This window comes from Candidatus Kuenenia stuttgartiensis (assembly GCF_900232105.1).
In the GTDB taxonomy this organism is placed as follows: Bacteria; Planctomycetota; Brocadiia; order Brocadiales; family Brocadiaceae; genus Kuenenia; species Kuenenia stuttgartiensis_A.
The window spans coordinates 4,265,816-4,323,486 of the sequence record NZ_LT934425.1; the positions used below are offsets into that span (position 1 = coordinate 4,265,816).

Below are 57,671 nucleotides of genomic sequence, written 5' to 3' on the forward strand. Positions count from 1 at the left end.
GTCCTTGATGAAGCGGATGAAATGCTGAATATGGGTTTTATTGATGATGTCAGAGAAATCATGGAAAACACGGGACATGAAAAAAGGACATTGCTGTTTTCTGCTACTATGCCCTTTGAAATAATGCAAATAGCCAAAAATTATATGCGAGACTTTGACGTGCAGAAGGTCAACGCCGGACAACTTACCGTAAGTCAGACAGATCAGATTTATTTTGAGGTATTTGCGGCGGATAAATTTGAAGCGCTTTGCAGGATAATAGATATCGAGAAGGATTTTTACGGCCTTGTTTTCTGCCGTACAAAAATTGATGTTGACGCCGTTGCCAGCCATCTGATTGAACGCGGTTACGATGCGGACGCATTGCACGGCGATATATCTCAAAGCCTGAGGGAAAAGATCCTTGCCAAATTTAAAAAACGCCAGATCAACATACTTATCGCAACTGATGTGGCGGCGCGGGGATTAGACATTCACAACCTTTCCCATGTAATAAATTATTCCCTTCCGCAGGACCCAGAATCATATGTCCACAGGATTGGGCGCACCGGCCGCGCGGGGAAAGGGGGAATTGCTATAACATTTATAACCCGGAAGAATACAGGAAACTGCAATTTATACAAAAAGCGGCAAAGACGGACATTCGCAAGGAAAAACTTCCAAAGATCGAGGATATTATACGGACAAAAAAACTTAAAATAAAAGACCATATTAATGAAATTGTGGATTTAAATGCCCATAATTGCTACATTGAAATGGCAAAAGAATTGACCGAACATAAGAAACCAGAAGATATCATATCAGCATTACTGCAGTATTCCTTTCCTGATGAACTTAATGAAAAACGCTATGTTGAAATAGAAGAGGCGGTAGTTGACAAGAAAGGGAAAACAAGGCTCTTTGTAACGCAGGGGAAACAGGAAGGATTAACACACAAAAAATTAGTGACATACATCAAGGATATATCAAATATCGCGAGTGAAAAAATACGGGACGTGCAGATTCTTGATAAATATTCTTTTGTAACACTCCCTTTTCGCGAAGCGGAAATATTATTAACGAGTTTTAAAAGAAGAAAAAAGGGATCCGGATTGTTTATCACCAAAGCGAAAAAAATGCGGACATAGACTATTCATCCTCCAGACCTTTTCGCTTACTCTTATAAAAGGAAAGTCGTTTCCTGATTTCTGCATCAAATCCATTCTGCGTCGGATGGTAATATTCCTTACTATCCAATTCTTTTGGCAGATACGACTGTTCAACATATCCACCGAAACTGTGTGGATATTTATAATCCTTGCCGTATCCCATCCCCTTCATAAGAGTGGTAGGCGCATTTCTTACATGCATTGGTGCAGGCAATGCCCCTCTTTCTCTTACATCTTTTATCGCTGCTAAATATGCCATATACGACGCATTACTTTTCGGCGCACAGGCAAGATAGGTGACCCCCTGCGCGAGCGGTATCCATCCTTCAGGCATACCTACAAAATGAAACGCATCTTTTACCGATACGGCTAATTGAAGAGCGGCCGGGTCGGCATTGCCGATATCTTCCGCTGCAAATATGACCATTCTCCGCACAATAAAGAGAGGGTCTTCCCCCGCCTCCAGCATACGCGCCAACCAATAGAGTGCGGCGTCAGGGTCGCTTCCCCTCATTGACTTTATGAAAGCGGAAATCACGTTGTAATGCTCTTCTCCCCCCTTGTCATAGAGTAATGCCTTTCGCTGCATTGCCTCCATGGCAATTTCCATGGTGACAGGGCGAATGTCTTTTTCGTTTGGACGAACAAGCATAATGGCAGTTTCCAGGGTATTCAGCGCCGCTCTTGCCTCACCATGTGAGAACTCCGCTATAAAGTCAATGACGTCTTGCGGTATTTCTATCTTCTGACCGCCCAAACCACTTTCTCTATCCGACAAGGCATTCAACAAAATAGCAGTGATATGGCTCTTTCTGAGCGGTTCTAAAACAAGTACCTTACATCGTGACAAGAGAGGTGAATTGACCTCAAAGGAGGGATTTTCCGTTGTCGCACCTATTAAAGTAATAGTACCATCCTCCACATGATGTAAAAAAGAATCCTGCTGGGCTTTGTTAAACCGATGAATTTCATCCACGAAAAGAACCGTCCTTTTGCCATTGAATTTAAGCTGTTCCTTTGCTTCCTCAATAACCGCCCGTATTTCTTTTACACCGGAGAGTACCGCTGAAAATGTGATAAAATGAGCATTCATCGCGTTTGCAATAATCAAGGCAAGCGTTGTCTTCCCAACACCCGGAGGACCCCAAAAGATTAATGAAACAAGTTCTTTATTTTCGATAAAACTTCTCAGAATCTTGCCCTCCCCCACGAGATGTTCCTGTCCCACAAATTCACTGAGATTTCGCGGCCTCATCCTGTCTGCCAAGGGTGATTTTTTTGTATCATCACGGACTGTATCAAATAAACTTCTTTGCACTTTTTTTGTAATCAACGCCTCATTCCTCTTTTCTTTTAACGAAGCTTTTGGAAATAAATACTGTTTTTCAACAAGTTTCACACGTATAGTCAAAAACAGGGGCGAAGCATTTGCTATATATTAAACGGTTGCTGCTCGTTCCTTCCTCACTTGAAATCTAAGCCCACTAAATTCACATGTAGTGCGACGAACCTCGTCGCACTACAAATGACAATTTCCAGTTTCAAAAGATTAAAGTGTTACAATACTTTTCATAGTAGAGCAAAGTTTAAAGGCGAACATATCTCCACGTGTGTGTGGGAAAAATGTGCAGGTTTTGCATTTTTAATTATAAAAAAATAACACCAAAAAAAATAAAACGGTTATTTGTAATAGTCACATTGTTATGGTAATACGCAACTTAGTACAATATCCTTTAATAAATTCATATTTGGCATTATTATTGCTATTTAACTGGATAGGGGAGAAAAACAGAAAGTCAGGAGGTAATTATGATGATAACAGATGATGAAATGGAAAAACAAAATTTTCTTAGCTGGTACTGCTTTTACGCAAAACCGAAAGAAATCGAATGTGCAATGAAAACACACAGGGCTAAAATGGAAAGGTACATCGAGAAATATTATTCTGAAATCATAAGAGTGAGAATGCTAAACAGCCTCCGCGAAAAAATATTTTAACGGTAAGGCAGGGTCACCTTCTTTACAAGAAGAAAAACAACAATAACAATCCCCATTGCTAAAAATGCAAAAACAAACATGACAGAATCACGCAGTGTATAAAGTTTTCCATACCCCTCATTAACGTCTATCTCCGCGATTACTCCCCAATCGTAATCCGGCATCCAATGCCAAAAGCCAAGTACCCGTACTCCCCTGTAATCAGGATAACCATGCGCATCATAGCCTTCCCCGCCGTTAATACATTCAAGCGCTCCTTTTGTCGGCTTTTTTGTGTAAGGATCAACAATTTTTAACTCCAATGATGCCCTTTTTTTGATACGGTCAGCCTGAAGTAATTCATCAGTGAACCTTGAGGTAGTTAACATATATCCGTTTTTATTTATCAGGTATGCTTCTCCCGTTTTCCCGAAATGAACACTTTTCATCACCCTGTCAATTTCGGCAACATCCACACACACAGCCAGCACCCCTAAAATTGCATCCGGGGCGTTTTTTACCGGCAAGGACATGATCATTGCCGGTGTATCTGCCTCCTGGAATCCGGCAACATTGCCGGTGAGTTCCAGGGAGGATTGTATATTCGATACAAAAAATGCCCCGGCAATTGCCCTGCGATAGTAATCCTGTTCCAATATATTTTCACCGTACAGTGCCTTGTTGGATGCAAATAAAATTTTTCCGTTACGGTCAGCGTAAAAAATCTCTTTATAGCCAAAATCGCTGCAAATGGATTTAAAATATTCGTTAACTTCTATGGTAAGCGCATTCCCTGTTTTTTGCATTGCTTGAATCAAGAACGGATTATTTGCGATGTACCTGGCATTTGATAAGCGGCCTTCCATCCATGCTGCAATTAATTCAGCCTGTTTATTTACCGCAAGCCTCAAATTACGAATAATTTCATCCCTTAATGCATTGAAAGCAATGGGATAAACAACAAGACGCATGATAAATAACGGCAGGAACGAAAAGATGAGCAAAAATATAATGAGTTTGTTTTTTGTAAAGTTAAACAATGCGCGGCACTCCAGGAAATAGCAAACAGCGTTTTGAATTTTTATCTATTGTTTGCCTGTTAAAATCATCAATTGAGTCCCCCTGATAAAGTGTTACAAAGTTTTTCATTATGTCGTTAACTCACCCCTACCCCCTCTTCAAAAGGGGAATTTGAGAAATCCCTTCTCGGGAGGGGACTAAGGGAGTGGGTAAAACGGGCTTATACTATTATTTTTTCGGAACTTTTTCCCAATCGGCAAGAAACTTTTTTATACCGGCATCCGTTAACGGATGCTGCACCAGCAAATTAAAAACGTTAAAAGGGATGGTAGATATGTCTGCTCCCATTAATGCCGCATCACGAACATGATTCGGGTTCCGGATACTTGCCACAATTATTTCAGTCGCAAACCCATAATTATCATAAATTGCCCGTATATCCTCTATGACGTCCATTCCTGTATGCCCTATGTCGTCCAGTCTCCCCACAAAAGGGCTAATGTAGGTTGCCCCAGCCTTTGCCGCTAACAGCGCCTGATTGGCAGAGAAACAAAGTGTAACATTCGTATTTATTCCTTCTTCAGATAATATTTTCACTGCCTTAAGTCCGTCTTTTATCAGGGGTATTTTTACTACGATATTCTCGGCAATTTTCGATAACTCACGAGCTTCATCAACGAGGCCTTGTGTATCGAGGCTTACCGCTTCAGCGCTCACTGGCCCCTTTACTATGGAGCAAATTTCTTCAAGCGTTTCGCGGAATGGTCTGCCTGTTTTTGCAACGAGGGACGGATTCGTCGTTACACCGTCAAGAATTCCAAGGTCATGCGCTTCTCTTATCTCTTTTACATCTGCGGTATCAATAAAAAATTTCATAACAATTCCTTTCTAATGCAAATAGAATTAATGTGTCAAAAAAATCCGCGGCCATAAAATATCATGCACACAATTTATGTACCAGGAGTTCAAGCAATAGTTGTTTATTGAATGCGCTTGTCTTGCTTTGTATGTCAGATTCAAGCAGGGAGGCATGTTTTTTCATAAGGTCATTTTCGGTAAAATCCCTTACCTGGTCAAAAAACTTTTTTTTAAAAAAAGGCGCTATTTGAAGCTCAGAAGAAATGCTATTTTCATCTTTTCCCTGCGCCAATAATTGCCTGGCTCTCCAAATCCTCCTGATTTGCCATGCCAGCAATGTGATAATTTTCACTGAATTCTCACCGTGTGTCAACATCTGATTGAGAATCTTAAGCGCCTGTGGAAAATTTTTCCGGGCAACTGCGTCGGTAAGCTCAAATATCGTTCTATTCCTGTCGGCGGTCACTAATGCATCGACGTCCGATTCGTCTATTGTAGCTTTATTATCTTTATAAATAGAAAGTTTCTCAAGATGCATGTCTAATATAGCCAGATTGTTTCCGACGTCCCCGGCTAACCGCTGTGCGGCTTTAGGGTTCATCGTCTTTTTGTAATGTTTTGCGCGGGACATAAGCCAGGTGGGCAATTGATATTCCTTTATCCTTTGACAATCTGCGACAATGCCGGTTTTCTCCGCTAATTTTGACAACCTTATTCTTTTATCCCATCCGGCACATATTAAAATCAAATGCGCATGCGTTGATGGCTTTTGCAAATAACTCTCTAATGAATCTTTGTTTTTTTCCACAAAATTGTCTGCGTTAATTACAATAACCAGCTTTTTATTTTTCTGGAAAAAGGAACGTCCTCTTAATTCATTAAAAATGACCGGTGCCGGCGTATCATTTCCGCCGACCTCAATCACCACCGGGTCGGTATCGTTATCGGCAATTAAAGCGGCTTTTATTGTCGTTACCGCTTCTTTAATAAAGAATTCTTCATTCCCGAAAACAACAAAGACCGGGCAATCTTTCTTCTTCGCTATTGATGTTTTGAGTTCCTGATATCCATTACTTGATCTTTTGTGCAATTCCTGAAATTACGAAATATACCTCTGTTGCGTGCTGCGCCAGTATTTGGTTTGCAGAACCGGCTATATCGCAAAAATGCCGCGCCAGTGCATTTTCCGGCATTATGCCAAGTCCGACTTCGTTTGAGACGATTATAATGTCTGAAGTTATTTCTTCACAAACGCGGCACAGTGTATGTATTTTATCAATTATCTGTGACGAATCCTGATTTGCCGGCATTACAAGAAGATTGGTAATATATAAGGTAATGCAGTCTATAAAAACCAGGTCTGCCTTTTTACTCTGGTCGAAAACGACTTTTTCCAAATTATACGGCGATTCAATTGTTTGCCAGCACAACGGCCTCCGTTCCCGATGTATCCGTATGCGTTCACGCATCTCATCATCCTTGATTTCGGCGGTAGCCACATACACAACTGTTTTGTAACGTTTCGCCATGGTTTCCGCAAATGAAGATTTTCCGCTGCGGGCACCGCCAAGCACAAGGATAGTCTTAGCCATAGAACTCTGTAAAAACCTCTTTTTTTAATTTCTTATTCTTAAACAACTTTTCATTCCCTAAAAATACAGAGAGAAAATGCTTCACTATGGAATTTTATAAAAATCCATATTTTACAAGAAATGGGGTTAACCGTTAAAAAACAACGAACAGTGCTAAGAGGAAAATAATTTCTGCCGCCTCATTGATTGCGCCCAATGTGTCACCTGTCATACCGCCAATCTTTCTTTTGATATACCAGATTATAAATAATGTAAAAACAACAATTATTGCGCATTCCGCCAGACCCTTTAAACGGCATAAATACAGTATAAGAACAAAGGGAACAACGGATGCAACAGCCACATGTTTTTGCGTGGTTCCGTTCACGATGAAACTTCCTGTTCCCGGCACATCTCTTGCATAATTTGATACTCCGGCGGCAAACACCTGCGCCCATCGCCCTACTGCAGGCATTAAACACAGCACAATAATTTTTGTCACTACTGCGGAAGAAGCGTCTCTACTGTATGGCTCGCCAAATGATGGTAATATCCCGGCTGAAATGTCTTTTGTATTCAAGAAAACATGGCATTCTCCTGTATGCAGAAGGCAGGCATATCTCAGTCCGAGAATACAAATCAAACCAATAACGCCATAACTCCCAATATGGCTGTCTTTCATTATTTCCAGCCGTTTTTCCTTGTTCCATCCGCCATAAATACCATCACATGTATCAGCAAATCCGTCGAGATGCAACGCTCCGGTTACAATATACGTTATTAATATGAAGGCATTTGTTATACACGGAGGAAAAACATTTTGCAAAAGCAGAGAAACAACTGATAAAATAGCGCCAATGACAATTCCTACAATGGGGAACCAGCACACGGCATAACTGCTCTTGGGCAATTCCCGGATCCGCTATTAATTGGAATGATGGTGAGAAACTTTAGCGCCCATAAAAAATTATTCATGAATTGCCATTACAATGTGGGGATGGCCACAATTTTACGTATTACACTAAATAGTTTGTCATGACCAAACATTACCAAAATTAATTGTCCGTGCGCAAGAGTAAAGTGTTCTTATTCATCAGCCTTTCAAACGGTCAACTATTTTCCGGTTTTTCATTAAACGGTATTTAACCAGGAGTAACACCATAATGGTCCAGAATAATACACTAAAAAAACTTATCGATACTATATCTGCCACTGATATCAAATCGATTCAGAAATCCTTTGCCAATCATCTCACATGTTCTTTGTCCAAAGACACCTATTCGGCGACAAAACTGGACATTTATAAAGCATTGCCTATACCGTTCGTGACCGTCTCGTGGAACGCTGGATTGCCACACAACGATCCTATTTTGACAATGACGTAAAGCGTGTGTATTACCTTTCTCTTGAATTTCTTATGGGCAGGGCGCTTGGAAACAATCTGATCAATCTTGACTTTCTCGATGAATGCCACAAGGCGCTGCATGAATTAGGGTATGAGTTAGAAGAAATTTGTGAAAAAGAATGGGATGCAGGACTTGGCAACGGTGGGCTTGGGAGGCTTGCGGCTTGTTTCCTTGATTCTATGGCTACTCTTGAACTGCCGACGTATGGCTATGGCATGCGCTATGAGTATGGGATTTTCTTCCAGAGTATCCTCAATGGTTATCAGGTTGAACTGCCTGACAACTGGCTGCGCTACGGCAACCCATGGGAATTCGAACGACCAGAGCACTTATATCCGGTAATGTTTTATGGGCATGTGAGGGAAAAAAAAAAAAGAAGAGAGAGGATTTTAATGAGGGAAATTATTTTAAGGCTGTGGAGGAAAAACAAAGAAGCGAGACAATTTCAAAAATCCTTTACCCTGTCGACAAAATCCATACGGGGAAGAAGCTACGGCTGAAACAACAATACTTTTTTGTGTCGGCAACCCTTCAGGATATTATTGCCGATACAAAAAAACACATACCTCCTTCGATCTTTTTCCCGATAAAGTAGCTATCCAACTGAACGATACCACCCTGCCATTGCAATCCCGGAACTAATGCGTATCCTTATTGACATAGAAGGTATTTCGTGGAAAAAGCATGGGATATAACCGTCAGTACTTTTGCATACACAAACCATACCATCCTTCCAGAAGCATTGGAAAAGTGGAGTGTCCCCCTGATAGGCGAATTATTGCCGAGACATCTTCAGATTATCTATGAGATAAACTCCCGGTTTCTTGAAAGTGTAAAAACCAAATATCCTGACGATGCGATCGGTTACGCCGTATGTCATTAATTGAAGAGGGCAATGAAAAACAGGTAAGAATGTCCCATTTGGCAATTGTAGGAAGCCATTCAACAAATGGCGTAGCCGCTTTACATACACAAATTTTAAAAACAACCGTTTTCAGGGATTTTTTCGAACTTTACCCTGATCGTTTTAACAACAAGACAAATGGCATTACCCAGCGACGATGGCTGAAAAAATGTAATCCTGCGCTTTCTCAACTGATATCGGATACTATAGGAGAAGGCTGGCTCAAAAATCTTGCGGATTTAAAAAAATTGATGCCGTTTACCGGAAATAAAGCATTTTGTGAAACATGGCAGCATATTAAAAAAGAGAACAAAATACGGCTTGCTGAATACATAAAGCAGACTACCAGTATGTGGGTGAATACAGATTCATTGTTCTGCTGCCATATAAACGCATCCATGAGTACAAGAGACAATTGATGAATATTATGCATGTTATTTTTCTCTATAATTCACTGAAAAACAATTCCATTGAAAACTTTGTGCCGCGTACCATACTATTCGGAGGAAAGTCGGCTCCCGGTTATTTTATCGCAAAGCTCATTATTAAACTGATAAACTCTGTCGCTGAAGTCGTTAACAACGACCCCGATATTGGCGATAAGCTTAAAGTCGTCTTTTTGCCGAATTATCAGGTCTCTCTGGCAGAACGCATCATTCCCGCAGCAGACCTTTCCGAACAAATTTCCACCTCTGGTATGGAAGCTTCAGGTACTGGAAATATGAAATTTGCCCTTAACGGCTCCTTAACGATCGGAACGCTTGACGGTGCTAATATTGAAATTATGAACGAGGTAGGATCTGATAATATCTTTATTTTCGGACTTACCGAGAAAGAGGTCGATCATATCAAACGTGTGGGTTACAATCCGTATGAATATTATCGTAACAATACCGCTCTTAAAACGGCAATTGACATGATTGCGAATGGATATTTTTCATCTTCCGATATTTCACTCTTTATGCCAATTACCAATTCACTTCTAAAAAGCGATCAGTATATGGTGCTTGCAGATTTTGCCAGTTATGTCAACTGTCAGGGGTTGGTAAGCAAGTTATATCGTGACCAGGATGAATGGACAAAGAAATCAATCATTAATGTCGCCCGTATTGGAAAATTTTCCAGTGATAGAACCATTCATGAGTATGCCGAGGATATTTGGAATGTAAAATCTGTTCCTATTCGGTTAAATGGCAAGCAAACGTAGCTGATGGCTGATTAGGTAAAAAGCGGGGAAGTCTTTAAATTTTTTATCAGGATAATTCCACCCTTACAATGAATCTTATTATTCACCTTTCGGAAATTCTATTTGTTTGACTATATACTGTAATTCCAACAGTTTTTTCAATATTTTACCGGTTGATTCTTCAGCGGTTTCTTTGTCTGTTTCCACGACAAGATCGGGATTTAATGGTTCTTCATAGGGATCAGATTCTCCCATGAAATGCAGTATATTGCCATTTAAGGCTCTTTGATAGATACCTTCCACGTCTCTTGCTACACATAATTCAAGGGGACATTTGACATAAACTTCAATGAAATTGCCTGTTTCCCTGCGAGCCTTTTCCCTTGATGTCCGATGGGGGGATGCTAATGAAGAGATCACCGCGATTCCATTCCGTGACAATAATTTGCAGATAAAAATAGCGCAGTGGATATTGATTTTCCGGTCGTGCCTGGCATGTTTAAGGTTAGAGCACAGGTTTGCTCTGATTAATTCACTTGTAAGTACTTCAACATTTATTTGATAATTTTCACTTAACCTATTTTTCAGCAAATGAGCTATTGTTGCCTTGCCAGCCCCAGGCAAACCGGTAAGCCATACGGTAAAGCCTTTATTCACCCGAATACTCCTCTGAATAATCCGATGCTGTGGCATTGATTATGCGATAACCCGTCCTTCCATATTTTCAGGTATTTTAACGTCCAAATATTGTAAAATCGTCGGAGAAACATCATAGAGGGTAGTGCCATTTTTTCTGATGCCACCCAAATGCCCATTTTTTTTCAAAATAAAAATACCCTGTTGAGAGTGGTTCGCATCATCCGGGCCGGTATCATTCTCATCTGCCCAAATGGAACCGCTACCAACACTGCCAATTGACCGCCAATCAAGGTTGCCATAATAGACAATTAAATCAGGCGGAACACCTGCACATTCAGAGTAAATCTCCTCAGGTTTAAATACTCTTGTATTTATATTGTTTCCGTTTTCGTCCCGCAAATCTTCAAGTTTTCGTATTAATTCATTTCTGAAATTTTCATAATTATGTTTGGGGATTACACCATGTGGTTCGCGGCCTTGTACGTTCAGAAATACCCTGCCGTAATAGCCCCCCTCTCCCCACACCGAGGTATTCTTCCAGTCAACCATAAGTTTATTGAAGGGAGTTGTTGTTTTCGGATACTCAACCAGTTTCATATAACCGTTTTGTATAAGCCATTCATTAATACAAATACCGCCAACCATCTTTTTTGAGCCATGGTCGGATACTATAAGCACCATTGTATTTTCATCTAAAAGCGCAAGTGTTTCCCCGATTTCCTTATCCAGGTATTTATAATAATTTAAAATAGCATCTTTATACTCAGAACCCGACGGATGTTTCGGATGTGTTTCATCAAAATATTTCCAAAATGCGTGATGTATCCTATCAGGCCCCATTTCAACCATCATAAAAAAATCCCATTCCCTGGAATGGATATATTTTTTTGTCAGCTTAAATCTCTTTTCGGTCATATCATATATTTTTTTCAATATATACTCTTTCTTTTCACTCCTGAATTCATCAACATCAAGTATATATCCGTTTGTTATACCCTCCACCTCAGCCTTTAATCCGGCAGGGTATGTGTACTGACTCTTTGTGTCCGGAGTCATAAAACAAGTAACCATACAGCCGTTTACGGGTTTTGGAGGATAGGTCATGGGAATGCCTATCAAAACAACTTTCTTCCCTATCCGGGATAAAATATCCCAGACAGTATCAATTTTAATTGTTTTTGAACTTGCGAAACATAATCCGTCATAATTGTAGTTTGAACGATTTCGGAAACCGTACAAACCAAGCCTTCCGGGGTTGGCGCTTGTCATCATTGACGGCCACGCCGGACATGTAATAGCGGGAATGGTGCTTTCCAATCCCCCATAGAGCCCCTCAGAGACCAATCTTTTAATATTGGGCAATTGATTCAGCCACCGGTCAAAAAGCAATTCCGGTGGTATTGAGTCCAAACCTAAAACAAACACCTTTTTTTTATTAATAACCATGGCATTATTGCATTGTTAATCTTCTAACCGTTTAAAAAATTAATCACTTCTTAACAAAAAATATATTGGTCATTAGTCAGTTGCAGACTGCTGACTGTAGAAGGGACAATAAACACTTGTTCACAAGATCCAGCTTGGGAGCGAAAGTATTAATGTTCAAAACCCGGGTGGTTTTCATTGGGATTTTGTATTTTGGAATTTGTTCCGTGCTTCGTGCTTCGTAAGATTTTTTATCTCGTGCTTGTTTTGTTCTGGCTATGCAGGCTTAGCGCCCTCAAGGCATTATAGCAAGTAAACATAAGCTTCCTGATACGCCTTTGTGTGTATAAAAAGCCCGCGATATGAATGATATTTTTGAGTTTTTTGCCATTTTTTATAAGTGACTAAAAGTGTGTCTTTTATGACTGTAATAATTTACCACAAAACAAGTTGCATCGCAAATTAATTTCCTGTTGATTCCTGTAGATTCCTGTCCATTCCGATGGAGTTGACTACGTTTTGACTACGTTTTGACTACAGTGGGGAAAACGAAAAGGGATAACATCCTAAACGGTGTTATCCCTTGTTATTTCTTGGGAACTATACAAAAACTATACAGTAATTTAACACAAAATATTGAATCTTTGAGATATAAAACATGAAAACTCAAAGATGTATTGCCGAAAAATAAAGGGCTAAAGTCGTATTGCATTGATATTAAAAGAGATACTATTTCTGCCTGTCTAAGTTGGGTTATCTGCACATACCAGATACTTATACTCCCAAAAACGCTGAAAATCTTCACGCATTAAATATGACTTTACGGAACTCAGGTTGATCTTAACTATCCGGCTCAACCGTACCGTTTGCTTTTCCGTCAAGTTCTCGGGACTTTTCAACAGTAACCAACAGCTCTTTTCCAGAACATTATCAGCGCCTTCCTCCTTGAGCTTTTTGACCTCTTCCTTCCGTATCTGGTCTATGGCATCGTTGAATTTCTTCATGATGTGAAAACAGTCAAGAATATTAAGCGCCTGGGGTGCTTTCTTCGCTATCATCTTCAGGTACGGCGCCCACATGTCGCTGCAAACTAATTTGATTCTCAGACAGCGTTCTTTACCCAACTCATTGAGAAATTTCAGCAGGGTCTTGGCCTTCCGCTCATGACCACTCCATAAAAGCCTTTTGGCATATGAATCAAGCTGATATACAAGGGTTAAATACTTGCGACCACTCCAGACTTGTATCTCGTCAATTTCTATTTCTGTTACATTCTCCAAGTCCCTGCTGGCAAGAGGCCGTAGGCAACCACAAACTGCACGGCTCGATATACGCTGTCCCAACTGGACTTGAATATCTCGGCTGTCTCTTTTCAGCTCAGGCGTTTCGCCCATCGGGACAGGAATACCTTATAGGTGGTGGTCATCTGATCCTTACCCTCTGACCAGGGAACTAGTATGACGTTTCATTAAAATATACAAATAAAATAGCATCATTACTATGAGGGCATCTAAAATTCAATCCCTTGTAAATACAAGATTTAAGACTGTTCAGTCTTTGTTCATAATGGAAAACAATATGTCGATGTTTTACCGAAACGCTATACTAGTTCTACATGGATGCCGTCAACAGGACAGGTAGTGCGTCGGGATGAGAATATCGGAAAAATACTCGAAACCCCCCATATTGACGGATACTCGTATAACCGGGACGGCTGTGTATCATACCCAGGTACTCTCTTCCCGCACACTAAACATTCAGGCTTGGCATTTACCCTCGGCTTTATGTCTACTACTAATGCCTCTCCTTCCTTTACTACCCCAAAACTAATTGCTTTATTAACAAACGAAATTGTTAATTGGTAATAGCTAAAAAAAAGGACATTCGCTAAACGCCGGTGTCATTTTTTTGTTTCTGTAATTATCAATTATGGACGACCCCACCTTCCTTAATCTCCTTATCGGCGCACCTATCATCATACCCGCCAGTTGCCCCTGCACCGTCTTCATACTATTTGCTATGCTGTGCCGGAACTGATCGTCGCTGCGTATGGCTTCCACAGAGACGCCGTTCAATGCCCTGTTGCATTTCTCTACCGCCGCGGCAAGCGCGGCATCGTCGTTGATATTCATCGTACCGAAGTTATCAATAAACTCCCTGATATTCCCTATCAGCGTATCCCTGAATATCTTCTTTTCTCCGGAGAGGCGCTCAACCGTCCGGTTCACCATCTCGGCGAGCGTTGTCCGGAGTGTAGTCATAGCGGTATTCCTTTTACAAGAAAAACAATATTATGTGCTTTATCAATTATATGTGCTTTATTAATTAAAGGTGGCGTTATAGTAATGCGATACATCCGTTGTTCCGCTACATACACCTCGCTTACCAGCCGTGTGTTTTCAAAAACAACATCACTTCCGGGAAACAATGACGCCGTATGGCCATTTTCGCCAAGGCCAAGAAAAATGAGATCAAAGCGAGGAGTCTCTTTTCCTTTGTAATGACGTCTTCATATTTTTTTGCAGCCTCGTCCGGCTCTAAATCAACAGGAATTGGGTTAATATTTATTGATGGGATATAATGTGCTCCAGCAATAAAGCTTTTGCCATATTGACATTGTTTAGTTTATTATTAAAGGGTACAAAACGCTCATCACCCCAAAAAACAAAGGTTTTGTTCCAGAGGATTTGATCCCGGTAAGGTGGTTTTGCTAAAAGAGAATACAGACATTCAGGGGGTAGTGCCTCCCGATAAGGACAAAACAAACTTTCCACGACTTTCGATGGCCTGTTTCGAAATTTTAATCATTAAATCAGCGGCTGCCTGTGCCAATGCCGCTGAAGTCTGAAAAACGCTTATATTATTTTGTTGATGCAATTTCATTTTTTTCAAAAGGTATTGTGATCCAATTGTGGCCGTCTACCGCTATCAATGCGTCTGCATCCTGTGGCCCGTGTGACCCGGCATCATAGGTTGGGAAATTAGGAGAAGTGTTTGCTTTCCATGCATCTAACACTGGCATTAGTATTGTCCATGCCGCTTCTACCTGGTCTGCACGCATAAAAAGTGTTGCATCTCCCCGGAAGACATCAATTAGCAATGTTTCATAGGCTTCTGGTGTTCCGCCCGTGTAGGTGTCGTGGTAATTAAACAACATGTGAACAGGGTTAAGAAGCATTTTAAGTCCGGGTTGTTTTGCCTGAAAGCTTAACTGTATTCCCATATGAGGCTGGATATTAAGGATAAGTTTGTTGGATTGCCAATTTTCAATAGCTTCAACCGGGAAGGAATGATGTGGTACCGGTTTAAATTGAATAGTGATCACGGAAATCGTTTCATTCAACCGTTTCCCGGTACGAACATAAAAAGGCACTCCTTGCCAGCGCCAGTTATCGACATAAAGTTTCACTGCCGCAAAAGTTTCTACATTGGATGATGGGGAAACATCAGGCTCCTGCCGATAACTCTTAACCTTTTTGCCTTTTACCCATCCACTACCGTATTGACCTCTTATTGCATTTTTATGTACTTCTTCCGGTTTCATTTTTCTCACTGCGTTCAGTACATCTACTTTTTTATTACGGATCTCGTTGGCATCAAAAGAAATGGGTGCTTCCATGGCAATAAGGCACATCAGCTGGAGCAGGTGATTTTGAATCATATCGCGAAGTGCACCTGCAGTCTCATAATAATTCCCGCGGTGTTCGACGCCCAATTCTTCTGACACAGTTATCTGTATGTGATCTATATAATTCCGATTCCAGATCGGCTCAAATAATGCATTGGCAAAACGGAATGCCAAAATATTTTGTACGGTTTCTTTACCCAGGTAGTGATCAATACGATAAATCTGTGATTCATCAAAATGGGTATGCAACAAGGTATTAAGGTTGATAGCACTTTCCAGGTTGTGCCCGAAAGGCTTTTCTATGACAATGCGGCTTTTCTCCTTATTTTCTGCAAGCTCCGACGATCCTATTTTCATAGAAATTCCTTCGAATTGATTTGGCGGAACAGCAAGATAAAAGACACTGTTGGCTGTGGCATTCCACTTTTTTTCAAGAGCTTTTATCTGTTTGCCGATGGCAGCATAGGTAGATGTAGCATCAAACTCTCCTTGCAGGTAGGTCAGATATTTAGTAAAAACATCCCAGTGATCTTTTTTTGCTTTTCCCTGTCGTGAAAATTTATCTACGCCTTCATGCAAATGTTTTCCAAATTCGGGGTCGGTGTATTTACGACGACTTACCCCAATTACCGCGAATTCTCCAGGAATCCAGCCGTCTAACCAGAGGTTGTAAATGGCGGGAATCAGTTTACGCCAGGTTAAATCTCCTGTAGCACCAAGTATTATAATAATTGTGTGACCTATTTTTGTTTCGGTTTCCATGTTATTTCTTTTGGTTCCAATGCGTATGAAAAATTCCTTCTCTGTCGTTTCGCTCGTAAGTATGAGCGCCAAAATCATCGCGCTGCGCCTGTATTAAATTTGCGGGAAGCCACCCACTCCTGTAGCTGTCGAAATAGGCCAAAGCCCCCATCATTGCAGGAACCGGGATCCCGAACCCGACGCCTGTCTGAATAACTTTCCGAATACCTTCTTGCGATTGCATTAATTTTTTTGAAAATGCAACGCTCAGTATAAGATTAGAAAGATCCGGCTGTTTTGAAAACGCAGAACGGATGTCTTCCAATAATGCCGCACGGATGATACAACCACCCCTCCAGATGGCAGCAATATCTTCTAATTTCAAATCGTATTTATATTTTTTGGATGCTACCTGTAACAGCGCCATTCCCTGTACATAAACCGTGATGATTGAAAAATAGAGCGCCTGCTCCACCCATTTCACCAGATCATTTTTATCTCCGGTGAATTTCACTTCAGAACCTCCCATGTTTTGATGTGCAACTTCTCGTTCATTTTTATAAGCTGACAAATCCCGCATGGAAACGGCAATATCAATCACCGGAATAGGTACCTGTAAATTCATGGCATCTTCAGAAGTCCAGGCGCCTGTGCCTTTTTGTTTCGCACTGTCGAGGATTCTGTCAATAATCCGGCTGTCGGTAAGCTCATCTTTTTGCATAAAAATATCTGCGGTAATTTCTATAAGATAAGACTGCAATTCCCCCTCATTCCATTTTGAAAAAACAGTGTGTAGCTCATCATTGCTCATAGCCGCACATTCCTTCAACAGGTGATAAGCTTCGGCAATGAGTTGCATCAGCCCATATTCAATGCCGTTGTGTACCATTTTTACATAGTGTCCTGCGGAGCCAGGCCCCAACCATGTTACGCAAGGCTCATTATTCGCTTTGGCAGAAACAGCTTTCAGCATCTCAGCCACACGCTCATATACTTTCTTAGGTCCGCCCGGCATAATGCTTGGCCCGTGGCGGGCACCCAGTTCTCCTCCTGAAATGCCAACACCCATAAAATGAATGGCTGATTCTTCCAATTGCTCACTCCTTCTGTTGGTATCCGTAAAGTGAGAATTACCGAAGTCCATCAGTAAATCATTTTTTGACAAAAAAGGTTTTAATTCACTAATAACGTCATCCACAATTTTTCCGGCAGGCACAAGCATTATGATTACTTTAGGGGTCTTTAGCGTATTTAGAAATTCATTCAAGTCTGATGTGGCAGATATCTTTTCAGTGCCAGCTTCTTTCTTGAGCGTTTCCACCTGGGAACGATTCTTATCAAAACCAATAACGGTGTATCCATTATCGCTCATGTTATAAACCAGATTGCACCCCATGGTACCGAGACCAATCATTCCGTAGTCGAATTTTGTCTCTTTCATAATTTCAAGCAATTGACTTGTATTTTTTTGCCTTCCTCAGCATTTGGTTGATCAAGATGTTTTGCCTCCAAGCATTTTCAATCTTTTATCTGCCAGGTTGCTAATCAATTTATTATAAGCCTCCGTAAATTTCTGGATGCCTTCGTCTTCTAATTGTTGTGTTACAAACGAGATATCAATACCCAGCTTTTTTAGTTCACCAAACAAAGCCCTGGCTTGATCGAGGTCATCCTCAATGGCATCTTTTTTTAGGATTCCATGTTTGGCAAAAGTTTCAATCGTTTTATCGGGCAAAGTATTTATTGTGTTTTCACCAATCAGCGGGTCAACGTAGCGAAGATCATTGTAGAGCGGGTCTTTGTTGCTGGTGCTTGCCCACAATGGCCGCTGTACATGAGCGCCTTTTTCTTCCAGTTTTTTCCAGTTCTCACCGCTGAATATTTCTTTAAACCGCTGATAGCATAATCGTGCTGTGGCAATTCCTGCCTTGCCCGATAAAGGATGGGTTCGGTTGGGGTTTTTATTTTCTTCGTTTTTGATAATGTACTGGCCGAGCAGTTGGTCGGTGAGTACATCAATTCTGCTGATAAAAACACTTGCTACGGAAATAATATGATCTATCGGCTTGCCTTCTGCAACTCTTCGTGTAATGGCATTGATGTACGCTTTTGCAACTTCAACATAGCTTTCAATAGAAAAAAGAAGTGTTATGTTGATGTTGACACCTTCGTAAAGCATCTGCTCGATAGCCGGAACGCCTTCCTTTGTTCCCGGGATTTTGATAAGGCAGTTTTTCTTACCAACTGCATTATACAATCTGCGGGATTCTTTTATGGTGCCTTCCGTATCACGTGCCAGATAAGGCGGTACTTCAAGGCTTACAAAACCATCGGTGCCATCTGATTTTTCATACACCGGAAACAGGATGTCACAGGCATCCTGAACATCTTTTATGGTAAGTTCGTCATAAATTTGCGCCGGGGCTTTGCCTTCTTTTACCAATTTGGCAATCTGATCGTCATAATCTGAACCGCTTGTAATCGACTTGTTGAAAATGCTTGGGTTTGAGGTTACTCCCCTCAGCCCCTGATCATCTACTCTTTTTTTCAATTCGCCGGAAGTGATTTTCTCCCGCGTTAAATTATCAAGCCAATAGCTCTGGCCGTATTGCAATAATTCGATTAGTGTTTTCATCTTTGATAATATCCTTGTTTAGTAACTATTTAGCTGCTTTACACAAGCTCTGGTTTTTAATGGCCACTTTCTGAGGCCGCCTCTAACTCCACCGTCTGCCGACGGAGAGAATGCCAGCGCACCTGCTATTGGTGTGGCTGGTGCGGCTGGGCTCTCTTCTTCCGCCAACCGGCGGAGAATGCTTGTCCCAACTATGGGAAGCTGGAGATACATGGTCGATCCGTCACTAACTTAAATGAGGTCGGAGCATCCAGGCTGTTTTTAAATGGTATTCCATCAAGCCGGTAATGTAATCGCTGATGCCTTCTGCCTTTAGCTTATCTGCAATTGGATTTATATTTTCTCTTAAAAAAATGATGATGCTTTCGTGGTCTTCCAATAATTCTGCAAAAAGGCTTCTGCTGTCGTTCTTGTCGATAGCTTTTCCAGAAAGATGGGTGAGTTCGAGATATTTACTGAGTTGTGCGGGTACGTAATGCCCAATGGCACGTATCCTTTCGGCTATGGTATCTACAATTTCCTGTTGCTGATTGTAGAGCTTCTCCAGATACACATGCACTGCATGAAAATTGGAATAAAGTACGAATTCATCGGCCAGTATTTTTGATAACTGGTCGGCAATTGCTTGTCTGTTTGTATCGGTAATTCCGATGTTTGCTTTTTTCATGGTTTATATGTTTTAAGTTAACAATCTTTTAAAGTGTTTTTTAGGTTATTATTCAATCAAAGCTTTCGCTCTTTTTACTACATTTTCCACAGTAAAGCCATATTCTTTCATCACCTCTTCACCAGGAGCAGATTCTCCAAATCTGTCGATGCCGATGATGTCGCCCTGGTCAGTTACATATTTAAGCCAGCCCAAAGGTGATCCGGCTTCTACTGCCAGTCGTTTCCGCAATGAGGCGGGAAATATCTTTTCTTTATAAGTTTTATCCTGTTTTTCGAATAGTTCCCACGATGGCATGCTTACCACACGTGCGGCGATGTTTTCTTCTTTTAATCTTTGCTGAGCTGCCAGCAGCAACTGCACTTCCGAACCCGTACCAATTAAAATAATGTCGGGCTGTGTTTTTGATTCCGAAAGAATGTAAGCCCCCTTTTCCAATTCAATCGCCTTTGTATATTTTTCCTGGTCGATTACCGGAATTTTCTGGCGAGTTAAAATTAATGCAACTGGTCCACCGGAATGTTCAATTGCTATCCGCCAGGCTTGCACGGTTTCATTGGCGTCTGCCGGGCGAATTACTGTTAGGTTGGGAACTGATCGCAAACCGATGAGTTGTTCTACGGGCTGGTGGGTGGTGCCATCTTCTCCTAACGCTATGCTGTCGTGTGTAAAAACATATATGGGCCGTATTTTCATAATCGCTGCCAGCCGGATGGGTGGCCGCATGTAATCGGAGAATACCAGGAATGTAGCCCCGTAAGGAATGAGGTATTTACTAAGCACTAATCCATTTAAGATAGCGCCCATGGCGTGTTCCCTGATGCCAAAGTGAAAATTGCGACCATCATAATTTGTCGCTAAAAATGATTTGTATTTCTCCAGGTTGGTGTCGGTAGAAGGAGCAAGGTCCGCCGAGCCGCCTATTAAATTCGGCAAATAATCGGCTATTGCATTTAACACTTTGCCAGAGGCTTTGCGTGTCGCCATTTCTTCTTCAGTTTTAAAAACAGGCACCCTCTCTTCCCATCCTTCCGGTAATTTACCGCTGCTCAACAACTCATATTCATTGGATAGTTCGATATATTTTTCTTTGTACCTTTTATAAAGATCGTTCCAGTTCTTTTCTTTATCTATTCCTTTCTTACCTGCTTCACGATAATAATTTAATACATCGTCGGGCACAACAAAATGTTTATCAGGGTCAAAGCCAAAATTCTCCTTCACGAGCTTCACTTCTGCTTCGCCTAAGGCAGAGCCATGTGCAGCGGCCGTATCTTGTTTGTTGGGGCTGCCATAACCAATGTGTGTGCGCACCTTTATCAGTGAAGGACGGTCTGTTTCCTTTTGCGCATTTTTTATTGCTGTTGATAAAGCACCTAAATCATTACCATCCGGAAGCTCCTGAACATGCCAGCCATACGCTTCAAAGCGTTTTGCCACGTCTTCATCAAATGCAAGATCGGTATTGCCTTCAATAGTTATATGGTTATCGTCGTACAAATAAATCATGTTGCCTAACTGAAGATGTCCGGCTATAGAAGCAGCTTCAGAACTAATACCTTCCATAATATCGCCATCGCTGCAAATAGCATAAACCTTATAATTAAAAATATCAAAACCAGGTTTATTGTAGCGGGCTGCCATATATCTTTGTGCAATGGCAAACCCTACGCCGTTGGCAAATCCCTGCCCTAGCGGGCCGGTCGTTACTTCAATACCGGGTAACAATCCGTATTCAGGATGCCCCGCTGTTTTACTGTGTAATTGCCGGAATTTTTTGATATCGTCGAGCGTGATGGGATAACCCGTTAAGTACAAAAAACTATACTGCAACATGCAGGCATGGCCGCAGGATAAAATAAAGCGGTCTCTGTTTGCCCATGCTGGATTCTGGGGATTATAGTTCATGATTTGCGCCCACAGAACATGGCCAACGGATGCAAGCCCCATGGGTGTTCCGGGATGACCTGAATTTGCTTTTTGTACGGCATCTGCAGCGAGTATCCGAACCGTATTGATACCCTGCTGTTCAAGTGTTCCTGTTTTAGGGTTCATGTTGTTCAATTGTTTAAGTTTTAAGTTGATAATTTAAACGCATTATAAAGATTTTCGTTGAATGGATTTCGTTTCGTCATTTAAATAAAAAACGCCACCGATACTTTCATGTAAACCCGTCGTTGTAGCTATCTGTTCATGATAACTTCGCCTCTATTCAATAATATCTTTTAACATTTGTTTAGCCATTTCTGGTTTTTAATCTTTATTCCTTTCCAGTACGGAAACTTTGTTAAGGCGTCGCAGGAATCGTTCTTCATTCTTAAACCTGGCATTGATAAATATCTGCACCAATTCCCCGGCTAACGCAGACCCTGTGATCCGACCACCTAAACACATTATATTCATATTGTCGTCCTCAACCCCTTGGCGGGCAGAGAATGAATCGGTGATCAAAGCTGAACGAACGCCGGCAATTTTATTAGCCGCAATACAAGCCCCAACACCGCTCCCACAAATGGCTACACCTCGTGAGATTTCCCCATTAGCCACTGCCTCCGACATCGGAATAACAAAATCAGGATAATCATCGTCGGTATTGAGTTGATAAGCGCCAAAGTCTTTTACTTCGTAGCCGGCAGTTTTGAGTAACGCAACCAGTTTTACTTTCAAATCAAATCCCCCATGATCAGACGCAACACCTATACGCATCATTTTTCTTACAGGACTTGAAGTTTCTTCTTTTAAATTTTGTGGTTGAAATTCGATACTTTTCTCTTTGACAGACAACCCCAAATCTGCTAGTGCTTTCGCTGTTGATAGATAATCTGTATGGTGAATGCTGGTGATACCCATGCCCTTCGCCATATTTACAAACATTTGCGTGTTATCAATGTACACGAGTTCATCTAAGGGCGCCTGGGCGCCATCAATTGCCAGGCGAAAAATAGCTGCATCGGGCTTTCTTCGATGAACATAGCAGGAGGACACAAAAAAATCAAATATTTCATTCAATTTAAATTTGTTTATCCTGTAGGCGTTTATTTCTCTTGCTTCGTTGCTAACCGCAATTACTTTTAGTCCATATTGCAATTTTATTTTTTTAATAAAGGCAATCATTTCCAAATCAGGCGTGGATAAGGAGAATATGAAGTCTTTGAACTGGTCGGGGGTAAAATCCCTTTTTTGATAGAATACCATCCGATCAAGATATTCGTTGAACGTTATCCTTCCTTCTTCATACGTTACAAACAGGAGGCCGTGGCGGTTTTCCATTTCATTCGCATCCAGGTGAAAATGTTCAGCAGCCCGCTGCCTGAATTTGTAATCCCATCCGTTTGAGAGCAATACACCTCCGATATCTAAAAATAAACAACTAATAGCATTCATATTATTATTTTTTTAAAGCTTCCTTTTTATTATTGCATCAAAAACAATAGAATAAATCAAATCTATAAATACTATTGCCCATGCACTGTAGCAAAAATTACAAATTCAGGTGAAATCCTTATCAGAAAGGTAATCTGATGGCTTGTGACAATTTTACTGTACAAGCAGTTACCTGCCTAGCGTGAGTTTATCACGAAATAAGGTGTAAGACAAAGACATCAAGTTGCAATCCAATGATTTGTATCGGGTTGCGACTTTTTTTGTCTAAAAAATTATGTATACACTGAATAATACTATATTTATATTGCATTATATGCCTGTATATACTATTATACACGGAGTATTAATCTATTACGTATACACTAACAACTAATAGCCATGGCTACCATTCAATCTAAAAACTCCAGAGGTTATAAATATTGGTATATTGTCGAATCGCGGCGCGTTAACGGCAAGCCCAGGCCCATCGTCCTGGCCTATCTTGGCAAGGCAGACGATTTATTAAAACAACTGCAAGGTCTTACCGAAAAATTACGGCTCAAATCTTATTCACATGGCGCGGTAGCCGCATTGCTAAGTGTGGCCAATGCCCTGGACGTCCCTTCCGTGATTAATAAATATATAAAGTCGCCACGGCAGTATTGTGCTAAAAAACCTGTTCGAAATAATCTGACCGCCGGAAGTACCCTCTTGTTGGGTGCCGTGGGGAGAGTGTGTGTGCCTACCAGCAAAAGAGGATGGTGGGATTGGGCAAAGACGACTACTGCCGAATACTTACTCAGACACAGCTTGAGTAAAATAGACAGTCAGCATTTCTGGGATTTGATGGATGCACTTCCTGAAGAATCCATTGCAGAAATCGAGCGCGAATTAATTGAAAAGACATTTAAAACATACAACCTTCAAAGCGACACACTGTTTTTTGATACAACCAATTTTTTCACGTATATCGACACAACTAATCTGCGATGCACTATTGCCCGGCGGGGGAAAAACAAACAAAAGCGATACGATCTCAGGCAGGTCGGGTTGGCGATGGTCGTTACACGTAACGACATGATACCGTTGTTTCACCATACCTATCAGGGGAACATGGCGGATGCAAAGGTGTTCAGCGCGGTTCTTGAGACGATAAAAGACAGGATGACCGGATTAGGTTTCGACAGCAAAAAGCACACTATTGTTTTTGATCGTGGAAACAATTCCATGGACAATATGGCTATTGTAGAGAGATTGGCATTGCATTACGTTGGAGCGCTTACACCGTATCATCACAAGCAGTTGGTAGGGGATGCCATGTGTAATTTCAGGGAATATGACGTTGACGGCAGTAAGATACAGGTGTACCATGACAAACGGGTTATTTGGGGGCAGGAAAGAACCGTTGTCGTATTTATTTCCGAGAAATTAAAGGTTGGGCAATTAAGGGGAATGTCTCAGTCTCTGGAAAAGGCAGAACATCAGTTAAAGCTCTTACAGCAGCATCTGTGTAATCCAAAGGGAAAGATGCGGGACAAAGAGGGTCTGGAGGATACGATAAGAAGTGTAGTGAAATGTCAATTTGCGAAGGATGTTATCGATTGGTCGTTAAAAGAGGTATCTGAAGGCAAGTTTCAATTGAATTTTTCAATCGACCAGAAAAAGCTCGAAGAAATAGAAGGGGAACTGGGGTTCAGGATTCTTATGACAGACCATCACGATTGGGATACCGCGGACATTATAAAAGCCTACTATGGGCAATCAAAAATTGAACATGCCTTTAGAAATCTCAAGAACCCCTATCACCTTGCTTTAAAACCGCAATTTCACTGGACGGATCAGAAAATCAGGGTGCATTTTTTTATTTGCGTCCTCGGATACCTAATGGCGGCGATTGTGTGGTATCAGGCAAAAGCGCACGCACAATTTAGTGGAACGTTAGATACCCTGTTAGACACCCTTAATAATATAAGGCTTTCTGCTATGCTTGAAGAAACAAAGGCCAGAGGGAGAGTTAAGGCTACCTACAAATTGGAAGAAATGTCCGACAAGGAATCTCTGTTGATGAATGCGTTAGGCATTATGGATTTCCACAAACATCGGCTGAAACTTCAAGGACTCAGTGTATACAATTGATGTTGTGCTTAACGCATTGACTGTATTTATGTTACGTTGCTTCATGCCTTATTTTGTGATAAACTCACGCTAGGGGGAATATCATTTCCCAATACCGGGCATTATATTTTAATGTCGCCTTTTTTATAATATGTCGCCATACACTCCAAATAATTATTAGTGGTATCCACTAGTCGCTGGTTTGCCATTTAACCTCTGCTTTTAATTGCTTTATAAATTCAGGAATATTTACATTTACCAATGGAGTACCCATTTTTCGTGTTCCTTCTGGTCTTAAGTCTGTAGATTCATTATTTTCTATTTCCATGAATATGTATTTACCTAAATCCAGCAAACAAGGCAAAGCCTTGTTGCAGGAATAGGATTGAAATGGTAGAATTTTCGAAGTATTCAGCGGTATATTGATAACAAAATACAGAAGAAAGGAGATTAGCCATTTCGATGTGGAATATAACAAAAGCCGACAACAAAATACAACCTAAAATCACCACAGAGATGAATGGGAAAGGATTAACAGTAAATGCAAGGCTTTTACCGGTATTAAATTTTATGGGTAAATAAATGTATGGCATACATGAAGAAGGGAGTAAGGGAGGTATTTCGCGGAGACAGTAGTTTTTTTGCCGGTGAATTGCTTGAATACCTTGAGTCAGTGCAGGCAGGATATTTGATTTTGGAAGTAAAGACGATGCGGTTGTGGTTAGTCATTATGGCAGGAAAATTGGTGGAGAGAAGCAGGCAATTGACATTAAAATTGCCGGAGAAATTTCTGCATAATGAAGAATGGAAAAAGTGGGAACGCATGTCGCTGGAAGTAGTGTTTCCATAGAAAATAAATCTTGTTTTTCGTTTTTTTGATTTTCTAAGAGCTGTAAGGATACCGCAGATAGGGACAGTATCGCCACATTCTGATTTTATAGCTTCCGGATGAATGATTCGGGCTAATCTTTATGTCTTTTTGTTTAAAGTAGCACAACTCAGCTACCACAATTGCTAAAAAACAGAGGTTTGTTATATGTTTTTTGCCAATTTTGGTATTGGAAAATACCGATTTTCATACTACGAAAATCGTTTGCGGAATTTAGGATTTACTCAATTTCGTAAGTGCTTTTCCTTTATGCACTGCAATATGGTCAGTCTTATCGCTTTGGATGGCATATTGGGGGTCTTCTTTGGAGGCGTGATGTGTGTAGCCCTTGTAATCAAAATCGGTGGTATGTATTTTTATAATCTTGCCTGATACATATCCGGCTTCAGAATTCCATTTTACATGGTCGCCTATTTTAAATGAGTGTTCCATTTTCTACATATCTTAATTGTTTGACTATTTGCCAATAAATCAAAGTATTCGTCATCTTCATTTTTGCCTCCATAGCCTTTGCCAACCGTTTCATGTTTTTCCTCAAATTCAATTCATTCAATCCATTTTACCGTTTTATAACCTAACTGATTTTCTACACGCAGTCTTAAAGGGGCGCCATATACTACAGAGAGCGGTCCATGATTCATTTCCCAAGCCAGATGGATGGTTGAGATGAGATGATAGGAAATTGCTTTTTTCTATCAGGCAGTCAGCTTAGCAAAAACAAAGAAAATTGCAAGTTTTTTTATTTTATCGACCCTACTGAACATCAAAGGAAAGAGAAATAAGAGAATAAGGCGGCGGGAGTCAAACCTTGATTAGTTATTAAACACTTAACAATAAAAGACAGTTTATGTTGCCTTGTCTTTGATGACAAGACAATGGCGTATAGCATTAAAGGAGCTTATTATCACCTCTTATCGTGCGCCAATGAGAGAAGAGATATTTTGCGGGACAATGATGATCGTGTTTTATTTCTGAAAACTTTAGGAAATATGTCGGACAGGTTTGAGGTTGAGGTTTACGCCTATGTTCTTATGGATAATCCTTATCATTTGCTACATGAGAAGATTTTCGTCACGGCCTTATTTTGGGTTCTCAGAAGTTTGCTGACCGTATAAAGTCCAAATATTTGTCAGAGAATCCTGATGTTGAAATTCCTCAAAAACGGCAAGTATCAAGAGATACCGATCCTGAAAACATTCTAAAGAAAGCTGCAAAGATTTTAAAATGCGATACAGACGTTTTTTTATACTCCTTTAGGATAAGTGATTCAAATAAACTAAATCGTGATTTATTAATCTATCTTTTATGAAGTACAGGTTGGCAGTACCTTTTAGTAGGGTGCCTTCCCGATTTTTTGTAAAAAAGAAAGCTGTTGGCGGATATTTTACTTGAATATGTATAAATTCATGAAGAGAGCATAGAGCATTCAAAATTCTTGTAACATTCTGGTTTTTTGAAAAGATCCAATAAAATCAAGGATTTCTGGTTTTATTGAGTAAGGAGTTTTTTTGTATTAAAACACATCCCTAAATTCCCTCTATCAGGAGAGCACTTTTTATCTCCCATCTAAAAAGAAGGGCCGGGGATGTGTAATGAGTTAGCTTATGGTCATGAAAAATTGCTGCTAAAATTTACAAAAAATCGGGAACGCTCCTGGTTGGTATGATAACCAGAAAGTCGGTGATTTGCTTGGTCTTGGTTATTCATCAATAAGTCGACGGGTAACTATTATGGAATCAACTATTTCGAAAGATGATGACATTAATGAAAGATTAACAAGGATTACTAATCAAGGTCTGACCCCATATTCATATTTGTCAAAGGCGTGATGTAGCTCCTACAGGAGAAAATTACTCTCCATGAAAACTCAAACCGTAGGTTTCAAACGCAGACCTTTTGGCACAAAAAATCTCTCCAAAGCCTCAAAACCACCTTGTACTATCAGAGCAAGTACGGCTGCCGGTACCGCCCCCTGTAGGATGAGTGAAATATTATCTAATCGAATACCGGTAAGAATTAATTGCCCATAACCACCGGCGCCTATAAGTGCACCTAATGTTGCCGTTCCCACATTAATCACAGCTGACGTCTTAATGCCTGCTAAAATAGATCGCGACGCCATTGGCAATTCCACCAACCTAAGCCGCGCTCCCGGTGGAAGCCCAAGTGCCTCTGCAGATTCTCGAATATGTGAAGGAATATCATGAAGACCTGTGTATGTATTCCGTACAATTGGCAGGAGACTATAGAGAAAAAGTGCCGTAATGGCCGGAGGTCCGCCAATACCCAGTAACGGAATCATAAAGACAAGAAGGGCCAGTGACGGAATGGTCTGGAGAACACCAACAATAGCAAGGATAATTTGTCCCAATGTTGTTCGCTTCGCAGAGACAATACCCAGTGGTATTGAAGTTAAAATGGCTGCTGATAACGAAATTGTGACCAAATAAAGATGTTCTGTGGTAAGGCGTAATAGGCGGCTAATAGCAGTTTCCTCATAAGATTCAGTTTCCAGAGATAAACTTTCCGATAAGAAGTCTGCAGCTATCCGATTTTCCGGTATCATTTCCATATTGGCACGAAAATTCATTTTGACCATTTCTAATCTAGAAATTTTATTTTCGATCTTTTTTAGAACAGTAACAACATGCGGAGCGCGTTCTTCTAAATCAGACCGATACAGGATTACGGCATTGTAAGCGGGAAAATGATTCATGTCGTCCTCTAATAAACGCAGATTATAATACCGGATTTTGGCGTCTGTTGAATAGGTATCAATCGCCTGAATAATGCCTTTTTCCAAGCCACGGTAGGCAAGATCATGATCCAAGCCTCTTACATTTTGCTGAGGTAGGTTGTAATGCCTGCGCAGGATTGGCCATCCGTCGCCCCTGTCCATGAACTCATTTCCAAAACCAAATTTCAAATCAGGGTGGCGTTGCAAGTCTGAGATCTTTCGAATTTTTAATTTTTCTGCAACTTCTTCCTTCATTCCGATAGCGTAGGTATTGTTAAAACCTAATGCATCTGTCATCTTAATCCCACGTTTGATTAAGGCTTGCCGGATCTCCTCCTCACTGCGTACTTCCTCACCTGCCAGAATTTCTTCACTAATCGTACCTGTATATTCAGGGTAAATATCAATTTCACATTTTAATAAAGCATTCCACAATACACGTGTGCCTCCCAGTTCTCGCAGGTAAATGGGCTGTTCTCCGGTACTTTTTAACAGATGATTCACTATCTCTCCCAATATTACAGATTCAGTGAACTTTTTTGAGCCAATTTTGATCTTAGGAGTGGAACTATATGCTGTAAGTGGAAAGAGATATGCAAAGACAGCGTTGCATAAAAACAAGTATATGACAAAAAAGTATGTTTTCATTAGAAGTCCTTTCTCATAACTTCCAAAGGACTTCGCTGAGCATTTATAAAGCAAGTAACAAATGAATCGGCCGGTGATTGTACGAGATCTTCGAGTGTGCCTTTCTGTAAAATTTTTCCATCCCGTAGTAAGGTAATAACATTGCCGAAAAATCCGGCTTCTGCTATATCATGAGTTACCAGAACAACTGTTTTACCAAGTGCCTGGAAGATCCTTTTCAAATCAACCTGCAGATCGGCCCGTATCATCGGATCAAGGGCGCCAAGGGGTTCATCTAACAGAAGTACGTCAGGGTCCAACATTAGTGCGCGCATCAAGCTCACCCGTTGCTGTTGGCCACCGGAAAGTTGTACTGGAAAACGATGAAGTCCGTCAGAAGGAAAATGCGTCAGTTCGGTTAGTTCGTTCAATCGTTTTCTTATACGTTCATTATCCCATCCCATGTAGCGTGCCATCAATGCTATATTGTCATACGCAGTAAGGTGCGGAAAAAGGCCTCCCCCCTGGATAACGTAACCCATCTTTCTTCTTAAGGTAATCACAACCTCAGGAATAATTTTAGTTTCCTCAAAATATATAGATCCGCTATCCGCTTGTAAAAGGCCTATGATCAGCCGAAGTATTGTAGATTTTCCACAGCCACTTGGACCAATCAATACAGTTGTTAGGCAGGCCGGAATGGTTAAATCAATGGATTTTAGCGCTCTGGTTTGACCAAAAATTTTTGAAACATTCTGCATTTTAATCATAAATAAATGCTCATGTGATCATTGCTTTGTTAAAAATCAACTGAACTCACAACGAAGTCTTTGTCTTATTGCATGGACTCTCACCTATTTGATCAAACAAAATGCTTGTCTTACGAAAATCCTTGAAACGAAACCTACTATCTTCAACGAAATCAAACAGGCAGCCACTCCTTACTCGAATTTGCCTCTACCAACGCCTTATCAAAGAACGAAAAACTCGCCAATGACTATTTTAAAATTAAATCCAACCGACTTAAAAAGAAATTGATCGTTTAATTTTTAACAAAGTAATGCTATTTATTCATCCAACAAAATACCCTTGTGGATATTTTGTTACGTTAAATTCCTGAACCTAATTTAATATTTATAATTGACTGAATGGCGGTAATCAATGCTGAAGGAAATATTCCGTACCAGATTAACAATACGGTCAGAATTGTTAATGCAATTCCGCCGCTCAATGGAAAAGAAATTTTTATCTTTAAAGACTTATCATATGATTCAACAACTTGTCTGTACATAGCGGTAATTATTCTTAAGTAATAGTATAATCCTACAGCACTGCTGACAACAAGCACGATCACCAAAAACCAGAGCGATGAATTAATTCCCGCCGCCAGTACATAATATTTACTAATAAAACCAATCGTGAGTGGAATTCCCGCTAAAGAAAAAAGCATCACAGTAAAAACTGCAGCAATTACAGGATGCGACCAGAACAATCCTTCATATTCCTTAATGTCTTCTGCTTCATGATCTTTAACAGACAGTACCGTAACAACTCCGAATGCACCCAGGGTAGTAATAAAGTACGCAACCAAATAAAATGTAACAGCCTGAATTCCTAAACTTCCGGTGGCTAAAAACGCAACAAGCACGTAACCAAGATGTGCGATAGATGAATACGCCAAAATTCGTTTTATATTATTTTGCCGGATTGCCAAAAGGTTGCCTATCAACATAGATGCAGCAGCTATTATTGTGAATGTTAAGATCAGAGAAGGATATTGATGTACGTTTATCTCAACGAAAAGACGCAACATCAATGCAAACATACCACCCTTAGAAACAGTTGCAATAAATGCCGTAACAGGTGCGGGTGCACCCTGGTAAACATCCGGCGTCCAGAGATGAAATGGTACTAATGCCAATTTGAAACCGACGCCGATTATGATCATTGAAAAACCGGTGACCGCTAATATCAAATTGGTATCGGGTGAAGAAATTCTACTTGTAAATTGATTGAAAGCCATTGTTCCTAATCCGCTGTAAACAAGCGCCATTCCGAATAGCAAAAATGCTGCAGATGTTGCAGCAAGCACCAGATATTTTATGCCTCCTTCCAATCCATTTTCATTAGTGCGGAAATATGAGATCAGTACATAAAGAGAAACACTTAAAATTTCCAATCCTAAAAAAAATGAAATAAAATCTATGCTTGCGACAAGCAATGAGGAACCCAATGTAGCAATGAAAAGCAAAATATAAAATTCTTCCTTATCACCTTCATATTGTTCAAAGTAACCGAATGATAAAAGAGTAACAAGAAAACTTGCCGACAGGATAAGTCCGATGTAAAAAAAAGAAAATTTATCAAAAATAAATAGTGGTACTATTGTAACCGGAGCCAAATTTGAAACTAAAATTACCGAAATTAAAGCTAATGCGAATGCGACTAAGCTGAATATATTCACAAACAAATGGCTTCGCTTAACTGAAGCAACAAGCATTATTATTATAGGTGCGGCTGCAACTATAATTAAGGGTAATATTGATTGAAACTCAATCGGGGTCACGTTTAGTCTCCATTATGCAGATTCGATTTTTGGCATGAGTCGATAATCCAGAATTCAGGTTATTCATAATAGATTTGTTATAAGCATTTCCATTTTGAAGTTGATCCTTTTTATTCATATCTAAAACTTCAGTGTTTGATGTTTGAGATTTGAAATTCTGAATGATGTTTTCTATCGAATACTTAGTAGTAGTTAAAAAAGTCTGAGGATAAATGCCAAGCCATGCAATAACAATAATCATTGCACCCATCATAATCATTTCACGAATACCAAAATCACTTATCTTCCATTCCTTTTCTCTCTTGCCATAAAAAACTTTTTGCATAATTCTCAAAGCATATATTGTTGAAGCGATCAGTCCAAATGCAGCAAAGATTGTCAAACCAGCATTCGCCTGGTAAGATCCGGCAAGAATTAAAAACTCAGCTATAAAATTTCCCAGCCCCGGTAAACCAAGTGAAGCTAATGAAAACAAAAGACCAACGCCTGCCATCCTGGGAACTAACTGCCAAAGACCTCCCATCTTGTTTATATCTCTTATATGTAAACGTTCCTGCATTGTGCCGGCAAGTACGAATAATGCGCCGGTGGTGATTCCGTGTGCTAATATTTGCATAACTACACCTTGAAACGCGAGCACATTAAACGCAAAAGCACCGATGAGTATAAACCCCATATGACTTACACTTGTGTATGCCACTAATCGTTTAAAATCAGTTTGTGCAAAAGCAAGTTTAGCCCCGTATAAAATTCCGATAGCTCCGAAGAACATTGCATAGGGAGAAATTGCAGCAGCAGATGACGGGAATAACGGAATAACAAATCTTAACAATCCGTATGCACCGGTTTTTAACAGTAAACCTGCAAGTATAACACTTCCGGCTGTCGGAGCCTCCGTGTGAGCATCAGGCAACCATGCGTGAAACGGAACGGCAGGGAGCTTAACTAAAAATGCGATTAAGAACCCACACATTAAAATGAAAGAGACGGTCGGGCTCAAGATCGTTCCAAGCAATTGCATATAATCAAAAGTATAAATGCCCGTAGCTTTTCCATGTATAAAATAAAGGACAAGAATGGCAAGGAACATCAACAAACCACTTGCCTGCGTAAAGAGAAAGAATTTAAAAGCAGCATAAATTCTATTTTCATGCCCCCATATTCCGATAAGGAAGTACATTGGGATTAGCATTACTTCCCAGAAAAAATAAAATAAGAATAAGTCCAGCGCAAGAAATACTCCGGATATTCCAGCCAGAATCCAAAGTATATTGAAGTGAAAGAAACCAATTCGTTCTGTAATTTCTTTCCATGAAGTAATGACTGAGATAATTCCGAGAAAAATAGTAAGTGCAACAAGGATTAAGCTTAAACCATCAAGTGCTAAGTGAAAATTAATCCCAAACTGCGGAATCCACTCCGTATTTAATTCTATCAACCAGACAGGCGCACGTGAGATTGAAATATTGGCAGAGTATGAAATCCATATAGATATAATAATTATAAAATCGATTATTAGCGTAATAAGAGAAATCCATCTGCAGGCATAACTACTCCATTTGCCAACAAGCCAGGCAAGCAGCCCGCCAATCATCAAAATAATTATTAGCCATGCTAAGATCATATTGCCACCACAATCGTGAAAATTATCACGGCACCGATAACGATTGCCATCGCATACCTGCGTAATTGACCATTCTGAGATACTACAAGAATCTTATTCAAAACTATGCTAAGCCATGCTATAAAAGAATAAACTTTATCAATAAAATCATTTTTATCAATCCTTGCAAAGAAGATTGCGGGAGATACGAAAATGCGATCGTACAGCCAATCAAATCCCCAGCCGTTAAATAAAAATTGAGAGATGGCAGTCTCCTTAAAACGTTCAGTGGCTTTAGAGTTTTTCAGATAAAATTGGTAAGCAAGAAAAACCCCGGCAATAGCTAACAAGGCTGTTAATATCTGGAACAATAATTCCATTCCATCGCCTTCCATTTTAAGCGTAACCACTGGAAGTACAGATTTTAACAATGAAGAAAAAGGTGCAAACCCTCCCAAAGTTTCCGGCATTTCAATAAATCCGCCTAAAATAGAAAGTACCGCTAAAACGATCAACGTAATTTTTATTCTGTTTCCCGGCTTATGGCTTACATGAGTTTTTTGTTCGCCGAAGAAAGTAACGAATACCATTCTGAAAGTATAAATGGAAGTAATAAATGCACCGATTATAGCAATAAGCCACAGCCAGGGACTTCCCTTATCGCTTGACCATGTGTACCAGATGATTGCATCCTTACTGTAAAAACCTGCTGTAATTAATGGTAAAGCTGCCAGGGAAGCGGATGCAATTAAGAATGTCCAATAAGTTACCGGAAGTTTCTTGCGCAATCCTCCCATTTTAAACATGTTATGCTCATGATGGAGTGCATTGATGACGACACCGGCAGCAAGGAATAGAAGAGATTTGAAAAACGCATGAATCATAAAATGAAAAATCCCTGCAGCCCAGGCGCCTATACCGAGAGCAAGAAACATATATCCAATTTGACTTATGGTTGAATAAGCCAGGACTCTTTTTATATCAGTTTGAGTTAATGCGCTGAATCCCGCAATGGAAAGAGTTAAAGCCCCGATTATTGCAACTGCGCTTTGAGCAACAGGAGCTAATTCAAAAAGTGTGTGAGTTCGCGCTATCAAATAAACACCGGCAGTCACCATTGTAGCGGCATGAATGAGTGCGGATACCGGCGAAGGTCCCGCCATTGCATCGGGCAGCCAGGTTTGTAATGGAAGCTGAGCCGATTTACCGAGAGCACCGCCAAGGAGCAGAAATGCTATTAACACCGCAAGCGATGATCCGACAGTCCAATTAGCAGATGCTAATTGAAGAATGTCTTGAATATTCAAAGTATTAAAATGTTTAACGAGCAGAAACAGCCCGATTGCCATTGCAGTATCACCGATGCGGGTAACAATAAAAGCTTTATTAGCAGCGTAAACATTTTCAGGTTCTTTGTACCAGAAGCCGATAAGCAGATAACTGCAGAGACCAACACCTTCCCATCCGAGATAAAGTAACAGAAGATTATCCGCTAACACTAATGTTACCATCGAGCCAATAAACAAGTTCATATACGCGAAAAATCTTGAATAGCCTTCATCATCTTTCATGAACTCAGCGGAATAAAGATGAATAAGAAACCCAACAAATGTAATAGCGAAGATAAAAATTAGCGATAGCCCATCAAGATGAAATGCAATACCGGGATTAAAACCGGAAGTACTCATCCAGATCCATAAGGTTTGATCGAAACGGTTATTAGGAGGCGGTGATGAAATAAAATTAATACCAATTAGGATTGATAAAATCGCAGGCAGCGCAACCGAGCCAACACCAATCCATGCAACAGAAGATCTGTTTATTCTTCCGCCGAATATTGCGAGCAGAAGAAACCCTAAAAATGGTATTGCCGGAATTAACCAAAGAAGATTAAGCATATCATCCTTTTAAATTATTCAATGCATCGGTATCAAGCGTTTTAAACCGGCGATGTATTCGCAGAATCAGAGCAAGCCCGACTGATACTTCTGCGGCTGCCATTGTAAGAATAAAAACAAACATTACCTGCCCTTCCGGTTGCATCCAACGCGCACCGGCAGTTATAAATGCAAGTCCTGTAGCGTTAAGCATTATCTCGATCGACATAAGCACAAAAATTATATTCCTTCTTACCAGGACGCCTATCAATCCAAGTAAAAAAAGTACAAAGGCAAGAATTAAGCTTGATTCAAACGGTATAGCTGTCATTCAGATTTTCCTTTAACTCGCAGATCAGGTTCAGTTTCTGCGAGATATCTATGTAAGATTTTCTTTTTCTCTTTTCCCAAATGATAAGCCCCAACAATGCCGGCAAGCAGTAGCATTGCTGCGAGCTCTACTCCAAGTAAGTAAGTGCCAAACAACGAAATCCCGACCTGCTTTGGACTGATTATAACGGAGTTATATTCTTGTCCGTTTATTTTAATTAAGACAATGATAAATTCGATAATCAGAATTAAAGTTAGTATTACAGGTACTATCCACATCTTAGGATTAAGTAATTGATTTTCCATCCTTGCAGCTTCACTTCCGAGGTTCAGCATCATTATCACAAATATGAAAAGCACCATAATTGCACCTGCATATATTATCACTTCGAGCGCAGCCATGAACGGTGCACCAAGAATAAAAAAGATAATTGAAACGGAAAGAAGCGAGACGATAAGATAAAGCAATGCATGTACTGCATTCTTACGCGTAATAACCATCAGCGTTGAAACAACTGCAACAATTGAAGCTATGTAAAAAGTTATGATCATAAGTTCAAATTCCAAATGATTTCATCAAGGCAGCAAGCCTTTAACATCGATAGGCGGTGATTCACTTTCCGATTCACCTTTATCTTTTCCTTTAATTGAAACGCCTGCGACCTTGTAATAATTGTAGCCGTGGTATTTTCCCTCTCCGCTGATTAATAAGTCTTCTTTTTCGTAAACAAGATTCTGCCTGTTGTATTCGCACATTTCAAAATCAGGTACAAGTTGTATTGCGTAAGTAGGACAGGCATCTTCGCAAAAGCCGCAAAAAATGCAGCGTGAAAAATTTATTCTAAAAAATTCCGGGTAACGTCTCCCGTATTCATCTTCGGTCGCTTGCAGCGAAATGCAGTCGACCGGGCAGACAGCCGCACATAAATAACAACCGACGCATCTTTCACCACCATCAGGATCGCGCGAAAGAATGATTCTGCCTCTCCATCGTGCAGGGAGTGGAGCCTTTTCTTCTGGATACTGGTAAGTAACACGCTTTCTGAACATGTGAAGAAAAGCCAACCAGATTGTTTTTAAGTTGCTTAGCATTTATTCCTCATAAATACAAAATTCAATCCTTTTTTTCATCTTGATAGAACGATTGCGCCGGTGACAAGTAAATTTAAGAGCGAAAGCGGCAAAAGTAATTTCCATCCGTAAGACATTAACTGGTCGTACCGTGGTCTTGGAAGCGACGCTCTGAGCAAAATAAATAATGAAATGAAAACAAATGTTTTAATAAAAAACCAGATAACAGGCGGAAGAAATGAGGGACCAAGCCATCCGCCAAAAAACAATGTTACCATAATAGCAGAAATTAATGTAATACCTAAATATTCTCCGAGAAAGAACATCCCGAATTTCATACCGGAATATTCAGAGTGAAAGCCTGCAATCAGTTCGTTTTCTGCTTCGGGAATGTCGAATGGTAATCGGTGTGTTTCAGCTAACCCGGCAATCATAAAAATTATAAAACCGACAAACTGTGGAACAACGAACCAAATATTTTTTTGTGCAATTACAATGTCATTCATGTTAAAAGAACCTGCAAGCATTACAACTCCCATTAAAGAAAGACCCATGAAAACTTCATAAGAGAGCATTTGTGCCGCAGCGCGAAACGAACCGATCAATGCATATTTATTATTGGATGACCATCCGCCTAAAACAACACTATAAGCGCCCAATGAAGACATTGCCAAAAAAAATAGCAGTCCGATATTTAGATCAGAAACGAATATTCCCGGTGCGAAAGGAACAACTGCAAAACTCATAAGAACGGTTATAATAACTATTGCCGGTGCAATTACAAAAACAGCTTTGTCCGCAAACGGCGGAATCCAATCTTCCTTAAAAAATATTTTTATCATGTCGGCAATTACCTGGAGCAAACCGAATGGTCCAACCCGGTTTGGCCCGTAACGATCCTGCCAGAGTGCGAGCAAGCGGCGTTCAAGCCAAATCAATCCGGTAGCAATTGTCATCACAACAATCAGCACACCGAATACTATTAATATGTAAATTAAAGTTTGGTTCATCATTTTACAATGATCTCGTATAAACCAGGATTTAATGTATCAATGACGGCTTACAGGTTAACGCCTTGTGTGCGTTTGGTGACTTCCCTGATGTTGTTCCTTCGGCAGGCTCAGGACAGGCTCTTGAGTTTGTTCAGTGACTTCGTGCTTATTCCCTTGTATGTGCCATTGAAATTATATCCGAGAAATCTGAAGCCCCTTTTGAAGCTTGTGAGTTTGGTTTTATACTCGTCCGGCTTCATTGCCAGTTTTACTCCAATGATTCCTTTAACACAGGAAAGACGTCAGACGCACGAATTCTTTTGCCACCTTCTTACTCCGGGATTCTTTTCGTAGGGAACCGATTATTACAGTTATCTCCTTTTGCATAATTACTACTCTTTACTATTTGTTGACCTACCATGATTTTGCAATATTTGTACCGGATAAACCTAATACTCCAAATGTATATAGTTCAGTAAATTCAATCTAAATCTTTTTTTTCGTTCTCTTAATTCTGTATTTAATTATTACCACCTGAAATTTTACACCAAACCGGCAGATCAAAATATTGCATGCCGTAAAGACTAACCGGAATTCCTAACATACCTTTTGGCAATCCAAGCTTTATTTTTACCGGCAAGCGAAGCCGATAATTATTTATATATAAATTGATTTCATCATCTTTTTTGATTTTTAATTTTTCAGCATTATCAAGGTTTATCGCTACATAAGGTCTTGGCGCAAGTTCTGCAATAGATGGTGAGATACTGCTTAATTCTTCCGAGCCGAAAATATGATAAACCGGAACGACAAAGAATTCACCGTCCTTAATCTTAAATGGTTCGGCTATAGCGTTGAAAAATTCGGCGTTAGTATTTTGTTTTGGCTCGATTAATCTTTTCCCCGGCTCGCCGCCGTGCAATTCACCACCGACTTCTATCTGATATTTATTTATTGCCTGAACCGAGTTCCATCCGGGCGACCAGTAAAATGGTATCAAGGAAGAAGGCGGCTCACCTTTGTATCCTTCCATTGTATAGGACAATGGTGAATCGGGATCTTCAGGCGGCTTGGGCTCACTCACATTTATATTTGCATGCATAGCCGTTCTGCCGCTGTAGCGTTGAGTTTCGCGTGGAATTTTTTGTCCTGCAATTCTAAAATCAGGTGGTGGAGTAATCTTTTGAATCCCTTCGAACTTTGGAAACGATTCAACAAGTTCAATGAGAAAGTCGTTAAAGTTTTTCAATTCGGATTTGCTGCTGGACTTTGCCAATTCAATTCCATCTAACCATCGCCAGCCTTCAAGCAAATTTGGATTTGAAGAATGATAAGCTTGATAATATCGCTGCGCTCTTCCTTCATTATTCACAAACGTTCCATCAGACTCCGCAAAAGTTCCTACCGGAATTATTGTCCCTGCTTTTGAGGTTGTACTATTCTCCAAACTATCAAGAACAACAATATTTTTACACTTATTAAAAAAAGCATCCACCGAGTTTTTATCTGCTCTCCGGTAAAGATCATTTTCCAAAATTATTACTGTTTCCGCATTACCTTTTTCAACAGCGTCAAATGCATCATTAAGACTCTTTCCGCCAAGCATTGCAGTGCCTAAGCTATTCGCTTCCGGAACTACAAAAGAAAGTTCTGCGGCTTTTCCGGAATTGCACAAAGCCCAAGCAACATTAGCCGCAGCATGAAGTATGTTTTCATTAAAACAGCTAATGCCGGAAATAATCAGCGGTCTCTTTGCTTCTTTTAAAGCAAGAGAAATTTCTGTAACAAGTGAATGAATTTGTTTTGAAGGATTATTTATTTTGGGAGCCATGTTATCCAGAAGCGAAGCAACTTCAAATCCAAGCATTGCAATTTCATCAGGAAAACAGCGGATAGTTTTTGTAGCAACGTCATCAAGTTTTGTTTCGTATAATGAAGCGATGAATAACGGACCCTTTTCATTTTGTGAAACGCTCCTAACGACTGCATCCTGCCATTCTGGAATATTTGTGCCTTTAATTTTTTCGAATGACTTTTGCCTTATTGATTGCCGCACTGCCAGAGCAAGCATTGGTGCAGTATTGGTGAGGTCTTCCCCAAGAATAAGAACGGCATCAGCTTTCTCAACTTCCTTAAGTGATGGAGTTCTAGCCGCACCATTCTGTAAAATATCAAGAATAGTGTTTGTTAATTTTAATTCTTTTCCGGAAATCCCCTGAAAGAAATTATTATATCCCACAAATTTTTTTAATGCGAAATTCGATTCGAGTGATGCCCGCGGTGAGCCGATGCCGATCACTTTATCTTTGCCGGAAAAAAGTTTTGCAACGTGCGATTGCATATCCGCTTTATCAACTTTTTCTAAATTTCCGTTTTCCTTTCTTAACGAAGGATCTTTTATCCTTTTAGTGTCGTTTACAAATTCGTAGCCGTATCTTCCCCGGTCACAAATAAAATAGCCGTTTACTTGTCCATTATATCGGGATCTTATTCTGCGAATCATACCGTATCTTTCTCCAGTAATCGTGTTGCAGCCCAGACTGCAGTTAGTGCAGATTGAAGGCGCTGTAGAATAATCCCATTTTCTTGTAAAATGTTTTTTTAAAGACTTGTCGGTAAATACTCCGGTAGGGCAGACTTCAACCAGGTTGCCGCTAAACTCATTTTCTAAAACTCCATCTTCATGCCTGCCGAAGTAAACATGGTTATGTGAAGCCATATTATCAAAGTCTCTTCCACCCGCATAATCTCTGTAAAACCGAACGCAGCGGTAGCATTGAATACAGCGGTTCATCTCGTGGTTAATGAATGGGCCAAGGTGTTGATTCCGGTAAGTTCGTTTTTTGAAAACAAATCGTCTGTAATTATGTCCGGTAATTACCGTCATATCTTGCAGATGACATTCGCCGCCTTCGTCGCAGACCGGACAGTCGTGAGGATGGTTTGTCATCATCCATTCGTTAACACCAGCGCGAAATGCTTTTGCTTCTTCTTCAAATACACCTACACGCATTCCTTCTTTCACGGGTTCCATGCAAGCCATTACGATCTTGCCCTTGGTATCACTTTCATCGCGGTAGGTTTTTACGCCACACTGGCGACAAGCTCCAACAGAGCCCATAGCAGGATGCCAGCAAAAATATGGGAGATCCAATCCAAGCGACAGACAGGACTCAAGAAGACTCTTCTTAGGATCAACCTCGTATTCTTTATTATCAATAATAATTTTTACCAATTTTTACCTCCACGGGCATTTTTTTTCATTTATGTGTCTCACGTAATCTTCACGAAAATATTTTATAGAACTTTGAAGCGGCTCTACAGCACCAGGTGCCAGCGCACAGAAAGTTCTTCCGGGACCCAGATTCACAGCATGAAAAGAAAGTATATCAAGGTCTTCTAATTTACCTTTGCCTTCTTCAATAGAAAGAAGAATTTTTTCAACCCAGGGAAGACCCTCGCGGCAAGGCGTACACCAGCCGCAGGATTCCTGAGCAAAGAAATGTTCAAGATTGTGAACCATTCCAACAGGACAAGTTTTATCATCAAGAATTATTAATGTTCCTGTTCCAAGTCTGCTGCCGGCTTTTTCAACTGAAGAGTAATCCATATTAACATCAAGATGCTCCTCAGTAAGAAAATCCGTTGATGCACCACCAGGAAGGATTCCCTTTAATCTAAATCCTTCTTTCATTCCTCCGGCATGTTCAAAAATTATCTCGCGCATTGAAGTGCCCAGCGGAAGTTCCCATGTACCAGGATTTTTTACTCGCCCGCTGACTCCATAAATCTTCGTTCCGCCGACACCGTTAAGGCTTAAGTTTTTGAACCATTCCGAACCATTATTAACAATGTGTGAAACGCAACAAAGAGTTTCTACATTATTTACGATTGTAGGTTTACCGAACAACCCGCTTACTGCCGAATACGGAGGCTTTGAACGCGGTATTGCGCGCTTGCCTTCCAGTGCTTCCAAATGTGCAGTTTCCTCGCCGCGGATATACCTGCCGATACTTGTATGAAGATATAATTCTAAAGCATAACCAGAACCCAAAATATTTTGCCCTATATAACCAGCTTGTTCAGCTTCTGCAAGAGCTTTAAATATTAATTCCGCTGCTTCCTTGTAAGCCCATCGTAGAACAACATAACTTTTGTTCGCCTGGATTGCGTATGCGGCAATGATCATACCTTCAATCAATTGATGAGGGTTTCCTTCAAGAAGCAAGCGATCTTTAAATGCTCCTGGTTCCATTTCATCGGCATTGCAAATAAGATACTTATCTTTTGGCGCATCGTCTCCTAACGGGACGAAACTCCATTTCATTCCGGTTGGAAAGCCTGCCCCGCCTCGTCCTCGTAAGTTGGAATCCTTAATTATTTTTTGAACGTCTTGAGGCTGCATTTCTTTCAATACTTTGCGTAATGCCTGGTAGCCGCCAGCTTGTTCATATTCTTTTAAATTCATCGGCGGCTTATTTGCCTTAATATGTTGAGTTAAAGGAGTTTCCATCTGCATCAACTATATTTTTCTAAAATCGGATCAAGTAAATCCGTCGTTAAATCTCTGTAAAGATCATTATCAATCATAAGTGCTGGTGCATGATCGCAAGTGCCGAGGCATGATATTGGAAGTAGTGTAAATTTGCCATCGCTTGTTGTTTCGCCAAACTTAATACCAAGTTTTTTATTCAGGTAATCTAAAATTTGATTGTAGCCGAGTATCCAGCAGCTTACACTGTCGCAAACTAAAATAACATGTTTACCTACTTTTCTCCTGAAAATAAGGTTATAAAAAGTGGCAACACTGTCAACTTCATCCGGAGTAATTTCTAAAAATTCTGCGATGTCTTTTACACCATCATCCGAAACCCATCCGCGGTGTTTCTGAACAATTTTTAACGCCTCTATAGTGGCAGCCTTTTTATAAGGTACGATCTTTAATTCTTCTTCAAGGTCTTTTTGTTCTTCAACCGATAACATAAATTATCCGAAAGTTTATCTGTCAATATCTGCTAAAACAAAATCAATGCTTCCTAAAATTGAAAGCAAGTCAGGAACCGTGTAACTGCGGCTTATAAAAGGAACCATCTGCATGTGCGGGAACGACGGCGTGCGAACTCTCGTTCTATAAGATGATGTATTTCCATCACTGATCAGATAGTAGCCGTTGTTTCCTTTGGTTGCTTCGATTCCAAAAAATGCTTCACCGGCAGGAATAACCGGTCCCCACGTTACTCCAAGAAAGTGAGTAATTAAAGTTTCAATGTCATGCATTGTCTTTTCTTTACGCGGCGGCGTTGCCAGAGGATGATCTGATTTATATGGCCCGGACGGCATGTTCTTTACGCATTGCTCTATTATTCTAATGCTCTGCCGCATCTCCTCAATTCTAACTATTGCGCGGTCATAGCAATCTCCATTCTGCGCAGTTGGAATATCAAACTCAAATTGATCGTAACCGGAATAAGGTCGCTTCTTCCTGAAGTCCCATTCAAATCCGGTTGCTCTTAAGCCGGGCCCTGTTACACCCCATTCAATTGCTTCTTCAGTATTATAGATACCGATACCGATGGTTCTCCCTTTGAATATCCGGTTCTGCATAACCATCGTGTCATATTCTTTTAATCTTTTCGGAAAATAGTTGATGAAATCCTTTACTAATCTGTCCCAGCCGTTTGGAAGGTCGTCAGTAACGCCGCCTATCCGAAACCAGTTCGGGTGCATCCTGTCGCCGCAGATCGCTTCGATAATTTCAAATACTTTTTCGCGGTCACTGAACATATAAAACACAGGCGAAAGTTGACCGATATCCTGGGCAAATGTTCCATACCAAACAAGATGACTTGAGAGCCGGAACAATTCGCAAAGCATTATTCTAATTACCTGCGCTCTCTCCGGGATTTTTATTCCTGCAAGTTTTTCTACTGCTAAAAGATAAGCGAGGTTATTCATTACACCGGCAAGATAATCAATCCGGTCTGTGTATGGAATGTATGTATGCCATGACTGCCTTTCACCCATCTTCTCTGCACCGCGATGATGAAACCCAATATCGGGAACAACATTTAAAATCTCTTCGCCGTCAAGCTGAAGAACTAATCTCAACACACCATGCGTACCTGGATGCTGGGGTCCTATATTTAAAAACATGAAATCAGAATCTTCACTTTCTCTTTTCATCCCCCATTCTTCGGGATTAAAATGAAGCGCCTGATTTTCTCTTTCTTCTTTTTCTTTCGGCAATTGAAACGGTCCCATTTCCGTAGCACGGGCAGGATGTTCTTTCCGTAGCGGATGTCCTTCCCAGGTTAAGGGCATTAAGATTCTTTTTAAATGCGGGTGACCATCGAATTTTATTCCGAACATATCGTACACTTCCCGTTCGTACCAGTCTGCATTAGACCATACTTTTGTAATTGTCGGGAGTGATGGATACTCACCTTTAAGCGGAACTTTAATTCTTATATCATCATTTCTTTCGAAAGAAAGAAGATGATAGACAACCGTGAAATCACCTTTGGGTATTTCCACTCTTTTTGCACGGGTTCTTTCGTCTATCGCAGTCAGATCGTACAGCATACGGTATGGCTTTGAAACTTCCGTTTTCAGAAAACTAATCACATCAATCAACTTGTCTTTCGAAACCCAGATGGTTGGAAATTCGTCACTGGTTTTTTGTTCGGTAATTTCAGATCCACCAAACCTGGTTTTTAGTTTCTCAACGATAGCGGAATCAGTCATAAATCATTTATAAAAAAAATAAATTATTCTTTAATTAAATTTCCGAAGGCGGTTTAATTTTTGTCATTTTCATTCGGTTTTCGTGCTTTAATTCTTTCATTGAAACAGGATCCATCCTGGTAATCCCTTGCGGACCGGTAAACCAGCTTAAAGGACGTTTTTCCTTTCCAACTGAATCGCGCAGCATCAAAAGACCTTCCATAAAAGCATCGGGGCGCGGCGGGCAGCCGGGCACGTAAACATCTACTGGCATAAATTTATCCACGCCTTGTACTACACTGTAAATATCATACATGCCGCCTGAATTTGAACAAGAGCCCATAGAAATTATCCATCGCGGTTCCATCATCTGTTCATAAAGTCTTTTAATAATTGGCGCCATTTTAATGAATATGGTGCCGGCAGTGATCATTACATCTGCTTCCCTCGGCGTTCCCCGAATAACTTCAGCGCCAAATCTTGCAATATCATATTTGCTTGTTAGGCTTGTCGCCATTTCAACATAACAACAGGACAGCCCGAAGTTAAAAGGCCATAATGAGTTTTTTCTTCCCCAGGCAATCAAATTCTGCAGATTACAGAGCACAACAGTTTTCTGAACAGCTTCCTCAAATGAACTTGTGCCGCTGACCGTTTTAGTTTGATCGGATGATTTAGTTAACCACCATTTCATAAATGCTTAACCTTTTAATTTTTCAAATGCTGATAATATTTTTTTACCCTGCGGGCCGAAATCAAGTGCGCCGAGTCGCCACACATAAATAAGTACGGCAATAATAATTCCAATAAATATTAATACACCAATGTAGCCGTTCCACCCAACATCGCGAAAAGCAACTGCCCATGCAAAGATAAAAATGGCTTCAAGATCAAAAATTACGAAAAACATTGCGGCGATATAGAAATGTGCAGAAAACCTGATACGGGCGCTGCCGGTGGGCGTAATACCTGATTCGAAAGGAACGTCGGTAGAAGGCTCTTTGTGACGCTCACCAAGAAAATAAGATATAATCAGTATTCCAATTACTAAAGAAACTACTGCTACAGTATATAATAGTAAAGGCCAGAGAGTGATTGGTTCAATAAAATTAGACAATTATTTACTCCCAAAAACAGATTAAGAAATTCTAATGATAATATTTTTTATAGCCCTTATATGGTAAAGTTTATAATGAAACAAAATAAAAATTTTCTCGCATCAATTTACGAAAGAATATACTCACTATCCTGGCTCGAAAATAAGACTACAAAAAATAGTTTAAGTACAGATATTACAACACGATATGGCTATAAAACCATTTTCATCGTTTCTGGGTGTTGCAAATGCAACATGATGACTGTTTTTATAATTTTAATATTCATAAAGGGAATTATTATTTATAAAAATCTTTTTTGATGCTATACATTAGCTATTAAATCGAAGTATTCGTCATCTTCATTTTTGCCGCCGTAGCCTTTACCAATTGTTTTATACGTTTCTACAAATTCAATTCGTTCAATCCATTTTACCATTTTATAACCTAACTGATTTTCTACACGTAGCCTTAAAGGAGCCCCATGTACTTCAGAGAGCAACTCATAATTCATTTCCCACGCCAGTATCGATGCGGGTTTCAGACAATTATCCAGAGTGATTGTATCGTAGTACATGCCGCCATACAACCCTTCTCCAAAAGAATAAAACACAACCGTGGTTACAGAGGGATGTGGTTTAACCAGGTCCACCAGTACCTTTATAGGTAAGCCTCCCCATTCCGCTACGCCCGTCCATCCCTGTACGCAGTGGTGCATAGTAATATTCTGTTCTTTGCCCAGGTTCTTTATATCATCAAGCGACAATTCAACGGGGTTTTCTACTAATCCGCCTACTTTGAGTTTGTAGTCTTTGAATTTATTCTCTGCCAACTTTTTCCACTTTTCGGAAATTGGAAGATTGCCATTGGGCCAAAAGAATGGAGATATATCTTTCTTTTTTAAATATGCTCTGGGTTTCAATTTATTGATTGTGAACTGCCACAAATTGCCATTAATAAATGCATCTGTTCTTTGAACCCATCGCGGCCGTTTCCAGGACACCCAATGAGCATAAACAAAAAAAGCAATTGTAAAAAGAATTATTGCTGAACCTATATAAAGCCCTGTATAATCTGCGGGATTATCTGTTCCAAGCGTTATATGGTTCATGTTTCTAACGAAGCCTGTAATCACCACCATAGTAACGTGTACTATAATAAAAGCCACATATGCCAGCATCACTAAAAAGTGTGCAGACCTTGCTCCTTGCCTGTTGCCAAATAATTTTGGCAGCCAGTAAAATCTATTATCAATAGCAGGTGACATGCACACACCACTAAGCATAGCAAGAGGTCCTAAAATAAATATTACACCAAAATATGAAATCTGCTGTAATGCATTGTAATGATAAAAACCGTCAGGTTCTATTGGCAGATTGAATGTAGCATAATGCACAAAAACTGCCCACGCATCTGGAATAATTTGCCAGGAAGAAGGTGTTATTCTTTGCCATTGATCGCCAGCAAATAATAGCGTAATAAATATTATTCCATTCAATACAAAAAAAAGTACATGGATAAAATGCCAGCCGCGGGCAATACCTACTGTGTGGCGATACCCTGGTAAGCCGATAATCGGACTTATATAACGGGCATCATCTTTTGCGGTCCATAATTTGTCTTTTGGCACAATTAAAGGAGTAAATTTCAACCACTCAGAACCAGGTGTGCAGCCTTTATTCCAATACAGCCGGGGATGGTCCATTAATATTGAAAGTCCACTTTTTATCAGTATCATCAAAAAGAAAAAGTTTACCCAATGGCAAAGAATCAGCCACAAGGGAAAACCTTTCACTTTAACTTCAGTTATAGAAAGCAGTGCTAATGACGGATCCTTTGGTAATCCATATACTAAAAATTGTATCCACGCTGCTCCCATTATTCCTAAGAATACAATGCCAATAATCAGAAAGGCATAAGGATTCAGTCCAATAAATAATTTCCTGTCTTGCGGATAATGAACTGATTTTTCTATTTGGTTAAAATGAGTGAACATAACACCTCCTGATAAATCTTATAATTTATACGATCAGTATTGGTCAGGTTTCTTTTAAAGTGAAGCCCTTTAAACAAGAATTCACTAAAATTCTGCTATCTGGTTACAATGCATAATTACTACACACAGAATAATTAAAATATTAATAATTGATAATGACTTAAGTCACTTGAGAGTACCGAGTTCTCCATGTTGTGAATCTATTTAATCATATCTACAATTCTTATTTTTTACAGTACAATTTTAAACTTATTTCGGTTTATCACGTTTCGCTAAATGGGCCTTCAATCGTGAATGTTCAATAGAAAGATCTATCCATAATTCAATCAATTTTTTAAACTCTTTATATGTTTTTACCAGTTGCCTTGTCTCATCTACAAACGAAGGCCTGACGTATTCCGTCCTGCTTTTCATTTTATGTGTAAAACTGAGTTGATAGTATGCCCCCTTTTTCCCCGCAGGGTCCTTATACTGTTTACTCAGACTACCCGGTCTCATTTCATTAATTGACTGAAGTTTCTTTTTGATTTTTTTAATCTTCTCTTCAATTTGTTGTAGCTTTTTTATTGACATATATGTAGCATACACAGGCTACATCAATATGTCAACAATAATTTGAAGGGGAGGAAGATTTATGAAGCTTTGGATTCTGTGGTGGAGCACGGTCTGGCAACTACGCCCAGCCTGCTCTCGCCTGAGAAACTTTTTATGGTTTGCTACAGTTTTAGCCGGAATTACCGTTCGGCCTGATTTGCTCGGGGTGTCTAGTATTATACGAGGACTCGGCCTTAAGGGGTATTGTTATGACCGCCTTTTGGATTTTTTTCATAGCAACGCACTAAATGTTGAGAAACTAACCAAACTATGGACAAAGCTTATTATAAAAACACATCCGCAGGTAAAGCGTTTTCGCGGGAAATTGCTTTTATGTGGGGATGGCCTTAAGGTGCCAAAAGAAGGCAAAAAGATGCCTGGTGTAAAGTCATTGCATCAGGAATCTGACTCGAATAACAAGGCAGAGTACATTATGGGCCATTCCTGTCAGGTTGTTTCTCTTTTAGCTGAAGCCGGGAAAAGTTGTTTTGCTATTCCACTGGTGAGCAGAATTCATGAAGGCGTTGTCTTTTCAAACAGAGACCAAAGAACCTTACTCGACAAAATGGTTTTATTGATTAATTCTCTGGAGCTGAAAGAATTGTTCTACTTTATTGCAGACGCCTATTACGCATCCCATGCTATTATTAATGGCGTAGTTGCCCGGGGCAGCCACTTGATTAGCAGGGTAAGGAGTAATGCCGTTGCATACTTTCCCGTGGAACCGACTCCTGAAAAGAAAGGACGTGGACGACCCAAAAAATATGGTACGAAAGTAAAATTAAAAACATTGTTGAATGATCGCGCATCAATGAAGGAGGTGGAAAGTCCGGTTTATGGAGAGCAAGGCATAAAAATAAATTAGGCTCGTCCGCAGAATCTGTGGGTAATAAGTAAGGATTAGTAAGAGAAAAGGTGCATTGCCATCCCAAAGGGAGTAAGATGTTTTTTATCAAGAAAGCATCTTAACCCAAAAGGAGAGGCAATGCAGATAAAGACATTATTAAATACGGTAGAGAATTTCAAGTCATTTGTTTACAAAGCAGTCAGTTTCGAGGTCATAAATGGTAGAAAGGCATTAGTAGCAGATATAAAGCCGAGGGTAAATGCCAAGCCTGAATGTTCAGTATGTGGGAAGAGAGTGTCTGGGTATGATACACAGCCGTCCCGGTTATACGAGTATCCGCCATTATGGGGGTTTCAAGTATTTTTCCGATATTCCCCGCGACGCGCCGCCTGTCCAGTGGACGGAATCCATGTAGAGCGAATTCCCTGGTCAGAAGGTAAGGAGCAGATGACCACCACATACAAGGTATTCCTGTCTCGATGGGCTAAACGCCTGAGTTGGAAAGAGACAGCCGAGATATTCAAGTCCAGTTGGGACAGTGTGTATAGGGCAGTGCAGTTTGTAGTTGCCTACGGCCTTGCCCACAGGGACTTGGAGAATATAACGGAAATAGGAATAGACGAGATACAAGTCTGGAGTGGCCACAAGTATTTAACCCTTGTATATCAGCTTGATTCGCATGCCAAAAGGCTTTTATGGAGTGGCCCTGAGCGGAAGGCAAAGACCCTGCGGAAGTTTTTCATGGAGTTAGGTATAGAACGTTGTCTGAGAATCAAATTCGTTTGCAGCGATATGTGGTCGCCGTACCTGAAGGTGATAGCGAAGAAGGCTTCCCAGGCGCTTAATATTCTTGACCGTTTCCACATCATGAAGAAATTCAATGAAGCCATAGACCAGATACGGAGGGAAGAGGTCAAAAAGCTCAAGGATGAAGGCACAGACAATGTTTTGGAAAAGAGCCGTTGGTTACTGTTGAAAAGGCCTGAGAACTTGACAGAAAAGCAAACGGTACGGTTAAGCCAGATAGTTAAGATCAACCTGAGTTCAATAAAGGCATATTTAATGCGTGAAGATTTTCAGCGTTTTTGGGAGTATAAGTATCCGGCGTATGCAGACAGGTTTCTCGAGAACTGGATTACGAGAACCCTAAAAACCAACCTGGAACCTATGAAAAAAGTGGCAAAGATGTTGCGCAATCACAAGCAGCTCATTCTCAACTGGTTCAAGGCTGATGGCAGACTTTCTTCCGGTACGGTTGAGGGGTTTAACCTTAAGGCGAAACTGACTATGAGAAAGGCTTATGGTTATAAATCTCTGGAATGCCTGCAAACAGCCTTGTATCATACTCTTGGTAATTTGCCGGAACCAATACTTACCCACAGATTCTGCGGATGAGGCATAAAATTATAGAACCCTTGATCTGCTTTGGAAACCCGTGGGTATTCTTATTCGATTTGTATTGGTGGATCACCCTCAAAGAGGGAAAATTATTTTAATGAGTACGGATTTAACTATTAATGCAATGGAAATTATCTGCCTGTATGGATTGCGTTTCAAAATCGAAGTGTCTTTCAAACAGGCGCTTAGAACCTTGGGCACATATGCCTACCATTTTTGGATGAGAAATATGCAGCCAATTAAAAGGCGTTCCGGCAATCAACATGTTCACAAAAGAAGCTCTGAATACAGAAATGCAGTTCGCAGAAAACTTGCAGCCTATCACAGACATATACAGGCCGGCGTTATTGCACAGGGGCTTTTGCAATATATTTCTTCAGCATTTCCATCGCTTGTTTGGAATTCCTTCGGGTCATGGTTGCGGACTATGAGACCGGGAATTTGTCCTTCAGAACAAGTGACGGCCATTGCAATGAGAAATTGCCTTCCTGAATTTCTCGTGGATTCATCTCAAAAGTCAATCCTTACAAAATTTATTCTTGAACGAATCGATTTTTCCAGGGCAGAAGGGGCTCGATTGGTCGCATAGTTGCTTTTACTACACTTTTTAACTATTTTATTTTCACTCACAAGGTATTTTTACTCGTGAGAATGGGATTAGTGCCTACTGTAAAATACGGTACTCTTAACCCAACTTCGACAAATTTACCCTGAAAAAGGCAAGAAATTGAGCGTATAATAGTCGTAACCTATTGGTATGGTTGAATGTTGCTTTCGGCGTTTAATGTAGTGCCTGAATATTATTGTTTATGCTTGCGGCGCCATTGCTTACATGGTAAAATACCGGTGTGTTTATCCGTGAAAAGATCAAAAAAGTGAATGGCGGGAAGAGCTACATACAACACCAACTCATCGAATCCATTCGCACCCCTTCAGGGCCAAGACAGCAAATAGTCTTAAACCTTGGGCAGCTTAGTCTGCCCGAGGAGAAGTGGAAGACCCTTGCCAATTGCATTGAAGGATTTTTAGCAAATCAAAAAACGTTGTTTCCTCAAGATCCTGAAATAGAGGCGAAAGCAAGGCATTATGCCAGCCAGATAAGACAGGAGCGGTTGGACAGGGCGCAAGAACGTATTACCGGCGGTGAATCAGCAGGGGAAGAACCTGCTCAATACGAGCACGTGAATATTAATTCCCTGATAACAAATGATGCAAAGACCGTAGGCGCCGAACACGTGGCCATAAGCCAAATGAATGAATACGGGTTTGATAAGATATTGCAAGGGCTTGATTTTACAGATGACCAGATTGCCTATTCCAAGATGCTCATTGTGGGGAGAATGGTTCATCCCGGCAGCGAGCGTGATACCGTGCGATGGCTTTCTGAAACAAGCGGGGCGGGAGAGCTGTTGGACTCAGGGGTTAAACTGTATGATAAAGCGCTGCATCGCGCGGCAGTCTTGCTTTGGGAGAATCATGCCGCCATAGAGCAAGAGTTGTCAAAGCGGGCGCGAGAGATATTTTCCCTTAAAGAGACGGTGATTTTATATGATTTAACAAATACCTATTTTGAGGGTAGCAAAAGAGGGAGTAAGGTGGCCCGGCGCTACAAATCAAAAGAGAGCCGTAATGATTGTCCGTTAATTACGCTATCCCTTACCGTTGATGAAGAGGGATTTCCCAAGCAGAGCAAGGTTTTTGAGGGCAATGTGTCGGAGCCTGGTACCCTAAAAGATATTTTGGAGGGATTAAAAAAAGAAGACGGTATGTTTTCAAATGATAGAACGATAGTTATGGACGCAGGGGTTGCAACGGAAGAGAACATTGCGCTTATCAGGAAGAGTGGCTATAAATATGTGGTCGTCTCGCGCAAGAAATCTTTTGAAGATACTTTTTGGCCTGAAACGGACGAAGAGAAGATTATGTTATCAGACGGGAAAACAACGTTGGGCATGAAATTAGTCCGTACTGAAGAAGAGGCATTCCTTTTATGCCACAGCGAGGCAAAAGAGGCAAAAGAGGCAAAAGAGAAGTCCATCCTTTCCCTGAAAGAACAAAGGTTTGAAGAGGCGCTCTCGGCAATAAAAGAAGGATTAGAGAAGCCAAAAAGACAGAAAAAATATGATACGATCATAGAGAGGATAGGCCGGTTAAAAGAACGCTACAAGGTGGGCAATTTATATACGATCAAAGTGGAACAGACGGATGGCAAAGCGACCGATATCAAATTTAAGAAAAATGCTCAGGCGCAAGCAAAGGAAGAAGCCATAGGCACGTATGTATTACGGACAAACCGACTTGATCTTAGCGGGGAAGAGATATCAAAGCTCCATAGGTCGTTGAGTACTGTTGAGGAAAGTTTTAAAACAATGAAAGGCAACCTTGGTTTACGGCCAAACTTTCACCACACAGATACCCCAACCATTGCCCACGTGCATGTCACTGTATTGGCCTATCACATACTTGCCGGGATATTAAAAAAGCTAAGAACCGCAGGGGTTCATTATAATTGGAATACGATTCGTAATATCCTTGCCACCCATATAAGGGTAACAACGACCATGAACACAAAGGACGGCTGCGTTATTGACGTCAGAACCTGCACAGCGCCCACGGAAAAGCAGCACACGATTTACAATAAACTACAAATTAAACATACACCATTAGGCAGAAAAAATATAAAATCACCCATGAAAACTCAAAGATGTAGTGCCGAAAAATGAAGGACTAAAGTCGTATCACATTGGCAATAAAAGAGATACGATTTCTGCTTGTCGAAGTTGGGTTAAGCAGGTATTTTGCATTCATAGAATATTTACAAAAGTCAAGACCGGCAAAAAGACCGAGGAAATTGTTTACGGTATTACCAGCCTGACACAACAAAAAGCAAGTCCCAAAACCATTCTTAAGTTTTCCCGCGGACACTGGTCAATAGAAAATGGACTTCATTATGTGCGTGATACCGCTTTCCGTGAAGACCATTCTCAAATACGCACACAAAATGCCCCAAGGGCAATGGCTTCTTTGAAGAACCTTGTGGTTGGGCTTTTTCATTTTCTCAATGTACCAAATATTACCGAGTAGAAAACAGGCGCATTGTTAAACGTTTGAAACCTCTTTCATACTGAAGCGGAGGTATTTTACTCAATCTCTTTTTAGTATGTTTCCTGTTCCCTCTCTAAAATTCCGTACGGTGGGTTTTCCCAAGTACGGCTTCAAACAGAATATCCGCTCTCAACCTTCGATAAAGATATTTAGGATTAAGTGCAAGTCCCACATTCACCTGCATTTCTCCATCTTATAGGAGAGTATAGCTACCGCCTTTTAGTTACTGTAGCCTACTAATTTCGGCATTTGATTTCACTATTATTTGGTAGCAAATCCTGTCCAGAGACCCTTTGCTCTTTTGTGGGTTATGTTGTCCCTCAAAGTCAAACGCTACTACGGTCTCATCTGAGCTTCTCGCTATCTCCCATTACCTTATTATACTTCGTCTAACAGGTCTTTGCCGTACGGACTTGTATTGGCTGATAGCAAGATTTTCCCTAATTTACTCTGCACTACTTTGTTTACGTGTCGCCATCCATACCCCGACAGATTTACCGATTGCTTTTGGTTGTTGCTTCATCAGTAATACTAACTTTCACCATCTTTGCAGTGGTTCAGTATCTGTTTCGCCGCCACTTCGCAAGTTCTATCGGATGTTCACCCCTGCCAAAACGCATAAGTGCTTAATAAATAGTTGGTTAAGGCTGTATTTTTAATAAATATGTAGTCACTAATATATTGTTATTATACGACAATATACTTGACGGATAATGGTTGTTATCTGTACAATGGTGGACATGCATATTGTAGAGAACAAGTCAAAATCCGGTAAAAAAATCTATCGATCTACCCTTCTGCGGGAATCGTACCGTGAGGATGGGAAGGTCAAGAAACGCACCATTGCGAATCTGTCGAATTGCACTCCCCTGGAGATTGAAGCGATAAGACTTGCACTCGCACATAAAGACGATCTCTGTGCATTGGGCGCATTGTCAGAATCGGTGAAACTCCATGAGGGTTTGTCTGTGGGAGCAGCGTGGAGCGTGTACCAAGTGGCAAAGGAATTAGGGATAGAAGAGGCATTGGGAAAGGACTTTGAAGGAAAGCTGGCGCTTTGGCAAGTAATGGCAAGGGTAATAGGCCAGGGGTCAAGACTGTCTGCAGTAAGGCTGGCGCAGATACATGCTGCGGGTGACGTCCTGGATATGAAGCGTGGGTTTGACGAGAACAATCTGTACGATAATTTGTCATGGTTGTCAGAGAATCAGGCAAAGATAGAGCGAAAGCTGTTTGAGTTAAGACGAGGAGGCAATAAGCCGAAGTTGTTTTTGTATGACGTGACGAGCAGTTATTTAGAGGGGAAGTCGAATCATTTTGGTGAGTACGGGTATAATCGTGACGGCAAAAAGAGGAAAAAACAGATAGTGATCGGTATGCTTTGTGATGAATCCGGGGAGCCGGTATCAACAGAAGTATTTAGGGGCAACACCCAGGATCCGAAGACCTTTGAATCTCAGGTAAAGAAGGTATTAGAGCGGTTTGGATGCAAAGATGTAACGATTGTAGGAGATCGTGGGATGATCAAGACGGTGCAAATCGAAAGTTTACCGGAAGGGTTTCATTACATAACGGCGATAACCAAGCCGCAGATAGAGTCGTTGATAAATAAAGGGATACTGCAATTAGGATTGTTCGAAGAAAAGCTCTGCGAGATAAAGGATGATGAGGTTCGATATATTCTGAGGCGCAATCCGGTAAGGGCGGAAGAGATGTCAAAGACCCGTGTATCAAAATTACAGAGTATAGAGAAATACATCGCGAAGAAGAACAGTTATCTGAAGGAACATCCTAAGTCGTCAGTATCGAAGGCACTGGAAACAACAAGGGAAAGGCTAACGAGATTGAAACTTGATGGGTGGGTGCAGATAAAAGAAGAGGATAGGACGCTAAAGATAGAGAGAGATGAGGAAGCATTAAAGGAGGCATCATACCTTGATGGTTGTTACGCAATCAAGACTGATCTTGAGGAGAACGAGGCGGATACCAATCTGGTACATGAACGATACAAGGATTTAACGGAAGTGGAGAAGGCGTTTCGGGACTGTAAGACGGTGAATTTGGAGGTTCGTCCGGTGTATGTAAGAAAGGAGGATAGTACACGGGGACATGTGTTTGTGGTAATGCTTGCGTACATGATAATTCGAAGGCTGCGCAGAGCGTGGAAGAATTTTGACTTGACGGTAGAGGAAGGTCTCGCACAATTGACGACCATTTGTTCGATGGAAGTAACAATCAAAGGCCAAAAAGCTAGTTGCCAGAAGATCCCGCGTCCGCGGCAACAATCACATGAATTATTAGAGGCATTACAGATAAAGTTGCCAGAAGTATTGCCAAGCCGGAACATACGGGTAGTCACTAGAAAAAAGCTTGCTGTTCGGCGTAAAAGTCAATAAATATAAGGCTTTTACGGCACTTTTGTTTTTTGACTTGGGGTGAACATCCGTTCTATGGTGGTCTGCGTAACGAGGTTGCAATATTCCCTTTATGGTACGACCCGTAAACTTGTTTGCCCTTCGCTTGCAAGGACTTTTACTTCTGAGCTTTCATATTGCAAGTTACCTTTACAATATGTCAGATATAGCTAATCGGTCAAACAACCAATTTCCGATATGGGACTTTCACCCATTTAGTAATGCAGCATTATAGGCTGCGAACAAAGACGCTCAGAAATTTTGCGGCAAGACCTTTTCTTGCACTTCAAATGCTTCGCTTGTAATGTAGAGAACAAAAAAAAGCCTTTATTTTTTACTCTCTCTTTTTCATTACTACAGGGATACTCCCACTCCATTTTGCTTGTTTTGCTCATTTTTGCCGATTTACATGAGAACCCTATCGTTTTTTACTTTCTTCTCCACTTATTGACGGGAGCTTTTGGCACAAATTCTTGATCCGTGTCTTTCGTAGGGTGACTTTGACGTTGCCGTATCTGCATGAAGGGTTGAAAGTATAGTGAGTAGATGTTAAACTTAGGGCGTAGAATAAGGGAAGCGAGGGTACCAAGGGGTGAAAAGAGACAAACATTCGCCCAAAACATCAGAAAAACAGAGTCATCAAAAGGAGAACTGCCACGCCATGAGAAAAAGATTCGAGCCGCAAAGGAGACTTGGAAGCACACCAATATCAGAGGTAGAAATTCCCGAAAAGAGCAGGGATGAGTTAGCGCCGATTTTGAGGGCATTACAATACATATTTGTTACAGAGGAATTACGAGAGGAAGTATTCAGGGTATTGGAAGCAAAGGTAAAGGGTGGGAAGAAAGAGACAGGGCGTAATGGTATGGAGTTATGGCAGATAATGGTAATAGGAGTGGTGAGATTGGGATTAGATGCGGATTATGACAGGTTGGAAGATATGGTGAATCACCATAGTCTGATTCGTCAGATAATGGGAGTAGATACCGTATTTGGGAGGGGTAAGAAGTATTCGCTGCAAAGCATCAAGGATAACGTAAGATTGCTCGATGAGGAGACGTTGGGGAAGATTAATGATGTGGTGGTAAAGGCAGGCCAGAGGCTGGCAAAGAACGGACGGGAGGAGAAGCTCCGCATAAAGACGGATACGTATGTGGTGGAGACAAACGTACATTTTCCTACGGACATGAATTTGCTGTGGGATGCGGGTAGGAAGTGCCTTGATGGGATAGAGGCATTTATAGAGGGAGGGGTATTGAACGGGAAAGGATGGAGAAAGGTAAAGAATTGGAGGAAAGAGCTAAAGAGTCTGATGAGGAGTAGTTCGAAAGCGGCAAGTGGTGGTGGAAACAAGAAAGAGGAGGCGGTTAAGAAGCAAGTAAAAGAGTATCTTGGATTAGCAAAGAGATTAAGTGAGAAGATAGGTGCGAGCATAATAGCGGTGTACGAAAAAATATTAACAACGGGTGCGGAAGAAATGCAGAAAGAGGCATTGGAGTCGATGGAATATTTTTATCAGATGCTG

Annotated in this window: 44 protein-coding genes and 9 pseudogenes (2 of these 53 running past the window's edge); 15 read left to right on the plus strand and 38 right to left on the minus strand. The window is 40.6% G+C overall.

Going from position 1 to position 57,671, the window contains the following annotated elements; all coding sequences use genetic code 11:
- Window positions 1–1,127, plus strand: a pseudogene (locus tag KSMBR1_RS19830) (DEAD/DEAH box helicase); it begins 447 nt to the left of the window's first position.
- Window position 1,128: 1 nt separating this feature from the next.
- Here KSMBR1_RS19830 and KSMBR1_RS19835 read toward each other — a convergent pair.
- Complete coding sequence (locus KSMBR1_RS19835; protein WP_099327138.1) at window positions 1,129–2,403, minus strand: replication-associated recombination protein A; 1,275 nt, start codon at window positions 2,401–2,403, stop codon at window positions 1,129–1,131.
- A gap of 554 nt (window positions 2,404–2,957) precedes the next feature.
- On the opposite strand from KSMBR1_RS19835, the gene KSMBR1_RS19840 reads away from it, so the two are divergent.
- Window positions 2,958–3,146, plus strand: a complete 189-nt coding sequence (locus tag KSMBR1_RS19840) for a hypothetical protein (RefSeq protein WP_099326821.1) — start codon at window positions 2,958–2,960, stop codon at window positions 3,144–3,146.
- Here KSMBR1_RS19840 and KSMBR1_RS19845 read toward each other — a convergent pair.
- The 5 genes from KSMBR1_RS19845 to KSMBR1_RS19865 form a co-directional block, all read right to left on the minus strand.
- Window positions 3,143–4,165 (minus strand): cache domain-containing protein, encoded by a 1,023-nt coding sequence (locus tag KSMBR1_RS19845; RefSeq protein WP_099326822.1) that lies wholly within the window; start codon window positions 4,163–4,165, stop codon window positions 3,143–3,145. The genes KSMBR1_RS19840 and KSMBR1_RS19845 overlap by 4 nt on opposite strands.
- Window positions 4,166–4,373: 208 nt before the next feature.
- Entirely contained in the window at window positions 4,374–5,021 is a 648-nt protein-coding gene (gene fsa, locus KSMBR1_RS19850; protein ID WP_099326823.1) for a fructose-6-phosphate aldolase, read from the minus strand.
- Between the two features lie 61 nt (window positions 5,022–5,082).
- Complete coding sequence (gene holA, locus KSMBR1_RS19855; protein ID WP_099326824.1) at window positions 5,083–6,093, minus strand: DNA polymerase III subunit delta; 1,011 nt, start codon at window positions 6,091–6,093, stop codon at window positions 5,083–5,085.
- A complete protein-coding gene (cobU, locus tag KSMBR1_RS19860; RefSeq protein ID WP_099326825.1) occupies window positions 6,074–6,595 on the minus strand; it encodes a bifunctional adenosylcobinamide kinase/adenosylcobinamide-phosphate guanylyltransferase in 522 nt (173 codons plus the stop codon). Before cobU ends, holA begins: the two co-directional genes overlap by 20 nt.
- A 133-nt stretch (window positions 6,596–6,728) precedes the next feature.
- Window positions 6,729–7,484, minus strand: coding sequence for an adenosylcobinamide-GDP ribazoletransferase (locus KSMBR1_RS19865; protein ID WP_157820762.1), 756 nt, complete (start codon window positions 7,482–7,484; stop codon window positions 6,729–6,731).
- A 253-nt stretch (window positions 7,485–7,737) separates the two neighbouring features.
- On the opposite strand from KSMBR1_RS19865, the gene KSMBR1_RS22180 reads away from it, so the two are divergent.
- The 3 genes and pseudogenes from KSMBR1_RS22180 to glgP all read left to right on the plus strand — a co-directional run bounded on the left by KSMBR1_RS22180 (window position 7,738) and on the right by glgP (window position 10,091).
- On the plus strand, window positions 7,738–7,959 hold the full coding sequence (locus tag KSMBR1_RS22180; protein WP_197705276.1) for a hypothetical protein: 222 nt from the start codon (window positions 7,738–7,740) through the stop codon (window positions 7,957–7,959).
- A gap of 32 nt (window positions 7,960–7,991) precedes the next feature.
- Window positions 7,992–8,863, plus strand: a pseudogene (locus KSMBR1_RS22840) (glycogen/starch/alpha-glucan phosphorylase).
- 29 nt (window positions 8,864–8,892) lie between these two features.
- Window positions 8,893–10,091: pseudogene (gene glgP, locus KSMBR1_RS22800) on the plus strand (glycogen/starch/alpha-glucan family phosphorylase).
- 78 nt (window positions 10,092–10,169) lie between these two features.
- Here glgP and cysC read toward each other — a convergent pair.
- The 12 genes and pseudogenes from cysC to KSMBR1_RS22210 form a co-directional block, all read right to left on the minus strand.
- Entirely contained in the window at window positions 10,170–10,727 is a 558-nt protein-coding gene (cysC, locus tag KSMBR1_RS19875) for an adenylyl-sulfate kinase (protein ID WP_099326827.1), read from the minus strand.
- A gap of 39 nt (window positions 10,728–10,766) precedes the next feature.
- The gene (locus KSMBR1_RS19880) at window positions 10,767–12,155 is read right to left on the minus strand and encodes an alkaline phosphatase family protein (RefSeq protein WP_099326828.1); all 1,389 of its coding nucleotides are present in this window, start codon (window positions 12,153–12,155) and stop codon (window positions 10,767–10,769) included.
- Window positions 12,156–12,907: 752 nt separating this feature from the next.
- Window positions 12,908–13,587 (minus strand): annotated as a pseudogene (locus KSMBR1_RS19885) (ISL3 family transposase); the annotation flags it as partial.
- A gap of 415 nt (window positions 13,588–14,002) precedes the next feature.
- Window positions 14,003–14,395, minus strand: a complete 393-nt coding sequence (locus KSMBR1_RS19890) for a hypothetical protein (protein WP_099326830.1) — start codon at window positions 14,393–14,395, stop codon at window positions 14,003–14,005.
- Window positions 14,392–14,616 (minus strand): annotated as a pseudogene (locus tag KSMBR1_RS22805) (6-phosphogluconolactonase); the annotation flags it as partial. The gene KSMBR1_RS19890 and the pseudogene KSMBR1_RS22805, both read right to left, overlap by 4 nt.
- 82 nt (window positions 14,617–14,698) lie before the next feature.
- Window positions 14,699–14,908, minus strand: coding sequence for a 6-phosphogluconolactonase (locus tag KSMBR1_RS23825; protein ID WP_099326832.1), 210 nt, complete (start codon window positions 14,906–14,908; stop codon window positions 14,699–14,701).
- 86 nt (window positions 14,909–14,994) lie between these two features.
- Window positions 14,995–16,524, minus strand: coding sequence for a glucose-6-phosphate dehydrogenase (zwf, locus tag KSMBR1_RS19905; RefSeq protein ID WP_099326833.1), 1,530 nt, complete (start codon window positions 16,522–16,524; stop codon window positions 14,995–14,997).
- Between the two features lies 1 nt (window position 16,525).
- Entirely contained in the window at window positions 16,526–17,944 is a 1,419-nt protein-coding gene (gndA, locus tag KSMBR1_RS19910; RefSeq protein WP_099326834.1) for an NADP-dependent phosphogluconate dehydrogenase, read from the minus strand.
- 51 nt (window positions 17,945–17,995) lie between these two features.
- Window positions 17,996–19,138, minus strand: coding sequence for a transaldolase (gene tal / locus KSMBR1_RS19915; RefSeq protein ID WP_099326835.1), 1,143 nt, complete (start codon window positions 19,136–19,138; stop codon window positions 17,996–17,998).
- A 226-nt stretch (window positions 19,139–19,364) separates the two neighbouring features.
- Complete coding sequence (locus KSMBR1_RS19925) at window positions 19,365–19,805, minus strand: Dps family protein (protein ID WP_099326837.1); 441 nt, start codon at window positions 19,803–19,805, stop codon at window positions 19,365–19,367.
- A 48-nt stretch (window positions 19,806–19,853) separates the two neighbouring features.
- The gene (gene tkt, locus KSMBR1_RS19930; protein ID WP_099326838.1) at window positions 19,854–21,860 is read right to left on the minus strand and encodes a transketolase; all 2,007 of its coding nucleotides are present in this window, start codon (window positions 21,858–21,860) and stop codon (window positions 19,854–19,856) included.
- 198 nt (window positions 21,861–22,058) lie between these two features.
- Window positions 22,059–23,189 (minus strand): RpiB/LacA/LacB family sugar-phosphate isomerase, encoded by a 1,131-nt coding sequence (locus KSMBR1_RS22210; RefSeq protein WP_197705281.1) that lies wholly within the window; start codon window positions 23,187–23,189, stop codon window positions 22,059–22,061.
- Between the two features lie 378 nt (window positions 23,190–23,567).
- Between KSMBR1_RS22210 and KSMBR1_RS19945 the strand changes: the two genes are divergently transcribed.
- The gene (locus tag KSMBR1_RS19945) at window positions 23,568–25,304 is read left to right on the plus strand and encodes an IS1634 family transposase (protein WP_099323573.1); all 1,737 of its coding nucleotides are present in this window, start codon (window positions 23,568–23,570) and stop codon (window positions 25,302–25,304) included.
- 169 nt (window positions 25,305–25,473) lie between these two features.
- Here KSMBR1_RS19945 and KSMBR1_RS21390 read toward each other — a convergent pair whose 3' ends face one another.
- Window positions 25,474–25,611, minus strand: a complete 138-nt coding sequence (locus KSMBR1_RS21390; RefSeq protein ID WP_157820768.1) for a hypothetical protein — start codon at window positions 25,609–25,611, stop codon at window positions 25,474–25,476.
- Between the two features lie 366 nt (window positions 25,612–25,977).
- Between KSMBR1_RS21390 and KSMBR1_RS23900 the strand changes: the two are divergent.
- Window positions 25,978–26,133 (plus strand): annotated as a pseudogene (locus tag KSMBR1_RS23900) (IS1380-like element ISCku8 family transposase); the annotation flags it as partial.
- Between the two features lie 252 nt (window positions 26,134–26,385).
- On the opposite strand, the gene KSMBR1_RS19955 reads toward KSMBR1_RS23900, so the two are convergent.
- Together KSMBR1_RS19955 and KSMBR1_RS23830 are read right to left on the minus strand one after the other, a co-directional pair.
- Window positions 26,386–26,604 (minus strand): hypervirulence associated TUDOR domain-containing protein, encoded by a 219-nt coding sequence (locus tag KSMBR1_RS19955; protein ID WP_099326839.1) that lies wholly within the window; start codon window positions 26,602–26,604, stop codon window positions 26,386–26,388.
- A 113-nt stretch (window positions 26,605–26,717) separates the two neighbouring features.
- Window positions 26,718–26,855, minus strand: coding sequence for a molybdopterin-dependent oxidoreductase (locus KSMBR1_RS23830; protein WP_420886575.1), 138 nt, complete (start codon window positions 26,853–26,855; stop codon window positions 26,718–26,720).
- Window positions 26,856–27,047: 192 nt separating this feature from the next.
- On the opposite strand from KSMBR1_RS23830, the gene KSMBR1_RS23835 reads away from it, so the two are divergent.
- Complete coding sequence (locus KSMBR1_RS23835) at window positions 27,048–27,287, plus strand: transposase (RefSeq protein ID WP_099326840.1); 240 nt, start codon at window positions 27,048–27,050, stop codon at window positions 27,285–27,287.
- A 752-nt stretch (window positions 27,288–28,039) separates the two neighbouring features.
- Here the strand turns inward: KSMBR1_RS23835 and KSMBR1_RS19970 are convergent.
- From KSMBR1_RS19970 to KSMBR1_RS20055, 17 genes are all read right to left on the minus strand, one after another.
- A complete protein-coding gene (locus KSMBR1_RS19970) occupies window positions 28,040–29,557 on the minus strand; it encodes an ABC transporter permease/substrate-binding protein (RefSeq protein WP_099326841.1) in 1,518 nt (505 codons plus the stop codon).
- Window positions 29,557–30,306: an ATP-binding cassette domain-containing protein gene (locus tag KSMBR1_RS19975; protein WP_099326842.1), complete on the minus strand. Its 750-nt coding sequence runs from the start codon at window positions 30,304–30,306 to the stop codon at window positions 29,557–29,559. The genes KSMBR1_RS19970 and KSMBR1_RS19975 overlap by 1 nt, the downstream gene beginning before the upstream one ends.
- 338 nt (window positions 30,307–30,644) lie before the next feature.
- On the minus strand, window positions 30,645–32,102 hold the full coding sequence (locus KSMBR1_RS19980) for an NADH-quinone oxidoreductase subunit N (RefSeq protein WP_099326843.1): 1,458 nt from the start codon (window positions 32,100–32,102) through the stop codon (window positions 30,645–30,647).
- The gene (nuoM, locus tag KSMBR1_RS19985) at window positions 32,089–33,726 is read right to left on the minus strand and encodes an NADH-quinone oxidoreductase subunit M (RefSeq protein ID WP_099326844.1); all 1,638 of its coding nucleotides are present in this window, start codon (window positions 33,724–33,726) and stop codon (window positions 32,089–32,091) included. The genes KSMBR1_RS19980 and nuoM overlap by 14 nt, the downstream gene beginning before the upstream one ends.
- Entirely contained in the window at window positions 33,723–35,603 is a 1,881-nt protein-coding gene (gene nuoL / locus KSMBR1_RS19990; RefSeq protein WP_099326845.1) for an NADH-quinone oxidoreductase subunit L, read from the minus strand. Before nuoL ends, nuoM begins: the two co-directional genes overlap by 4 nt.
- Before the next feature lies 1 nt (window position 35,604).
- Window positions 35,605–35,913, minus strand: coding sequence for an NADH-quinone oxidoreductase subunit NuoK (nuoK, locus tag KSMBR1_RS19995; protein ID WP_099326846.1), 309 nt, complete (start codon window positions 35,911–35,913; stop codon window positions 35,605–35,607).
- Window positions 35,910–36,464 carry an NADH-quinone oxidoreductase subunit J gene (nuoJ, locus tag KSMBR1_RS20000; RefSeq protein ID WP_099327140.1) on the minus strand — a complete coding sequence of 185 codons (555 nt, stop codon included), beginning with the start codon at window positions 36,462–36,464 and terminating at the stop codon, window positions 35,910–35,912. Before nuoJ ends, nuoK begins: the two co-directional genes overlap by 4 nt.
- A 24-nt stretch (window positions 36,465–36,488) precedes the next feature.
- Window positions 36,489–37,004 (minus strand): NADH-quinone oxidoreductase subunit NuoI, encoded by a 516-nt coding sequence (nuoI, locus tag KSMBR1_RS20005; RefSeq protein ID WP_099326847.1) that lies wholly within the window; start codon window positions 37,002–37,004, stop codon window positions 36,489–36,491.
- Between the two features lie 35 nt (window positions 37,005–37,039).
- Window positions 37,040–38,014, minus strand: coding sequence for an NADH-quinone oxidoreductase subunit NuoH (nuoH, locus tag KSMBR1_RS20010; RefSeq protein ID WP_261341115.1), 975 nt, complete (start codon window positions 38,012–38,014; stop codon window positions 37,040–37,042).
- Between the two features lie 481 nt (window positions 38,015–38,495).
- Window positions 38,496–41,210 carry an NADH-quinone oxidoreductase subunit NuoG gene (gene nuoG / locus KSMBR1_RS20015; RefSeq protein WP_099326849.1) on the minus strand — a complete coding sequence of 905 codons (2,715 nt, stop codon included), beginning with the start codon at window positions 41,208–41,210 and terminating at the stop codon, window positions 38,496–38,498.
- A 3-nt stretch (window positions 41,211–41,213) separates the two neighbouring features.
- Complete coding sequence (gene nuoF / locus KSMBR1_RS20020; RefSeq protein ID WP_099327141.1) at window positions 41,214–42,488, minus strand: NADH-quinone oxidoreductase subunit NuoF; 1,275 nt, start codon at window positions 42,486–42,488, stop codon at window positions 41,214–41,216.
- A 5-nt stretch (window positions 42,489–42,493) separates the two neighbouring features.
- Entirely contained in the window at window positions 42,494–42,958 is a 465-nt protein-coding gene (gene nuoE, locus KSMBR1_RS20025; protein ID WP_099326850.1) for an NADH-quinone oxidoreductase subunit NuoE, read from the minus strand.
- Between the two features lie 15 nt (window positions 42,959–42,973).
- Window positions 42,974–44,719 (minus strand): NADH-quinone oxidoreductase subunit C/D, encoded by a 1,746-nt coding sequence (nuoC, locus tag KSMBR1_RS20030; protein WP_099326851.1) that lies wholly within the window; start codon window positions 44,717–44,719, stop codon window positions 42,974–42,976.
- 34 nt (window positions 44,720–44,753) lie between these two features.
- The gene (locus KSMBR1_RS20035) at window positions 44,754–45,392 is read right to left on the minus strand and encodes an NADH-quinone oxidoreductase subunit B (protein ID WP_099326852.1); all 639 of its coding nucleotides are present in this window, start codon (window positions 45,390–45,392) and stop codon (window positions 44,754–44,756) included.
- A gap of 6 nt (window positions 45,393–45,398) precedes the next feature.
- Complete coding sequence (locus KSMBR1_RS20040; protein ID WP_099326853.1) at window positions 45,399–45,815, minus strand: NADH-quinone oxidoreductase subunit A; 417 nt, start codon at window positions 45,813–45,815, stop codon at window positions 45,399–45,401.
- Between the two features lie 302 nt (window positions 45,816–46,117).
- Window positions 46,118–47,788: a molybdopterin-dependent oxidoreductase gene (locus KSMBR1_RS20050; protein WP_099326855.1), complete on the minus strand. Its 1,671-nt coding sequence runs from the start codon at window positions 47,786–47,788 to the stop codon at window positions 46,118–46,120.
- A 249-nt stretch (window positions 47,789–48,037) separates the two neighbouring features.
- Complete coding sequence (locus tag KSMBR1_RS20055; RefSeq protein WP_099326856.1) at window positions 48,038–48,361, minus strand: DUF6788 family protein; 324 nt, start codon at window positions 48,359–48,361, stop codon at window positions 48,038–48,040.
- A gap of 61 nt (window positions 48,362–48,422) precedes the next feature.
- Here KSMBR1_RS20055 and KSMBR1_RS20060 point away from each other — a divergent pair.
- The 7 genes and pseudogenes from KSMBR1_RS20060 to KSMBR1_RS20090 all read left to right on the plus strand — a co-directional run.
- Window positions 48,423–49,244, plus strand: a pseudogene (locus KSMBR1_RS20060) (IS4-like element ISCku4 family transposase); the annotation flags it as partial.
- A gap of 123 nt (window positions 49,245–49,367) precedes the next feature.
- A complete protein-coding gene (locus KSMBR1_RS20065) occupies window positions 49,368–50,624 on the plus strand; it encodes an ISL3 family transposase (RefSeq protein WP_099326342.1) in 1,257 nt (418 codons plus the stop codon).
- Between the two features lie 7 nt (window positions 50,625–50,631).
- Window positions 50,632–51,216, plus strand: a pseudogene (locus KSMBR1_RS20070) (IS4-like element ISCku4 family transposase); the annotation flags it as partial.
- A gap of 259 nt (window positions 51,217–51,475) precedes the next feature.
- Complete coding sequence (locus KSMBR1_RS20075; protein ID WP_099326857.1) at window positions 51,476–53,350, plus strand: IS1634 family transposase; 1,875 nt, start codon at window positions 51,476–51,478, stop codon at window positions 53,348–53,350.
- Window positions 53,337–53,711 carry a transposase gene (locus KSMBR1_RS20080; protein WP_099326858.1) on the plus strand — a complete coding sequence of 125 codons (375 nt, stop codon included), beginning with the start codon at window positions 53,337–53,339 and terminating at the stop codon, window positions 53,709–53,711. Before KSMBR1_RS20075 ends, KSMBR1_RS20080 begins: the two co-directional genes overlap by 14 nt.
- A 761-nt stretch (window positions 53,712–54,472) precedes the next feature.
- A complete protein-coding gene (locus tag KSMBR1_RS20085; protein WP_099326979.1) occupies window positions 54,473–56,128 on the plus strand; it encodes an IS1634 family transposase in 1,656 nt (551 codons plus the stop codon).
- 679 nt (window positions 56,129–56,807) lie between these two features.
- Window positions 56,808–57,671: pseudogene (locus KSMBR1_RS20090) on the plus strand (ISNCY family transposase); it runs 669 nt beyond the window's last position.

Excerpts from the sequence above, each read along its gene's own strand:
- KSMBR1_RS19880 (WP_099326828.1), bottom strand. The coding sequence starts at position 12,155 with ATGGTTATTAATAAAAAAAAGGTGTTTGTTTTAGGTTTGGACTCAATA.
- KSMBR1_RS20085 (WP_099326979.1), top strand. The coding sequence starts at position 54,473 with ATGCATATTGTAGAGAACAAGTCAAAATCCGGTAAAAAAATCTATCGA.
- nuoE (WP_099326850.1), bottom strand. The coding sequence starts at position 42,958 with ATGTTATCGGTTGAAGAACAAAAAGACCTTGAAGAAGAATTAAAGATC.
- KSMBR1_RS22180 (WP_197705276.1), top strand. The coding sequence starts at position 7,738 with ATGGTCCAGAATAATACACTAAAAAAACTTATCGATACTATATCTGCC.
- KSMBR1_RS23835 (WP_099326840.1), top strand. The coding sequence starts at position 27,048 with ATGGCGTATAGCATTAAAGGAGCTTATTATCACCTCTTATCGTGCGCC.
- KSMBR1_RS19890 (WP_099326830.1), bottom strand. The coding sequence starts at position 14,395 with ATGACTACACTCCGGACAACGCTCGCCGAGATGGTGAACCGGACGGTT.
- KSMBR1_RS21390 (WP_157820768.1), bottom strand. The coding sequence starts at position 25,611 with ATGGAAATAGAAAATAATGAATCTACAGACTTAAGACCAGAAGGAACA.
- tal (WP_099326835.1), bottom strand. The coding sequence starts at position 19,138 with ATGAAAACACTAATCGAATTATTGCAATACGGCCAGAGCTATTGGCTT.
- nuoF (WP_099327141.1), bottom strand. The coding sequence starts at position 42,488 with ATGGAAACTCCTTTAACTCAACATATTAAGGCAAATAAGCCGCCGATG.
- nuoK (WP_099326846.1), bottom strand. The coding sequence starts at position 35,913 with ATGACAGCTATACCGTTTGAATCAAGCTTAATTCTTGCCTTTGTACTT.
- nuoL (WP_099326845.1), bottom strand. The coding sequence starts at position 35,603 with ATGCTTAATCTTCTTTGGTTAATTCCGGCAATACCATTTTTAGGGTTT.
- KSMBR1_RS20055 (WP_099326856.1), bottom strand. The coding sequence starts at position 48,361 with ATGTCAATAAAAAAGCTACAACAAATTGAAGAGAAGATTAAAAAAATC.
- KSMBR1_RS19835 (WP_099327138.1), bottom strand. The coding sequence starts at position 2,403 with ATGAGGCCGCGAAATCTCAGTGAATTTGTGGGACAGGAACATCTCGTG.
- tkt (WP_099326838.1), bottom strand. The coding sequence starts at position 21,860 with ATGAACCCTAAAACAGGAACACTTGAACAGCAGGGTATCAATACGGTT.
- KSMBR1_RS20050 (WP_099326855.1), bottom strand. The coding sequence starts at position 47,788 with ATGTTCACTCATTTTAACCAAATAGAAAAATCAGTTCATTATCCGCAA.
- KSMBR1_RS19970 (WP_099326841.1), bottom strand. The coding sequence starts at position 29,557 with ATGAAAACATACTTTTTTGTCATATACTTGTTTTTATGCAACGCTGTC.
- KSMBR1_RS19955 (WP_099326839.1), bottom strand. The coding sequence starts at position 26,604 with ATGGAACACTCATTTAAAATAGGCGACCATGTAAAATGGAATTCTGAA.
- nuoC (WP_099326851.1), bottom strand. The coding sequence starts at position 44,719 with ATGACTGATTCCGCTATCGTTGAGAAACTAAAAACCAGGTTTGGTGGA.
- KSMBR1_RS19975 (WP_099326842.1), bottom strand. The coding sequence starts at position 30,306 with ATGATTAAAATGCAGAATGTTTCAAAAATTTTTGGTCAAACCAGAGCG.
- KSMBR1_RS19840 (WP_099326821.1), top strand. The coding sequence starts at position 2,958 with ATGATGATAACAGATGATGAAATGGAAAAACAAAATTTTCTTAGCTGG.
- KSMBR1_RS19945 (WP_099323573.1), top strand. The coding sequence starts at position 23,568 with ATGGCTACCATTCAATCTAAAAACTCCAGAGGTTATAAATATTGGTAT.
- KSMBR1_RS22210 (WP_197705281.1), bottom strand. The coding sequence starts at position 23,189 with ATGAATGCTATTAGTTGTTTATTTTTAGATATCGGAGGTGTATTGCTC.
- nuoJ (WP_099327140.1), bottom strand. The coding sequence starts at position 36,464 with ATGATCATAACTTTTTACATAGCTTCAATTGTTGCAGTTGTTTCAACG.
- nuoI (WP_099326847.1), bottom strand. The coding sequence starts at position 37,004 with ATGCTAAGCAACTTAAAAACAATCTGGTTGGCTTTTCTTCACATGTTC.
- fsa (WP_099326823.1), bottom strand. The coding sequence starts at position 5,021 with ATGAAATTTTTTATTGATACCGCAGATGTAAAAGAGATAAGAGAAGCG.
- gndA (WP_099326834.1), bottom strand. The coding sequence starts at position 17,944 with ATGAAAGAGACAAAATTCGACTACGGAATGATTGGTCTCGGTACCATG.
- KSMBR1_RS19925 (WP_099326837.1), bottom strand. The coding sequence starts at position 19,805 with ATGAAAAAAGCAAACATCGGAATTACCGATACAAACAGACAAGCAATT.
- nuoM (WP_099326844.1), bottom strand. The coding sequence starts at position 33,726 with ATGATCTTAGCATGGCTAATAATTATTTTGATGATTGGCGGGCTGCTT.
- cobU (WP_099326825.1), bottom strand. The coding sequence starts at position 6,595 with ATGGCTAAGACTATCCTTGTGCTTGGCGGTGCCCGCAGCGGAAAATCT.
- KSMBR1_RS20065 (WP_099326342.1), top strand. The coding sequence starts at position 49,368 with ATGCAGATAAAGACATTATTAAATACGGTAGAGAATTTCAAGTCATTT.
- zwf (WP_099326833.1), bottom strand. The coding sequence starts at position 16,524 with ATGGAAACCGAAACAAAAATAGGTCACACAATTATTATAATACTTGGT.
- KSMBR1_RS20035 (WP_099326852.1), bottom strand. The coding sequence starts at position 45,392 with ATGAAATGGTGGTTAACTAAATCATCCGATCAAACTAAAACGGTCAGC.